We start from the raw sequence: 56,680 nt of genomic DNA on the forward strand, positions 1-56,680 counted from the left end.
GGTCAAGGATGCCGATGTCGATCGCTGCATCGAAGCCATCGTCAAGGCGGCCAAGACCGGCAAGATCGGTGACGGCAAGATCTTCGTCACCCATGTCGAGCAGGTGGTGCGCATCCGCACCGGCGAAACCGACGAATCGGCCGTGTGAGCGCGGCGGCCGGCAGGGCCCGCACCGACTGAAGCCTAGATGCGATCGAGCGGCGGTGGCGAAACGGCTGCCGGCTCGCGCGCCGCATACAACGCGTCAAGCATGGGCTCGGGCTCGGCGCCATGCTGAATCATCTGCATCTGCGCTTCGCTGAGGAAACCTTCTTCGCGCGAGCGGCGCAGAAAGTCCATCAGTCCGGTGTAGTAGTCCTCGGCATCGAGCAAGCCGATCGGCCGGCGGTGGTAGTCGAGGTGGCGCCAGGTCCAGACCTCGAACAACTCTTCGAAAGTGCCGATGCCGCCTGGCAGCGCGAGGAACGCGTCCGCGCGCTCGGCCATCAATTGCTTGCGCTGGTGCATCGTCTGCACGACATGCAGTTCGCTCAGGCCGGCATGGCCGACTTCCAGCCGCATCAGCGACTCGGGGATCACCCCGATCACCCTGGCGCCGGCGGCCAAGGCTGCATCGGCCACTTCACCCATCAGGCCGGCGCGGCCGCCGCCATACACCAGTTGCCAGCCTCGCTGCCCGATGGCCTGGCCCAATCGCCGGGCCAGCTGAAGGTAGGCAGGCCGCGCGCCGTTTCGCGAGCCGCAATAGACGCAGACGGAGAAGCCCGATGACATCGTCAGACCCCTACAGCACGAAACGATGGGCCAGTGCAGCAGCCCAGGTGGCGCCGCAGAGCAGCAGGGACAGCAACACGGCGGCGCTGCCGAAGTCCTTGGCGCGCTTCGACAGTTCATGCACGTCGTAAGAGACGCGGTCGATCGCCGCCTCGAGGCCCGAGTTGAGCAGTTCGACGATCAGCACCAGCATCACGGTGCCGGCGAGCAGCACCACTTCGATCCACGATCGGCCGAGCCAGAACGCGGCCGGCACCATCACCAGCGCCAGCGCGCTCTCCTGGCGGAAGGCGCTTTCACTGCGGATGGCTAGGCCCAGGCCCTGCATCGAGTAGCCCAGCGCATGCGTCACCCGGTCGATGCCGGTGCGCCCCTTGTGTGGATTGCCCATCAGCTGGATTTTGCCTTCGGCGGCGGGCGCCAGGTCACCAGTCGCGTGCCGCAGACCACGTCGTGCCAGAACTGTCGATCGGCTCGCAGCCAGGCGAGTGCAGCGTAGGCGAGCACGCCCGCCGTCATCGCTCCGAAAATGGCCGCAGTGCTGTTCAGGCCCGCGGCATGCACCATCGCCAACGCCGGCAGGAACCACAGCCAGCTCAGCACATAGCGCGCAAAGGCCCTGGCTTGCGAGACCGGCTGCCCTTGCACGGTGAGCAGGCGCAGGTGCCACGCCTTCATCGCCACCGTTTGGCCGCTGCGCGACCAGAACCAGCTGAAGTAGATGGCAAGAATGACGAACAGGAAGGCCATCAGGCCGAGGCGGCCCTCCATCGCATTGCGCTGCTGGGTCAGACTCGAGTACAGGTAGCCGGCGATCATGACCACGCCGAAAAGCAGCACGCCCTCGTAGACAAAACAGGCCAGACGCCGAAAGACGCCGGGTGGCGCCGAGGCCTCGGCGCCGGCAAGGCCCTTTGCGGGCCGCATCATGGATGGGGCGAGGAGGCTGTCGCGCCGCCTGTGGCGGCAGCCTGCGGTGCCGCCGGCGCCTGCGGACCGCCCTTGGGCAGCAGGGTGGACCGATCGACGTGCGTTGGCGAGGCCACGATCTTCGGCTGGCCCGGATGCTGGTGCGGGGGTGGGCTCGGAGACCTCGTCATCAACGTGGTCGTCGCGCCTGGCGCCGCCTGAACCACAGTGGGGGCCACCGGCTTCACTGCCGCACGGGCTGGCGCATTCGTGCCGGTCTGCTTCGGCACCGCGGCCAATGGAGCACTTGCACCCAGCCGGGACCGTTCGGCACCACGCTCCGGATTGGCGCGCCGGGCCCTGGCGGCCAGCGCCTTGCGCTGGTCCTCGGGCAAGGCCTGATAGGCCTCCCATCGCGTCTGGCGTTCGTGGGGCGACAACTGCTTGGCCTCCTGGAACGACAGACGCGCCCGACCACGCTCGGCCGGCGTCAGCCGTGCCCATTCGGTCATGCGCGCCTGCAGCCGCCGTTGCTCGTCAGCAGGCAGCGATGCGTAGCGCGAGGCGATCTCCAGCCACTTGGACTTCCGCTGGCCGTCGATGCCGGACCAGTCTCGTTCCAGCGGAGCCAGCGCTTGGCGTTGCGCCGCCGTCAGGGACGACCAGGACGGCCCGCCGAGCTCGGACGAGGCCAGTTTGCCATTGCGCGCTGCGGCAGGCGCGCTCGCGGACTGAGCGAGCGCACCGGCACCCACCACAAGCGAAAAGGCCACGCTGGCGAAGAGCGTGGCCGGCAGGACGAGGATGAGACGTCGTGGCAACGCTGATCCCTCAAGGCATGTCGCTCGAACGCAGGTACTCCGCGAAGCCGGGGTCGCCATAGGCGGTGGGGGGCAACTCGTCCGTCAGCAGCGCTGCATCGATCTCGGCGGCCACGGCGATTTGCTCATGGTCCCGGTGTTGCTGGATCAGTACCAGGCCGGCAGCCAGCACGAGCAGCGGCAGCAGCGACGCCAACCGAAGCCACACCGACGGCGGCGCCGACAACACCGCCGCGCCACCCGCGTGGCCCACCACCGACACGGCCGGTGCAGCGGCCACCCCATGGCGCAGCGCGCGTGCCCGCGCCAGCGCCTGCTCACGGCCGAAGCGCAGCCGCTCGCTGATGTCGTGTGGCAGTTGATCCGCCACCTCATTGAGGCGACCGGTCATGCGCAGTCCGACCCGAGCCTCCAGCCCTTCACGCTCGAAGTTCGTCCGGGTCGGCGCAATGCTTGGCGAAGGTGTTGTTCTCATGGTGCGATTCCCTTGGCTCGGAGGGCTTTGGCCAATGCATGGACGGCTCGGGAGCAGTGCGTCTTGACGCTACCTTCCGAGCAACCCATGACAGAGGCGGTTTCCGCCACGTCCAATTCTTCCCAGTAACGCAGCAGGAATGCCTCGCGTTGACGGCCCGGTAGCGCGCTGACTTCCGTCTCGATCATTTGCAGGATCTGTGCCCGCGATACCGACTCGGCGGCACTCTCGGCGCCCAGCATGCCGTCGGCGGTCTCGAGGCTTTCGAGCAGGTCGAAGTCGCTGCCATCGTCCGAGTCGCCCTCGAAATCCGACAGGTTCTGGATCACCGCATTTCGCACCCGCTGCCGGCGGAAGTGATCCATCGTGGCGTTCGACAGGATGCGCTGGAACACCAGGGGCAACTCGGCGGCCGGCCGATCGCCATACTTTTCGGCCAGGCGAATCATCGCGTCCTGCACGATGTCGAGCGCGGCATCGTCGTCGCGCACGGCATAGACCGTGCGCTTGAAGGCGCGTTTCTCGACGCTCTTGAGGAACTCGGAAAGTTCGGTGTCGGTTGCCAAGGGATAGCCCGGCACCTGCAAGGTGGCGGCGGCCGGAAAAACGGGGCGGATTATGGCATCGGCCTTTCGGCCCGCTGCGACGGTGGCCGCTCGATCCCGATCTGATGCGATAATGCTGCTTCGCACAAAGCGATACTGGTCTGAAGCTGGCTCGCCGACCCCGGCGGCCCTTGTTTTTGATCGCGCAGGTTCTGATTCCGCCTCACGAGGGCGCGAGGAGGGGCACCGATGGTTTTTCGTCAGAGAAATTCACAGAGGTTCGAAATGGACATGTCTGCCGCGGAAGTCAAGCGTGCCGCAACGGCACAACCGCAATCCAATTCCCAAAATCAGGAGCTGAACGGCTCCGAAATCCTGGTTCGCTGCCTGCAGGCAGAGAACGTGAAGTTCATGTGGGGCTACCCCGGTGGGGCCGTGCTCTATATCTACGACGCGCTCTACAAGCAGGAGACCATCGAGCATGTGCTGGTGCGCCACGAACAGGCCGCCATCCACGCCGCCGATGGCTATGCGCGCGCCACCGGCGAGGTCGGCGTTGCGCTCGTGACCTCGGGTCCAGGCGTCACCAATGCCGTCACCGGCATCGCGACGGCCTACATGGACTCGATCCCGATGGTCATCATCACCGGCCAGGTTCCCACGCCGGCGATCGGGCTCGACGCCTTCCAGGAATGCGACACGGTCGGCATCACGCGCCCGATCGTCAAGCACAACTTCCTGGTCAAGGACGTGCGCGACCTGGCGACCACGATGAAGAAGGCCTTCCACATCGCCCGCACCGGCCGTCCCGGCCCGGTGGTGGTGGACGTGCCGAAGGACGTCTCGCTGAAGACCTGCGCCTTCTCGTACCCGGACCGGGTGGAGATGCGCTCGTACAACCCGGTGAAGAAGGGGCATGGCGGCCAGATCCGCAAGGCCATGCAGTTGCTGCTCACGGCCAAGCGCCCGTACATCTACACCGGTGGCGGCGTCATCCTCGGCAATGCGGCGCCGGAGCTTCGCGAACTGGCCGACCTGCTGGGCTACCCCTGCACCAACACGTTGATGGGCCTGGGCGCCATGGCGGCCAGCGACCCGAAGTTCCTCGGCATGCTGGGCATGCACGGCACCTACGAGGCGAACATGTCGATGCAGCACTGTGACGTGCTGCTCGCCGTGGGCGCCCGCTTTGACGACCGGGTGATCGGCAACCCCAAGCACTTCGCCCAGGTCGAGCGCAAGATCATCCACATCGACATCGACCCCTCGTCGATCTCGAAGCGGGTGAAGGTCGACATCCCGATCGTCGGCGACGTGAAGGACGTGCTGCAGGAGATGATCGCCAACCTGCGCGAGACCCAGGCGCGGCCCGATGTCTCGGCGCTGTCGGCCTGGTGGGGGCAGATCAACGAATGGCGCAAGCGCGAGTGCCTGGCCTACAAGCGTAGCGACGATGTGATCAAGCCGCAGCATGTGGTCGAGACGCTGTGCGAGCTAACCCGCAAGCGCGATGTCTACATCACCTCGGACGTCGGCCAGCACCAGATGTGGGCCGCACAGTACTTCCGCTTCGAGGAGCCGCGCCGCTGGATCAATTCCGGCGGCCTGGGCACGATGGGCGTTGGTCTGCCGTATGCCATGGGCATCAAGCTGGCGAAGCCGGATTCGGATGTCTTCTGCATCACGGGCGAAGGCTCGATCCAGATGTGCATCCAGGAGCTTTCCACCTGCGCGCAGTACAAGACGCCGGTCAAGGTGATCTCGCTGAACAACCGCTACCTGGGCATGGTGCGGCAGTGGCAGCAGCTGGACTACGGCGGCCGCTATTCGCACAGCTACATGGACGCGCTGCCCGATTTCGTCAAGCTGGCCGAGGCCTATGGCCACGTCGGCATCAAGATCGAGAAGCCGTCCGAGGTCGAGCCTGCGCTGAAGGAGCTGATCCGGCTGAAGGATCGCACGGTGTTCCTCGACGTGCGCACCGACCCGACCGAGAACGTTTGGCCGATGGTGCAGGCGGGCAAGGGCATCACCGAGATGCTGCTGGGGTCCGAAGACCTGTGAGCGCCTGAAGGCGGCCCGGCACCGGTGCTGTTACCGCGGCATCGGGGCTGGCTGCCGGAAGGCGCGAGCGCTTCGAACCGTCTTTTGAAACGCTTCTGAGGGCGTGGCCAAGGGCCGTCGGTTACCGCCGCCGGTCTGAAGAGCGCGCCAGGATGAACGACCATGAAACACATCATTGCCGTGCTGCTCGAGAACGAGCCCGGCGCCCTGTCCCGCGTGGTGGCCCTGTTCTCTGCCCGCGGCTACAACATCGAGAGCCTGACGGTCGCACCGACCGAAGACGCGTCGCTCTCGCGCATGACCATCGTGACCACCGGGTCGGACGAGGTGATCGAGCAGATCACCAAGCACCTGAACCGGCTGATCGAGGTCGTGAAGGTCGTTGACCTGACCGAAGGCAGCTACACCGAACGCGAGCTTATGCTCATCAAGGTGCGCGCCGTTGGCAAGGAACGCGAGGAGATGAAGCGCATGGCCGATATCTTCCGCGGCCGCATCATCGACGTGACCGAGAAGAGCTACACCATCGAATTGACCGGGGATGCCGGCAAGCTCGACGCCTTCATCGAGGCGATCGACCGCACCGCCATCCTCGAAACCGTGCGCACCGGCACCAGCGGGATCGGTCGCGGCGAGCGCATCCTGCGCGTCTGACAACCCGCCCCTAGCTTCACCTGGAGAAAGACATGAAGGTCTACTACGACAAGGACGCCGATCTGAGCCTGATCAAGGGCAAGAACGTCACCATCATCGGCTACGGCTCGCAAGGCCATGCGCACGCGCAGAACCTCAACGACTCGGGCGTGAAGGTCACGGTCGGCCTGCGCAAGGGCGGCGCGTCCTGGGCCAAGGCCGAGAAGGCCGGCCTGAAGGTGGCCGAGATCGCCACCGCGGTGAAGGAAGCCGATGTCGTGATGATCCTGCTGCCGGACGAGCAGATCGCCGCGGTCTACAACACGGACGTGGCGCCGAACATCAAGGCCGGCGCTTCGCTGGCCTTTGCGCACGGCTTCAACGTGCACTACGGTCAGGTCGTGCCGCGCGAGGACATCGACGTCTGGATGGTGGCGCCGAAGGCCCCCGGCCACACCGTGCGCAACACCTACACGCAGGGTGGCGGCGTGCCGCACCTCATCGCTGTGCATGCCGACAAGACCGGCAAGGCACGCGACCTGGCGCTGAGCTATGCCGCGGCCAACGGTGGCGGCAAGGCCGGCATCATCGAGACCAATTTCCGCGAAGAGACCGAGACCGACCTGTTCGGCGAGCAGGCCGTGCTGTGCGGCGGCACCGTCGAGCTGATCAAGGCCGGCTTCGAGACGCTTGTGGAAGCCGGCTACGCACCGGAGATGGCCTACTTCGAGTGCCTGCACGAGCTCAAGCTGATCGTCGACCTGATCTACGAAGGCGGCATCGCGAACATGAACTACTCGATCTCCAACAATGCGGAGTACGGCGAGTACGTCACCGGCCCGAAGATCGTCACCGACGAGACCAAGGCCGCGATGAAGCAGGCGCTGAAGGACATCCAGACCGGCGAGTACGCCAAGAGCTTCATCCTGGAGAATCGCGCGGGCGCCCCCACGCTGCTGAGCCGCCGCCGCCTGACCGCCGACCACCAGATCGAGGTGGTGGGCGAGAAGCTCCGCGCGATGATGCCGTGGATCAAGGCCAACAAGCTGGTCGACAAGTCGCGCAACTGACCCCGCGTTTCCACGCACCCCGAGGCCGCCTTGCGCGGCCTTTTTCGTGCCCGACGCTGCGGTATCCTCGCCGCCCATGAACGACGCAGCAGACAGTGCCCAGGACGACGGCGCCCCCGAGCCACCGCCGGCATTGCGTCCCCGACGCAAGGGCATCTACATCCTGCCCAACCTGTTCACCCTGGCCGCGCTGTTCGGGGGCTTCTATGCCATCGTGATGGCGATGAATGGCCGGTTCGAGCAGGCCGCGATCGGTGTCTTTTGCGCCATGGTGCTCGACAGCCTCGATGGCCGTGTCGCGCGCCTCACGCACACGCAGAGCGCCTTTGGCGAGCAGATGGACAGCCTGTCCGACATGGTCAGCTTCGGCGCCGCGCCGGCGCTGATCGTCTACGAGTGGGCGCTCAAGGGCCTGGGCAAGCCGGGCTGGATCGCTGCCTTCGTCTATTGCGCCTGCGCGGCGCTGCGGCTGGCGCGCTTCAACACCAACATCGCTGTCGTCGATCGCCGCTTCTTCCAGGGGCTGCCCAGCCCCGCGGCGGCAGCACTGGTCACCGGCTTCATCTTCGTGATGAACGATGCCGGCTTCGTCGAAGGCGTGCGCGACACGCCCTGGCTGGTGTGGCTGACCTGGGGCATCACGCTGTACGCGGGCCTGACGATGGTGACCAACGCGCCGTTCTACAGCTTCAAGGACCTGAGCCTGAGGCGCTCCGTGCCATTCGTGGTGATCGTCGCGATCGTGCTGTTCATCGCGCTGATCAATCTGCACGTGCCGATCATGCTGTTCCTGCTGTTCGTCCTCTACGGCCTCTCGGGCTACGTGATGTACGTCTGGCGGCGCGTGAAGGGCAAGCCGGTCAGCGTGATCGCCACGTCCACCGACGAGCCGGACGAGGCGGGTCTGCATCGCTGAGGCGTTCTTTCGCCTTTGCAATCCATGCGCTTCGTGTAATATCGCGACCCATGACGTTCCGGTCTGCGTTTTCGCTGCTGCTACTAGAGGTGCTTCAGGCGCGCTGATCGTCCACGTCCTCTATTTCCCGACCCGGATCGACGGCCCGCCCAGCGCAACGCAGCGGGCCGTTTGCATTTGTGATCGAGCTGCGTGGCACCCCAGAGAACCCCACGGAGAAACCCATGCCGATGCTCGACAACCCCGCTTCCAAGTACCGTGCCTTCGCGCCGGTGCGCCTGGCCGACCGCCGCTGGCCCGACGCGCTGCTGACGAAGGCGCCGATCTGGTGCAGCGTGGACCTGCGTGACGGCAACCAGGCCCTGATCGAACCGATGGATCCGGCGCGCAAGCTGCGCATGTTCAAGACCCTGGTGCGCATCGGCTTCAAGGAAATAGAAGTTGGTTTTCCGTCCGCCTCGCAGGCCGATTTCGATTTCGTGCGTCAGTTGATCGATGATCGGCTGATCCCCGACGACGTGACGATCCAGGTGCTGACCCAGGCGCGCGACCACCTGATCGAACGCACCTTCGAGGCACTGGTCGGCGCGCCGCGCGCCATCGTGCACCTGTACAACGCCACCGCGCCGGTGATGCGGCGCGTGGTGCTGGGCCTGGACCAGGACGGCATCGTCGCGCTGGCCGCGACGCATGCCCGCATGATTCGCGACCTGGCTGCACGACAGCCGCAGACGCGGTGGACCTTCCAGTACTCGCCCGAGATGTATTCGGGGACCGAACTGGACTTCAGCATGCGCGTGATCGATGCGGTGACCGAGGTGTGGCAACCGACGCCCGAGCGCAAGTGCATCATCAACCTGCCATCCACGGTCGAGCATTCGACGCCCAACGTCTTTGCCGACATGATCGAATGGACGCACCGGCATATCGCGCGGCGCGATTCGATCGTGCTGTCGGTCCATCCGCACAACGACCGCGGCACCGGCACCGCTGCCGGCGAGTTCGCGCTGATGGCCGGCGCCGACCGTGTCGAGGGTTGTCTGTTCGGCAATGGCGAACGCACCGGCAACGTCGACCTGGTGAACATCGCGTTGAACCTCTACACGCAGGGCGTGAGCCCGCAACTGGACTTCTCCGACATCGACGAAATCCGTCGGGTCGTCGAGCATTGCAACCAACTGCCGGTTCACCCGCGCCACCCGTATGTCGGCGACCTGGTCTACACCTCGTTCTCCGGCTCGCACCAGGATGCGATCAAGAAGGCATTTGCCGCGCGCCGCGAGGGCGACATCTGGGAGATGCCCTACCTGCCGATCGACCCGAAGGACCTGGGCCGCAGCTACGACGCGGTGATTCGCGTCAACAGCCAGTCGGGCAAGGGCGGCATCTCCTACCTGCTGGAGAACGAGTACGGGCTGGAATTGCCCCGGCGCCTGCAGATCGAGTTCTCGGCGGCCGTGCAGGCGGTGATGGACGACCAGGGCCGGGAGCTCAGCGCCGGCGACATCTGGTCCATCTTCGAACAGGAATACCGCCTGGGCGCCGGAGGGGCCGCAGTCGATCACCTGACGATCAACGAGCGGTCCGAGGGCGGCGTCGCCTTGCGCGCGATGGTGCGCAGCGGCGAATTGGTGCTGCCCATCGCAGGCGAGGGCACGGGCCCGGTCGAGGCCTTCGTCGACGGGCTGCAGCGCGCGGTGGGCTGCCCGATCAGCGTGCTCGACTACCACGAGCATGCCATCGGCGCGGGCGCGCAGGCCCGCGCCGCGGCCTACCTCGAGCTGCGCATCGGCGACACTCGCACGCTGTTCGGTGTCGGCATCGATGCCAACATCGTCACCGCGTCGATCAAGGCGGTCCTGTCCGGTCTGCAGCGCTGCAGCGTGGTGCTGGCCGAGAGGGCCGCCGCGGCGGTCTGACGCCGCGCGCCCATCACACAAGAGGAGAGTCTCACCATGGCCGACAAGCTGATCATTTTCGACACCACCTTGCGCGATGGTGAGCAATCGCCCGGGGCCTCGATGACGCGGGACGAGAAGCTGCGCATCGCGCGGCAACTCGAGCGCCTACGGGTCGATGTCATCGAAGCCGGCTTCGCCGCATCGAGCAACGGCGATTTCGAGGCCGTGAAGTCGATCGCTGGTCACATCAAGGAATCGACCGTCTGTTCGCTGGCCCGTGCGAACGATCGCGACATCTCGCGCGCGGCCGAGGCCCTGAAGGGCGCGGCGCGCTCGCGCATCCACACCTTCATCGCCACCAGTGCGCTGCACATGGAGAAGAAGCTGCGCATGACGCCGGACCAGGTGTTCGAGCAGGCCAAGCTGGCCGTGCGCTTTGCGCGCAATCTGTGCGACGACATCGAGTTTTCGCCCGAGGACGGTTACCGCTCCGACGTCGACTTCCTGTGCCGCGTGCTCGAGGCGGTGATCAAGGAGGGCGCCACCACGCTGAACATCCCGGACACCGTGGGCTACGCGATCCCCGAGCTGTACGGCAACTTCATCCGCACGCTGCGCGAGCGCATCCCGAACTCCGACAAGGCGGTCTGGTCGGTGCACTGCCACAACGACCTGGGCATGGCGGTGGCCAACTCGCTGGCCGGCGTCAAGCTCGGCGGGGCACGCCAGATCGAGTGCACGATCAACGGGCTGGGCGAGCGCGCCGGCAATTGCTCGCTCGAGGAGGTGGTGATGGCCGTGCGCACGCGGCGCGACTACTTCGGCCTGGAACTTGGCATCGACACCACGCAGATCGTCAGTGCGTCGCGCATGGTCAGCCAGACCACCGGCTTCGTCGTGCAGCCGAACAAGGCGGTGGTTGGTGCCAATGCCTTTGCGCATGCCTCGGGCATCCACCAGGACGGCGTGCTGAAGGCGCGCGACACCTACGAGATCATGCGGGCCGAGGACGTGGGCTGGACGGCCAACAAGATCGTGCTGGGCAAGCTCTCGGGCCGAAATGCCTTCAAGCAACGCTTGCAGGAGCTGGGCATCGAACTCGAATCCGAGGGCGAGATCAACGCCGCGTTTGCACGGTTCAAAGACCTGGCCGACCGCAAGAGCGAGATCTTCGACGAAGACATCCTGGCGCTGGTCAGCGACGAAAGCGTCACCAGCGAGCGCGAGCACTATCGCCTGGTCTCGCTGCGCCAGCACAGCGAAACCGGCGAGCGCCCGCAGGCCGCGGTGGTGTTTGCTGCTGGCGACACCGAACTCAGCGCGGAAAGCGATGGCAACGGCCCGGTCGACGCCAGCCTGAAGGCAATCGAGTCGAAGGTCCAAAGTGGCGCCGAACTGCTGCTGTATTCGGTCAATGCCATCACCAGCGGCAGCACAGAATCCCAGGGCGAGGTGACCGTGCGTCTGCAACATGGCGGGCGCGTGGTCAACGGCGTGGGCTCGGACCCGGACATCGTCGTCGCGTCGGCCAAGGCCTACCTCGCGGCGTTGAACAAGCTGCATGCGAACCTGGAGCGGGTTGCCGCTCAGGGCTAACCCGAACTCATCGCAGTGCACTTGAGGAAACACGCGCAAGTTTTTGATCTTGCGCGTGTTTTTCGTTGGTCCTAAACTTGCCGCCGTTGCCTGCCCGAATGCCCGAGATGACAAAGATCAAAAGCTGTACCGCCTTGTTGTTGGGGCTCTGCATCTCGGGTGCCTTGGTGCTGCCGGCCTATGCGGCCGATGGCGCGGCGCGCAAGCCGCACCTGCGCAAGGCCGCCGCGGCCCAGAGCAGCAAGGTGGTGCGCAAGTCGGCGTCGGTCCGGGTGTCGTCGGTGCGCAAGACTGCGGTGCGTGCCGAACCGGCGCGACCCTCCTTCGGTCAGGCCCAGGGCCTGCATGCCGAAGCAGATCCGCTGGAGCTGAAATCCGCAGTGGCGTTGGTGGTCGATCAAGACACCAACGAGGTGCTGTTCAGCAAGAACCCGGAGGCCGTGTTGCCCATCGCGTCGATCACGAAGCTGATGACGGGGTTGGTGGTGACGGAGGCCAAGCAGTCCCTCGACGACGTCCTCACGATCACGCAGGAAGACGTCGACACCGAGAAGGGCAGTCACTCGCGTCTGGCCGTGGGCACGCAGCTGACGCGCGGCGAGATGATGCACCTGGCGCTGATGTCGTCCGAGAACCGTGCGGCGCATGCACTCGGCCGCTACTACCCGGGCGGTCTGGAAGCCTTCGTGCAGGCGATGAACCGCAAGGCTGCGGCGCTCGGCATGGCGGACACGCACTATGTCGAGCCGACCGGGCTGTCGAGCAAGAACCAGTCGAGCGCCCATGACTTGGCGCTGCTCGTGAAGGAAGCTCACCAGCAGCCCCTGTTGCGCGAGCTGTCCACCTCGCAGGAGGCCCAGGTCGCCGTGGGCAAGCGGATGATGCAGTTCCGCAATACCAATGGGTTGGTGCGCAATCCTTCGTGGGACATCGGCCTGCAGAAGACCGGCTACATCTCCGAGGCCGGGCGATGCCTGGTGATGCAGGCGCAGTTGGCAGGCCGCAAGCTCATCATGGTGTTGCTGGATTCGGCCGGCAAGTACTCGCGCATCGGCGATGCCGAGCGCATCCGCAAGTGGCTGAACCACACCACAGCCACTGCTCCGGCCGCGCGGCCGACGACCTGATCAAGGGCGGTGGCCTAGCGCTGCCGAAATTTGTGCGGCCGTCGAGCGGACACGCCCGACCCACGACTCTTCCAGCCGGTCGGCCGGCGCCGAGATCGAAAGGCCTGCCACCAGTTTGCCCTGGTCGTCGAAGATCCCGGCGGCCATGCAGCGCACCCCCAGTTCGAGCTCTTCGTCGTCTCGCGCAATGGCCGACTGGCGCACCTGAGCGAGCTCCCGCTCGAGCCGAGGCAGGTCCGTGATGCTGTTGCGGGTGTGTCCCGACAGGCCGGTGCGCGTGGCATAGGCCCGTACGCGTTGCGGATCGTCGTGTGCCAGGAAGAGCTTGCCCACCGAGGTGAGGTGCAGCGGCGCGCGGCCGCCGACAGCCCGCACCACCTGCATGCCCGAGCGTTCGCTGTACGTGCGCTCGATGTAGACGATCTCGTCGCCTTGCCGCACCGACAGGTTCACCGGCTGATGCGTGAGCTTGTGCAGTTCGCGCATCGGTGCCAGGGCGGCATCGCGCACGTCGAGCCGTGCCTTCACCAGGTTGCCGAGTTCGAGCAGGCGCATGCCCAGTCGGTAGCTGCCGGCTTCGGGCCGGTCGACGAAGCGGCCGATCGCCAGATCGTTGAGGATGCGGTGGGCGGTGGAAGGGTGCAGGCCGGTGCGCTCGCTCAATTCCTTCAGCGAAACGGGGTCCTGATGCGCGGCCAGCGCGTCGAGCAGCGAGAACATGCGCTCCATCACCTGGATGGCGGGCTGTTGGCTTTCCTTGCGTGTGGACATGGTGGAATCCCGAGGTTGCCGCTATTTTGCATGGCGAAACCGGTTTTCGCGAAGCGCCCTGAGATCAGTCCGAAGTCAGCAGTTCGGCCGCACGTTCACCGGCCCGCACCGCGCCCTCGAGCGTTGCGGGATAGGGCCCCTCCACGTAGTCGCCGGCGGCATAGAGGCCGGAGGCAATACGGGCCGGCGGACGGCGCAGGCCTGGCGTGCAGGCGAAGGTGGCGTGCTTTTCTGCGGCCAGGTGGCGCAAGCAGCCGGGATCGGTCGGATCGAAGCCGGGTCCGAACGCTTCGCGGGCTTGCCGCAGGACCGCCTGCCCAGCGGCCGGCAGACCGCGTTCAACCCAGTCGCGCGCGCCGCTGATCACGAAGGCAAACAGGCCGGGTGCCATGCCCAGGGCACCCAGATCGAAAGCGTACTGTGCCGGGCGCAGGGCGTCCGCGGCGAGGGCCATCATGGGCACCGTGAAGCGAACGGCCGGCGCATGCAGGTAGACCGTGAGGATGGGCTCGTAGCGCAGCGCCGCTGCCGCTTGGCTCCAGGCCGGCGCCAGCGGGGCCGTCAGTCGGCTGGCCTCCGATGCGCTGCAGGCCAGCACGACCGCCTCGAACGATTCGCCGTCGACCTGCCAGCCGCCATCGGACGACTGCAGCGCGATGACGCGCCGCGTCCGTCGCAGCACGGCGCCGCGCTGCTGCAACCAGCGCATGGAGGGGTCGGGCAGCAGTTGCGACAGCGGCCGCCGTGGCAGCAGCAGGTCTGCACTGCCGGCGCCACCAAAGAGCGCGTCCTTCAGCACGCGCAGGAACACGGTGCCGCTGGCCTGCGCCATCGGCGTGTTCAGCGCCGCCACACACAGCGGCTCGATCAGATCGCGGCGCACGGCGGCCGGCAGCGTCATGCACAGTTGGTCGACCGTGGCTTCCGGCGCGCATCGAAAGCCCGTGGCCAGCCAGCCTCCGGCGGTTGCCAGCAAGGCCAGTCGGTCGCGCCACCGCCAGCCGTGTGCCGCGAGCACGCCGCGGGCGAAGGACAGCAGGGGCGCGCCGGGTGGCAGGGCCAGCCCACGACCGTCGGGGTAGCGCAGCTTCAAGGGCAGGCGCAGCAGCTGCTCGTCGGGGCTCGCACCCACGTCGCGCATCAGGGCCAGGGCGCGGGCGTAGGCACCGATCAGGATGTGCTGGCCGTTGTCGACCGTGCCGGCCCGGGTGTCCACACTGCGGGCCCGGCCGCCGACCTGTGGCGCCATCTCGAACACGGTGACAGGGTGCCCGGCCTGGGTGGCGCGCACCGCAGCCGCGAGACCCGCCCAGCCGGCCCCGACCACCGCAACGCGCCCGATGGCGGCCACCTTCAACGGCCGCGCCAATGGGTGCGCAGCGCGATCCAGAGCTTGCGCATCGGCGTCAGCGAGGTGCGCTGGTGCAGCACCTGGAAGCCGTCGGCTTCGATCTCGCGCAGCAGCGTGCGGTAGATGTTGGCCATCATCAGCCCGGGCTTCTGCTTGAGCCGATCGTCCTCGGGCAGCAAGGCCAGGGCCTCGTCGTAGGCGCGGTGCGCGCGTTCGGCCTGGAACCGCATGAGCGCTGTGAATCGATCGCTGTAGCCCCAGGGCGCGCTGCGTTTCAACAGTTCGTGGGCCTTGACATCGAACTGTTGCAGTTCCGAGATCGGCAGGTAGATCCGACCCCGGCGCGCGTCGTCGCCGACGTCGCGGATGATGTTGGTCAGCTGCAGCGCCAGCCCAAGCTGGTGGGCATAGGCGATGGTCTGCTCCTGGGTGCGGCCGAAGATCGTGGCCGCCACCTCGCCGACCACGCCGGCCACCAGGTGGCAATAACGCCTGAGTGACGCGTAGTCCAGGTGGCGGGTCTGGTCCAGGTCCATCTGGCAGCCTTCAATCACCGACAGCAGGTGCGCCTGGGTGATCGAGAAGCGTGGTGCCAGCGGCATCAGGGCCTGCGTCACCGGATGGCTGGGATGGCCGCCGAAGCTGGCGAGTACCTCCTGTCGCCACCAGGCCAACTTGGTCGCCGCGACGCCCGCATCGCGCGTTTCGTCGACCACATCGTCCACCTCGCGGCAGAAGGCGTAGAACGCCGTGATGGCGGCACGTTCCGCGGGGGGCAGGAACAGGAAGGCGTAGTAGAAGGACGAACCGCTGGCGGCTGCCTTCTCCTGCACGTAGCGCTGTGGAGTCGTCGTCATGGGCGCGCGGCGGCCGTCGTGCGGCCCGGCATGCGCAGCGCGCGCCACAGCATCACGGGCAGGTCGCGACCGCGCACGGTCGGCCGTCGGGTGAGGGTGCCGTGGTTCATACGCTCGATTCTCTCAAGGATGCGCAGCCCACCTTGCACCACCAGCCTGAGTTCCCAACCCATTCGGCCAGGCAGTCGGCAGGCGAGTGGAGCCCCTTCGAGCATCAGCGCCCGAGCGTCACCGCACAGCTCGCGCAGCAGCGCGCGGGTGGCCGGGGTGTCGGTGCGCTGCTGCAGCAGCTGGTCCTGGGTCAGGCCATGACGCTGTGCTGCATCGGCCGGCACGTACAGCCGGCCGCGCGGGAGGTCCACGCTCGGGTCTTGCCAGAAGTTGATCAGTTGCAGTGCACTGCAGATCGCATCGGACTGGCGCACTGAAAGTGCGTCATCGATGCGGTAGAGCTGCAGCAGCAGGCGACCGATCGGGTTGGCCGAGCGGCGGCAATAGTCGAGCAGTTGCGCACGATCGGCATAGCGCGGATTGCCGCAGTCCTGAACAAAGGCGTCGATCAGATCATCGAGCAGGCTCACCGACAGCCCGTGGTGCGCGACGCATCGTGCCAGCGGCACGAAAACGCCCGGCCAGTCCGTCGATGCCTGGCCCGCCATGCTGGCGTGCAGTGCGGCCCTGTAGCGGCGCAGCGCCGCGATGCGCTCGGTTGGAGCGGCATCGCCCTCATCGGCCAGGTCATCGGCCGTGCGGGCAAAGTGGTAGATCGCCTGCACCGCGGGTCGAAGTGCCGGCGGGCACAGGACGGATGCAACGGGGAAGTTCTCGTAGTGGTCGACGCTCACCGTCGCCATTGTCACCAGCCGGCGCGTGGGCCCGCGGCTGCCGTCACAGTGCCGCGATTGACAAGACTCAGGGTCGCCCCCTATATTACTGACCGGTCAGTCAGTAAAACACGGGCGCGGTTGTGACCGCGAACGGTGCCACGCCAACCGAAGCCGCTCAGCCATGCGCCAATTCGCTCTCCCACTCCTTGCCGTCGCGCTGCTGGCGGCCTGCTCGAAGACGCCGCCTGCCGAGGAGCCGGTGCGCTCGGTGCGAACACTGACCGTGGCCGGCGCCACCGTCAACGGCCAGCATGAGTATGCGGCCGAGATACGCGCGCGCACCGAGTCGCGGCTGGCCTTTCGGGTGGGTGGCAAGCTGGTCAGGCGCCTGGTCGACAGCGGCCAGGCGGTGAAGGCGGGTCAGCCCCTGGCGCAGATCGATCCCCAGGACCTTCAGCTCGGGCAACAGGCCGCGCAGGCCGCGCTTGCGTCGGCCCAGGTGAACCTCGAAGTGAGCGAGGCCGAGTTCAAGCGATACAAGGAGCTGAGGGACCAGGGATTCATCAGCGGCATGGAACTGGATCGGCGCGAAGCCACGCTGAAGGCGGCCAGGGCGCAGGTGGCGCAGGCCCGCGCCCAGGCCGGCGTGCAAGGCAACCAGGCCAGCTATGCGGTCCTGACTGCCGATGCTGCCGGGGTCATCACCGGCGTCGATGCCGAGCCCGGCGCCGTGGTGTCGGCTGGTACCCCGGTGCTGCGCCTGGCGCATGACGGCCCGCGAGACGCCGTGTTCAGCGTGCCGGAGGACCGGGTCGCCGCGGTGCGTGCGCTGCTGGGCAGGAAGGACGCCCTGCACATGCGGCTGTGGGGCGACGACAAGGTGCTGCCCGCCACGGTCCGCGAAGTGGCTGCCGCGGCCGATCCGGTGACGCGGACCTTCCAGGTGAAGGCCGACGTCGGCAGCGCAGCGGTTCGCCTGGGTCAGACAGCCGCCGTGCTGGTGGACGCCCCGGCCATGGCCAATGTGGTCCGACTGCCCCTGGCGGCTGTGTTCGAGCTGCAGGGGAAGTCCCAGGTCTGGCTGCTTGACCGGTCGACGATGACCGTTCAGCCGCGTGCCATCCAGGTGGCGGGGGCCGATGGCAACGAGGTGGTGGTCGGCGGCGGCCTGCAGGCCGGCCAGGTGGTGGTCGCGGCCGGCGTCCATGCCCTGACACCGGGGCAGAAGGTGCGGCAGTACGTCGAGCCCGGCAGTGCGGCCGCGGCAATGGCTGCGTCGGTTGCGTTACCGGGCGCGGCCTCGACGGCCCGCGCCGACGGACGCTGAAAGCCCTGGAGACTGCCACGATGAATGCCACCCCGAACGCGGGCGTCACCGAGTCGCGCTTCAACGTCTCGCGTTGGGCGCTCGAGCATCCGGCGCTAACGCGTTACCTGATGATCGTTCTGCTGATCCTGGGCGTCGCCGCCTACTTCCAGCTGGGGCAGGACGAAGATCCGCCGTTCACCTTCCGCGCCATGGTGGTCCAGGCCTTCTGGCCCGGTGCCAGCGCGCAGCAGATGGCCGACCAGGTCACCGACAAGATCGAGCGCACGCTGCAGGAGGTGCCGTATTCCGATGTCATCCGCAGCTACACCAAGCCCGGCGAATCGCTGACCATCCTGCAGATCAAGGACAGCTCGCCGCCCAAGGAGGTGAGCAACGTCTGGTACCAGGTGCGCAAGCGGGTCGGCGACATGCGCAGCACCCTGCCGGCCGGCGTGATCGGGCCGGTGTTCAATGATGATTTCGGCGATGTCTACGGCTCGATCTATGCGTTGTCGGCCGAAGGGTTCAGCGACGAGGAGCTGCGCGTGTTCGCCGAGCACATCCGCTCGCAGCTGCTGCGCGTGCCGGACGTTGCGAAGGTCGATGTCTTCGGCGCCCAGCCCGAAAAGGTGTTCGTCGAGATCTCGCAGAAGCGCCTGGCGCAGCTGGGCCTGGACATGAACCAGGTGCTGGGCCAGCTCGCGGCCCAGAACGCCGTGGAAGGCGCGGGCGTGCTCGATGCCGGCAGCCAGAACCTGCAGATCCGCGTGGCCGGCGCGTTCAGGTCGATCGACGACCTCAAGCGCTTCCCGATCCGCGGCGTGAATGCCAGCGCCGGCACCGCGGGCACGATCCAGCTGTCCGACATCGCCGAGATTCGCCGCGGCTACGCCGATCCACCGACCACCAAGGTGCGCTACCAGGGCAAGCAGGTCATTGCGCTGGGCATCTCGATGGCCAAAGGCGGCGACATCATCGCGCTGGGCAAGGCGCTGCACGCCAGGATCGACACCATCAAGCAGGAGGTGCCGGCCGGCATCTCGCTGTACCAGATCCAGGACCAGCCGCAGGCGGTGTCGCGCTCGGTCGGCGAATTCGTGCGGGTGCTGATGGAGGCGGTGATCGTCGTGCTGGCGGTCAGCTTCATCAGCCTGGGTCTGCACACCAAGCCGTTCCGCATCGACGTCTGGCCCGGCCTGGTGGTGGCGATCACGATTCCGCTGGTGCTCGCGATCACCTTCGTGACGATGTACTACTGGGGCGTGGGCCTGCACAAGATTTCGCTGGGGTCGTTGATCATCGCGCTGGGCCTGCTGGTGGACGACGCGATCATCGCGGTCGAGATGATGGTGCGCAAGCTCGAGGAGGGCTACGACAAGATGCGCGCCGCGACCTTCGCGTATGACGTGACGTCGATGCCGATGCTGACGGGCACATTGATCACCGCGGCGGGCTTCCTGCCGATCGGCCTGGCGAAGTCGGTCACCGGCGAGTACACCTTCGCAATCTTCGCCGTGACCTCGGCGGCGCTGGTCATCTCGTGGCTTGTCTCCGTGTACTTCGTGCCCTATCTGGGTGCCTGGCTGCTGCACACGCGCAGCAAGGTCGATGGCGAAGCGCACGAGCTGTTCGACACGCCCTTCTACAACCGTTTCCGTCACCTGGTCCACTGGTGCGTGCAGCACCGCTGGGTGACCATTTCATTGACGGTCGGGCTGTTCGGCCTGGGGCTGGTGGGCATGGGCAAGGTGCAGCAGCAGTTCTTCCCGGACTCGAGCCGGCCGGAGATCCTGGTCGACCTGTGGCTGCCGGAGGGGTCGACCTTGCGCGAGACAGAGCTCATCGCCAAGCGCTTCGAAGCCCGCATGATGAAGGAGCCGGGCATCGAGTCGGTGAGCACCTGGGTTGGTAGCGGCGTGCCGCGCTTCTACCTGCCGCTGGACCAGATCTTTCCGCAGAGCAACGTCAGCCAGGCCATCCTGCTGCCCAAGGATCTGGCGGGACGCGAACGCATCCGCAAGGAACTGCCGGCCTTGCTGGCCGCGGAGTTTCCGGAAGTGCGCACCCGCGTGAAGCTGCTGCCGAACGGCCCGCCGGTGCCCTATCCGGTGCAGTTCCGCGTCGTTGGAACCGATGCCGCCACGGTGCGTCAATGGGCTGACCAGGCCAAGGACATCCTGCGTGCGAACCCGAACATGCGCGGCGTCAACGACAACTGGAACGAGCAGGTCAAGGCGCTGCGGCTGGAGGTGGACCAGGACAAGGCGCGAGCCTTGGGCGTGACCAGCCAGGCGATCGCGCAGTCGTCGCGGACCATGCTGTCGGGCATCACCGTGGGCCAGTACCGCGAGGATGACAAGCTGGTCGACATCGTGCTGCGCCAGCCCCTGGAAGAGCGCAACGTGATCACGGACATCGGCAACGCCTACCTGCCCACCGCCAGCGGCAAGGCGATTCCGCTGATGCAGATCGCCAAGGTCGGCCTGGCCTGGGAGCCCGGCGTGCTGTGGCGCGAAGGCCGCAAGTACGCGGTGACGGTGCAGGGTGACGTGGCCGAGGGCATGCAGGGGCCGACGGTGACCAGGCAGGTCTGGCCTCAGCTCGACGAGTTGCGCAAGCGCATGCCGCCTGAATACACGATCCAGATCGCAGGTGCGGTCGAGGAGAGCAGCAAGGGCCAGGGGTCCATTGCCGCCGGCGTGCCAGTGATGCTGTTCATCATCTTCACGCTGCTGATGCTGCAGCTGCAGAGCTTCTCGCGGGCGATGCTCGTGTTCCTGACCGGCCCGCTGGGCCTGGCCGGCATTGCCGCCGCGCTGCTGCTGCTGAACCGGCCCTTCGGGTTCGTGGCGCTGCTCGGCGTGATCGCGCTGATGGGCATGATCATGCGCAACTCGGTGATCCTCATCGATCAGATCGAGCAGGACCGCGCCCGCGGCCTGCCGGCCTGGGACGCCATCGTCGAGGCCGCTGTGCGCCGGTTCCGCCCGATCGTGCTGACGGCCGCGGCGGCCGTGCTGGCAATGATCCCGCTGTCGCGCAGCGTGTTCTGGGGGCCGATGGCCGTCGCCATCATGGGCGGACTGATCGTCGCGACGGCGCTGACGCTGCTGGCCTTGCCGGCCATGTATGCGGCATGGTTCCGTGTTCGCCGGCCCATGCCGGGTGATTCGCGTCTCGCGGGCAGCTAGAATCGCCGGTTTACCGGATCGCCGTGGGGGAGCCGGAGGTCTGGCTCCCCCAAGCCATTTTGAGCAGACGAATGCGTGGCGCGGGTGGCGAAATTGGTAGACGCACCAGGTTTAGGTCCTGACGCCTTCACGGGCGTGCGGGTTCGAGTCCCGCCCCGCGCACCAGATCCCTTCTTAGACGAGTTCCATCATGGCCGTGACTGTTGAAACCCTCGAAAAGCTCGAACGCCGCATCGTCCTGACCATTGCGGCCAGCGACATCACCTCCGAAGTCGAGAGCCGCTTGAAGAAGCTCTCGCGCACCGTCAAGGCCGACGGCTTCCGCCCCGGCAAGGTGCCGATGTCGGTGGTGGCCCAGCGCTACGGCTACTCGGTGCAATACGAGGTGATGAACGACAAGGTCGGTCAGGCCTTCAGCAGCGCCGCGAACGAAGCGCAGCTGCGCGTGGCTGGCGTGCCCAAGATCACCCAGAAGGAAGAGGCGCCCGAGGGCCAGCTGGCCTTCGATGCCACCTTCGAGGTCTATCCGGAGGTGAAGCTCGGTGACCTGTCCACCGCCGAGGTCGAGCGCGTCACGAGCGAGGTGACCGATGCCGCGATCGACCGCACCGTCGAGATCCTGCGCAAGCAGCGCCGCACCTTCGCGCAGCGCCCTGCGGCCGAAGGCGCGGCAGAAGGCGACCGCGTGACGATCGATTTCGAAGGCAAGATCGACGGCGAGCCGTTCTCCGGTGGCAAGGCCGAGGCCTTCCAGTTCCTGATCGGCGAAGGCCAGATGCTGGAACAGTTCGACAAGGCCGTGCGCGGCATGAAGGTCGGCGAGTCGAAGACCTTTCCGCTGCAATTCCCGGCCGACTATCACGGGAAGGACGTGGCCGGCAAGGAAGCCGACTTCATGGTCACGATGAAGAAGGTCGAAGCCCAGCACCTGCCGGAGGTCGACGAGGCGTTCGTCAAGTCGCTCGGCATTGCCGACGGCACGATCGAGGCCATGCGCGCCGACGTGAAGAAGAACCTCGAGCGCGAAGTGAAGTTCCGCGTGCTGGCCCGCAACAAGGGCGCCGCGATGGACGCGCTGATCAAGGTGGCCGAGCTCGACGTGCCGAAGGCCCTGGTCGATACCGAGGTCGAGCGCATGGGCGAAGCCGCGCGCGAAGACATGAAGCAGCGCGGCGTCAAGGATGCCGACAAGATGCCGCTCACGCCGGACATGCTGCAGCTGTTCCGTCCGCAGGCCGAGCGTCGCGTGCGCCTGGGCCTGGTCGTGGCCGAACTGGTGCGTGCCAACAACCTCCAGGCCAAGCCCGAGCAATTGCAGGCCCACATCGAAGAACTGTCGCAGAGCTACGAGCGCCCGGCCGAAGTGATGCGCTGGTACCTGTCCGACCGCCAGCGCATGGCCGAGGTCGAGGCGGTGGTGATCGAGAACAACGTGACCCAGTTCGTGCTCGAGAAGGCCAAGGTCAGCGACAAGGCGTTGCCCTTCGACGAGCTGATGACCGCCTGATCGAAGCTGCTGCTGCACCGCAGAAAAGGGCGTCTTGCGACGCCCTTTTTCATGCGCTGTGTGGCCTTGGGCGCCGGGACATAATCGGCCGAACCCTTCTTTCCAAGGATCTTCATGAGCGCATCGGAGACGCAGGCGCTGGGCATGGTGCCCATCGTCATCGAACAATCGGGCCGCGGCGAGCGGGCCTACGACATCTACAGCCGGCTGCTGCGCGAACGCATCGTCTTCCTGGTCGGTCCGGTCAATGACGCAACGGCCAATCTGGTCGTGGCTCAGTTGCTGTTCCTGGAAAGCGAAAACCCGGACAAGGACATCTTCCTGTACATCAACTCGCCGGGCGGCAGCGTCAGCGCGGGCCTGTCGATCTACGACACCATGCAGTTCATCAAGCCCGACGTGTCCACCATGTGCATGGGCATGGCGGCCAGCATGGGCTCGTTCCTGCTGATGGCAGGCGCCAAGGGCAAGCGCCTGGCATTGCCGAACTCGAAGATCATGATCCACCAGCCGTCGGGCGGCGCGCAGGGCCAGGCCACCGACATCGAGATCCATGCCCGCGAAATCCTCAAGACCCGCGAGCAGCTCAATCGCATCTACGCCGAGCGCACCGGCCAGACCCTGGACAAGATCGCAGCCGACATGGAGCGCGACTTCTACATGTCGCCCGACGAGGCCAAGGCCTATGGTCTGATCGACCAGGTCCTGGAAAAGCGCGCGTAAGGCCTGCCAACGGCCCGCCTGGGTGTCAAACCCCTGCCTATTCGGGCGAAGCGGGCCGGGCTGCTTGGTCTATCATTGAACCGACACTTTTTGCATTCCGCGCACTGACAAAGCACACCCATGGCCGACAAGAAGGGCGCCTCTGGCGAGAAAGTCCTGTACTGCAGCTTCTGCGGCAAGAGCCAGCATGAGGTGAAGAAACTCATTGCCGGTCCCTCGGTGTTCATCTGCGATGAGTGCATCGAGCTCTGCAACGACATCATCCGCGACGAAGCCCCGGCGGATGGGGGGGCGGAGAAGACCACTCGCTCCGAACTGCCGGCCCCGGCAGAGATCAAGAGCATCCTCGACCAGTACGTGATCGGGCAGGACACTGCCAAGCGCACGCTGGCCGTGGCCGTCTACAACCACTACAAGCGCCTGAAGCACATGGGCGCCGGCGGCAAGGAAGAGGTCGAGCTCACCAAGAGCAACATCTTGTTGATCGGCCCGACCGGTTCCGGCAAGACGCTGCTGGCGCAGACCCTTGCCAAGCTGCTGAACGTGCCCTTCGTGATCGCCGACGCAACGACGCTGACCGAGGCAGGCTACGTCGGCGAGGACGTCGAGAACATCATCCAGAAGCTGCTGCAGAACTGCAACTACGACGTCGATCGCGCGCAGCGCGGCATCGTCTACATCGACGAGATCGACAAGATCAGCCGCAAGGCCGACAACCCTTCGATCACCCGCGATGTGTCGGGCGAGGGCGTGCAGCAGGCCCTGCTGAAGCTGGTCGAAGGCACGATGGCCTCGGTGCCGCCACAGGGCGGCCGCAAGCATCCGAACCAGGACTTCCTGCAGATCGATACGACCAACATCCTGTTCATCTGTGGCGGTGCCTTCGACGGCCTGGAGAAGGTGATCCAGAACCGCACCGAGAAGTCCGGCATCGGCTTTGCCGCCTCTGTGCACAGCAAGACCGAGAAGCGTGCGGCCGACCTTTTCCGCGAGGCCGAGCCGGAGGACCTGATCAAGTTCGGCCTGATTCCGGAACTGGTGGGTCGCCTGCCTGTCGTGGCGACGCTGGGCGAGCTCACCGAGGAGGCGATGGTGCGCATCCTCACCGAGCCGCGCAATGCGTTGGTCAAGCAGTACCAGAAGCTGTTCGGCATGGATGGCGTTGAGCTGGAAGTGCGCCCCTCTGCGCTGTCGGCCATCGCCCGCAAGGCCCTGCAGCGCAAGACTGGCGCCCGCGGCCTGCGTTCGATCATGGAACATGCGCTGATCGACACGATGTTCGACCTGCCCACGCTCGATGGTGTGGCCAAGGTCGTGATCGACGATCACATCATCGAAGAGGGCGCCAAGCCCCTCCTCGTCTATCGGGAACAGAAGGCCAGCGCCTGAAGCGCTGGACCATCGAGGCCTGTCCGCCCGAGCCCCTTGCATTCGTCCGCTCGGGCCTCATGTCGGCCTGAGAAAGAGAGGTCTCCCCCATGTCTGGACATCCCGTTCTTCCGCCGGATCCGATCACGCTGCCGCTGCTGCCGCTGCGCGACGTGGTCGTTTTCCCGCACATGGTCATTCCGTTGTTCGTTGGCCGTCCCAAGTCGATCAAGTCCCTCGAGGCCGCGATGGAAGCGGGTCGCCAGATCATGCTGGTGGCGCAGAAGGCCGCCGGCAAGGATGAGCCCAAGCCCGAGGACATGTTCGAGATCGGTTGCGTCTCGAGCATCCTGCAGATGCTGAAGCTGCCCGACGGCACCGTGAAGGTGCTGGTCGAAGGCGTGCAGCGCGCCGAGACCCGCGAGATCCACGACAACGGTGAACACTTCACCGCCGAGGTCGCGCCGGTGCAGCCCGAAGGCAGCACCTCGCCCGAGGTCGAAGCGCTGCGACGTGCCGTCACGCAGCAGTTCGACCAGTACGTCAAGCTTAACAAGAAGATCCCGCCGGAGATCCTGACCTCGATCGCCGGCATCGACGATCCGGGTCGCCTGGCCGACACGATCGCCGCCCATCTGCCGCTGAAGCTCGAAGCCAAGCAGTCGGTGCTCGATCTGTTCGAGGTCGCCAAGCGGCTCGAGAAGCTGCTCGAACTGCTCGAGCACGAGGTCGACATCCTGCAGGTCGAAAAGCGCATCCGCGGCCGCGTCAAGCGCCAGATGGAGAAGAGCCAGCGCGAGTACTACCTGAACGAGCAGGTCAAGGCGATCCAGAAGGAACTGGGCGACGGCGAGGAAGGTGCCGACCTCGAGGAACTCGAGAAGAAGATCACCGCCGCGCGCATGAGCAAGGAAGCGCGCAAGAAGGCCGAGAACGAGCTGAAGAAGCTCAAGCTGATGTCGCCGATGTCGGCCGAAGCCACGGTGGTGCGCAACTTCATCGATACGCTGGTCGCGCTGCCCTGGAGCAAGAAGAGCAAGATCAAGCACGACCTGCCGCTGGCCGAGAAGGTGCTCAACGAAGACCATTACGGCCTCGACAAGGTCAAGGAACGCATCCTTGAGTACCTCGCGGTGCAGCAGCGCGTCGACAAGGTCAAGGCGCCGATCCTGTGCCTGGTGGGGCCTCCGGGCGTGGGCAAGACTTCGCTCGGCCAGAGCGTTGCGCGCGCCACCGGCCGCAAGTTCGTGCGCATGGCGCTGGGCGGTGTGCGCGACGAAGCCGAGATCCGCGGCCATCGCCGCACCTACATCGGCTCGATGCCGGGCAAGGTGCTGCAGAGCCTGACCAAGGTCGGCGTGCGCAACCCGCTGTTCCTGCTCGACGAGATCGACAAGCTGGGCATGGATTTCCGCGGCGACCCGTCGTCGGCACTGCTCGAGGTGCTCGACCCGGAGCAGAACCATACGTTCAGCGACCACTACGTCGAGGTCGACTTCGACCTCTCGGACGTGATGTTCGTGGCGACCTCGAACTCGATGAACATCCCGCCGGCGCTGCTGGACCGGATGGAGGTCATCCGCCTGTCGGGTTACACCGAGGACGAGAAAGTCAGCATCGCGCAGCGCTACCTGTTGCCGAAGCAGGCCAAGAACAACGGCGTCAAGGACGAGGAGATGGAAGTCACCGAGTCTGCCGTGCGCGGCATCATCCGCTACTACACCCGCGAAGCTGGCGTCCGTTCGCTCGAGCGCGAGATCTCGAAGATCTGCCGCAAGACCGTCAAGAGCATTCAACTCAAGCAGGTTGAAGGCAAGGTCGTCGTCACCGAAGAGAACCTGCACGACTTCCTCGGCGTGCGCAAGTTCGACTTCGGCCGTGCCGAGAAGAAGAACCAGGTTGGTCAGGTCGTCGGCTTGGCATGGACCGAGGTGGGCGGCGACCTGTTGACGATCGAGGCGGCCACGATGCCAGGCAAGGGCGGCACCATCCGCACGGGTTCGCTGGGCGACGTGATGAAGGAGTCGGTCGAGGCCGCGCGCTCGGTGGTGCGCAGCCGTGCCCGCCGCCTGGGCATCAAGGACGAGTTGTTCGAGAAGCGCGACATTCACATCCACGTGCCTGATGGCGCCACGCCGAAGGACGGCCCGAGCGCGGGCATTGCCATGACCACGGCGTTCGTGTCGGCGCTGACCGGCATACCGGTGAAGGCCGATGTCGCGATGACCGGTGAAATCACGCTGCGCGGTGAAGTCACGGCGATCGGTGGCCTGAAGGAAAAGCTCCTGGCGGCGCACCGTGGCGGCATCAAGACGGTGCTGATCCCGGAAGACAACGTCAAGGACCTTCAGGACATCCCGGAGAACGTCAAGAACAACCTCGAGATTGTTCCGGTGCGCTGGATCGAGCGGGTGCTCGAGCGTGCGCTCGAGACCATGCCGCAGGAGCTGCCCGAAGAAGATCCGGCCATCAAGTCCGAAGCTGCGAAGCCTGAGGTCGCCAAGCCGGCGGCTGCGGGTGCTTCGGACGCGTTGCCGCACTGATGAGCTTCAGCAGGCTTGCGGTCAATGATTTTTTCGGTATATACTGCGAGCTTCGCTGAACAGCAATGTGATGCGAAGCAAGACTGAAAAGTCATGCGGGAGTAGCTCAGTTGGTAGAGCGCAACCTTGCCAAGGTTGAGGTCGCGAGTTCGAGACTCGTCTCCCGCTCCAAATCTCGAAGGGAAGCCCAGTGCTTCCCTTTTTTGTCAGAATCGCCAGGGCGATTTCGCCAAGGCATCCGACGACGGCGCGATAGCAAAGCGGTTATGCACCGGATTGCAAATCCGTAGAGCCCGGTTCGACTCCGGGTCGCGCCTCCAAATGCTGTAGCTGCCAATGAGCCCCGCCCCCAGCGGGGCTCATTGCTTTTTTGGCGCCGATAATGCGCCCGCTTTCCAGCGCCCGGATGGCGAAACAGGCAGACGCAGCGGACTTAAAATCCGCCATTCCCGAAACGGAATATGCGGGTTCGATCCCCGCTCCGGGCACCAGTCGCAGACGTGCGTCGTGACTTGCGCGTCAGCAGTCGCGGTGTGTTGCGCGAAGGGGCTCGTGAAGCCATCGCCTCAGCGCCAGATCGAGTGGCCGGGTGTCCCCGGTGGCAATGGCTGTTAGTACTCCTGGTGCCTTGCCTGACGTGGCAGCGGTACCTAACACTGATTGGACGCGGCTGGCGACCGCTTCGCCGGTGTCGAGCAAGTAAACCCCCGGGCCCAGCGCGGCAGCCAGGCGGTCAGCTACCAGAGGGTAGTGGGTACAGCCAAGCACCACCACATCCACCGCTTCCGCGCGCGCCTGTGCGCAAGCCGACTCCACGGCACAGGAAAGCCGGGCGTCGTCTGCCTGCTCGATCGCTTGCGCGAGGTCGGTGCATGGCAGCAGCCGCACGGCACAGTCGCCTGCGTGCAGGTCGATCAGCCGCTGCAGCCGTGCGCTGCGCAAGGTGGCTGGCGTGGCCATCACGGCGATGCGGCCGGCGCGGCTGCGCAGCACAGCAGGCTTGATGCCTGGCTCCACGCCGACGAACGGCACGGTCGGCCATCGGGCCCGCAGGGCCCCTATGGTGTGCATGGTGGCGGTGTTGCAGGCCACCAGAATCAGGCCCGCGCCCTGGGCGAGCAGGTACTCGGTGAGTTGCAGGGCTCGCGCGGTCAACCAGTCTGCCGACTTGTCGCCGTAGGGCAGGTACCGGTTGTCCGCCAGGTAGCTGAGCGCACATCCCGGCAGCCGCTGGCGCAGGCTGCGCAGCACCGAGAGGCCGCCGATGCCGGAATCGAAGATGCCGACATGCGGCGGTGGGATGGCGCTGAGCTGCATCGGGGCAGGAGTCTATCGAGGTGCAAACGGTCACCTGGATGACAGACGACTGGCTTGGCGCACCTAAAATAGCACGATCGTTCGTTTTTCCAGCCTTGGCCTGCCGGCGGAGTGCGCCGACTAGAATTCATCGGTTTACGTCAACGTCAATTCAACCAGTCAGGAGCCACGCGACATGAAGGTATTGGTGCCCGTGAAACGCGTCGTCGACTACAACGTGAAGGTTCGCGTGAAGTCCGACGGCACGGGGGTGGACATCGCCAACGTCAAGATGAGCATGAACCCCTTCGACGAGATCGCTGTCGAAGAGGCCGTGCGACTGAAGGAGAAGGGCGTGGTCACCGAAGTGGTGGCTGTGTCCTGCGGCGTGACGCAGTGCCAGGAGACCCTGCGCACCGCGATGGCGATTGGCGCCGACCGCGCGATCCTGGTCGAGACCGACGTCGAGTTGCAGCCGCTGGCGGTGGCCAAGTTGTTGAAGGCGCTGGTCGACAAGGAGCAGCCGGGGCTGGTGATCCTGGGCAAGCAGGCGATCGACGACGACTGCAACCAGACCGGCCAGATGCTCGCGGCATTGGCCAAGCTGCCGCAGGCCACCTCGGCCAGCAAGGTCGAGATTGCCGACGGCAAGGCGAGGGTAACGCGCGAAGTCGATGGCGGCCTCGAAACGCTGTCGCTGTCGATGCCGGCGGTGGTCACCACCGACCTGCGCCTGAACGAGCCGCGCTACGTGACGCTGCCCAACATCATGAAGGCCAAGAAGAAGCCGCTGGAAACCGTGAAGCCTGCTGATCTGGGCGTCGACGTGACGCCGCGGCTGAAGACGCTGAAGGTCAGCGAGCCGCCCAAGCGCGGCGCCGGTGTCAAGGTGCCCGATGTCGCCACGCTGGTGGCCAAGCTGAAGAACGAAGCGAAGGTGATCTGATGGCTGCTCTTGTCATTGCCGAACACGACAACGCCAGCGTGCGCCCCGCGACGCTGAATGCGGTGACTGCCGCGGCTCAACTGGGCGGCGAGGTGCACGTGCTGGTCGCCGGCCACAATGCTGCGGGTGCGGCTCAGGCCGCGGCCCAGGTGGCCGGCGTCGCCAAGGTGTTGCATGCCGATGCCGCCGGCTTCGAACATGGCCTGGCCGAGAACGTGGCGGCGCAGGTGCTGGCCATCGCTGCGGGCTACAGCCACATCCTGTTCCCGGCCACTGCTTCGGGCAAGAACGTCGCGCCGCGCGTCGCGGCGACGCTCGATGTGGCGCAGATCAGCGACATCACCAAGGTTGTTTCGCCCGATACGTTCGAGCGGCCGATCTACGCCGGCAACGCGATTGCCACGGTGCAGAGCGCCGATGCCACCAAGGTGATCACCGTGCGCACCACCGCCTTCGACGGCGCTGCGGCCAGCGGCGGCAGTGCGGCGGTCGAGAGCCTGGCGGCCGTGGCCGATTCGGGCAGCTCCAGCTTCGTCGGCTCGGAGATCGCCAAGAGCGACCGACCCGAGCTGACGGCGGCCAAGATCATCGTTTCCGGCGGCCGGGCGATGGGCTCGAGCGAGAAGTTCAACGAAGTGTTGACCCCGCTGGCCGACAAGCTCGGCGCCGCGCTGGGCGCCAGCCGGGCCGCTGTCGACGCGGGTTATGCCCCGAACGACTGGCAGGTGGGTCAGACCGGCAAGATCGTCGCGCCGCAGCTGTACATCGCCTGCGGCATCTCGGGCGCGATCCAGCACCTGGCCGGCATGAAGGACTCGAAGGTCATCGTCGCGATCAACAAGGATCCCGAGGCGCCGATCTTCAGCGTTGCCGACTACGGGCTGGAGGCGGACCTGTTCAGTGCCGTGCCCGAGTTGATCAACTCTCTCTGATCGTCTGACGACACACAGGGCGCCCCGATGGCGCCCTTTTTTTGGCTTCCCGGAGACAGACCATGACTTACCGCGCCCCCGTCAAGGACATGTTGTTCGTGATGAAGGAGCTGGCCGGCATCGATGCCGTGGCGGCCCTGCCCGGCAACGAGGAGGCCGGCTACGACACCGCAGCCGCGGTGCTCGAGGAATGCGCAAAGCTCAACGAAGGCGTGGTGGCGCCGCTGAACCGCGATGGGGACCTGCAGCCTTCGAGCTTCAGCAACGGCGCGGTCAGTACGACACCGGGTTTCAAGAATGCGTTCCGGCAGTTTGCCGACGGTGGCTGGCAGGGGCTTCACCATCCCACCGAACTCGGTGGCCAGGGCCTGCCCAAGCTGATCCACGCAGCCTGCATCGAGATGGTCAACAGCGCAAACCTGAGCTTTGCGCTGTGCCCGCTACTGACGGACGGTGCGATCGAGGCGCTGCTGACAGCGGGCAGCGACGAGCAGAAGGCTGCGTTCATCCCGAACATGATCGAGGGACGCTGGACCGGCACGATGAACCTCACCGAGCCGCAGGCGGGCTCCGACCTCTCGCTGGTGCGCACGCGGGCCGAGCCGCAGCCTGACGGCACCTACAAGATCTTCGGCACCAAGATCTTCATCACCTACGGCGAGCACGACATGGCCGAGAACATCGTGCACTTGGTGCTGGCGCGCGTGACCGGTGCTCCCGAGGGCGTGAAGGGCATCTCGCTGTTTCTCGTGCCGAAGTTCCTGCTCAATGCCGACGGCAGCCTGGGCGCTCGCAACGACGTGCATTGCGTGTCCATCGAGCACAAGCTCGGCATCAAGGCCAGTCCGACCGCGGTGCTGCAGTACGGCGACCATGGCGGCGCGATCGGCACGCTGATCGGCCAGGAGAACCGTGGCCTCGAATACATGTTCGTGATGATGAACGCCGCGCGTTACGCGGTTGGCGTTCAGGGCATTGCGGTGGCCGAGCGGGCCTACCAGCAGGCGGTGCAGTACGCGCGCGACCGGGTGCAGAGCCGCCCGGTCGATGGCTCGCTGCCGGGCGCCGCGGCCATCATCCACCACCCCGACGTGCGCCGCATGCTGATGACGATGCGTGCCTACGTCGAAGGCTGCCGCGCGATGGCGCTGGTGGGTGCTGCTGCCTACGATGCGTCGCATGCCCACCCCGATCGCGAGGTGCGGCATCAGAACCAGGCCTTCTACGAGTTCCTGGTGCCGTTGATCAAGGGTTACTCCACCGAGATGAGCCTCGAGGTCACCTCGCTGGGCGTGCAGGTGCACGGTGGCATGGGCTTCATCGAGGAGACCGGTGCCGCGCAGCACTACCGTGACGCGAAGATCCTGACCATCTACGAAGGCACGACCGCCATCCAGGCCAATGACCTCGTGGGCCGCAAGACCGCGCGCGATGGCGGCGCCGTGGCCAAGGCCATCGCGGCGCAGATCGAGCACACGGAAGGCCAGCTGGCCCAGCGCAGCAGCGCAGCCTGCCGCGCGATGCACAAGCGTTTGGCTGCCGGTCGCCAGGCCTTCGTCGACGCGGTGAATTTCGTGGCCGGCCAGACCAAGGCCAGCCCGAACGCCGTGTTCGCCGGCAGCGTGCCCTACCTGATGCTGGCCGGCAATGTGGTGGCCGGCTGGCAGATGGCGCGTGCGCTCATGGTGGCCGAAGACCGCCTGGCCGCCGGCGAGGATGCCGACTTCATGCAAGCCAAGATCGCCACCGCGCGCTTCTATGGCGACCATATCCTCAGCAAGGCGCCGGGCCTGCGCGACAGCATTGTCGAGGGCGCCGAGGCGGTTACCTCGATGGCCCTCGAAGCCTTCTGAGCCCAGCCCTTCTCACCTTGTCCCGACGGAGTTGCCCGTGCCCCTGCCGCCCGTGCTTGCCAACCTGCCGCTGCCGATCATCGGTTCACCGCTGTTCATCATCAGCAATCCCAAGCTCGTGATCGAGCAGTGCAAGGCCGGCGTCGTCGGCTCGATGCCGGCACTGAATGCGCGCCCGGCTTCGCAGGTGGACGAATGGCTGGCCGAGATCACCGAAACACTGGCCGCCTGGGACCGAGACCATCCCGAACAGAAGGCCGCGCCCTTCGCGATCAACCAGATCGTGCACAAGACCAATGACCGGCTCGAGCATGACATGGCCGCCTGCGCCAGGTACAAGGTGCCGATCATCATCACCAGCCTCGGCGCGCGCACCGACATCAACGATGCCGTGCACGGCTGGGGTGGCGTGGTGCTGCACGACGTCATCAACAACACCTTTGCGCGCAAGGCCATCGAGAAGGGCGCCGATGGTCTGATTGCGGTGGCCGCCGGCGCCGGTGGCCATGCCGGCACCCGCAGCCCCTTCGCGCTGGTGCAGGAAATCCGCCAGTGGTTCGACGGGCCGCTGGCCTTGTCCGGCAGCATTGCCTCGGGCGCGGCCGTCCTGGCGGCGCAGGCGATGGGCGCCGACTTCGCCTACATCGGCTCGGCCTTCATCGCCACCGAGGAGGCGCGTGCGGCCGAGGCGTACAAGCAGATGATCGTCGGCTCCTCCAGCGATGACATCGTCTACAGCAACCTGTTCACCGGCGTGCACGGCAACTACCTGCGCGGCTCGATCGTCAATGCCGGTCTCGACCCCGAGAATCTGCCGGTCAGCGATCCCAGCAAGATGAGCTTTGGCGCCGGCAAGGACGGCGAGATCGGCGCGAAGAAGGCCTGGAAGGACATCTGGGGTTGCGGCCAGGGCATCGGCGCGATCGACCGCGTGCTGCCGGCGGCCGAACTGATCGCCCGGTTCAGGCGCGAATACGACATCGCCCGCCAGCGCTTGGGATTGCCCACGCGCTGATCGGCTGCGGCCGAACGCCTCAGGGCTTGCCGGGGGCTTCGGCGGGTCCGGCCTGCAGGTCGCTGTCGCAACCTTTGCCGGCAGCAATCCAGCGCCGCGCCAGTCGCGCGACGAGCGGCGCCAGCCAGCGCAGCCCATGCGGCAGGTGCCTGGCAGGCTCGAGCAGCATGCCGCAGCGGTACTGGCGCGTCTGCGCGTGCCACAGCAGCGCGGTGCAGCTGCCGTGGCGCCGCCCGCTGACGATCATCCCCAGCGGACAGGGCTGCCAGGCACAGCACACGCCGCAGCCGTTGCAGGGCGCACCCGACACGGGCTTGGCCGGGCCCTCGGTGTGCAACAGGATCACGGTGTGGTGCGGTCGAGCCAATTCGGTGATCCTGGTCAGGGCGGCGGTGGTACAGTCGCGCCCGGAGATCCCATGGTCCTTCCCGTCCCCTTGCTGGTGTTTTCCAGTCAAGGCGGGTCGCAATCCGCCAACCGGTCGAGCCGGGAACGCGGAAGGTTTTCAACCCATCATAGTCCTGGAAACCGGGGCGAAAGGTGAGCGAGCGATGATGCAGCAGTACAGGACGAACTCGTACCTGTTCGGGGGCAATGCGCCCTATGTCGAGGAGCTCTACGAGGCCTATCTCGACAATCCCGGCAGTGTGCCGGACAACTGGCGCGCCTATTTCGACAACCTGCAGAACGTGCCCGCCGCCGACGGCACGGAATCGCGCGACGTCGCGCATGCGCCGGTCGTCGAATCCTTCGCGCAGCGCGCCAAGGCCAATGCCTTCGCACTGAAGACCAGCTCCGCCGACCTCGCGGTCGCGCGCAAGCAGGTGCACGTGCAGTCGATCATCGCGGCTTACCGCTTCCTGGGGTCGCGCTGGGCCGACCTCGATCCGCTCAAGCGCACCGAACGCCCCAAGATTCCCGAGCTGGAGCCGGCGTTCTACGACCTCACCGAAAGTGACATGGACATCACTTTCAGTGCCGCGAACACCTATTTCACCAAGGCCGAGAACATGACCCTGCGGGAGATCCTGCAGGCCTTGCGTGAAACCTACTGCGGCACCATCGGCCCCGAGTTCATGCACGTCACCGACCCCACCGAGAAGCGTTGGTGGCAGGAACGGCTGGAGTCGATCCGCAGCAAGCCCAGCTTCACGGCCGACCAGAAGAAGGACATCCTGCAGAGCCTCACCGCGGCCGAAGGCCTCGAGCGCTACCTGCACACCAAGTACGTCGGACAGAAGCGCTTCTCGCTGGAGGGCGGCGAGAGCTTCATTGCGTCGATGGACGAACTGGTGCAGCGCGCCGGCGCGAAGGGCGTGCAGGAAATCGTGATCGGCATGGCCCACCGTGGCCGCCTGAACGTGCTGGTGAACACGCTGGGCAAGATGCCGGGCGACCTGTTCGCTGAGTTCGAGCACACCGCGCCCGAGAACCTGCCGGCCGGCGACGTGAAGTACCACCAGGGCTTCTCGAGCGACATCTCCACCCCCGGCGGCCCGGTCCACCTGAGCCTGGCCTTCAACCCGTCCCACCTCGAGATCGTCAACCCGGTGGTCGAGGGTTCGGTCAAGGCCCGGATGGACCGCCGTGGCGACAAGACCGGCGAGCAGGTGCTGCCGGTGCTGGTGCACGGCGACGCGGCCTTCGCCGGCCAGGGCGTGGTGATGGAGACGTTGGCGCTGGCGCAGACCCGCGGCTACTACACCGGCGGCACGGTGCACATCGTCATCAACAACCAGATCGGTTTCACCACCAGCGACCCGCGCGATTCGCGCTCCACGTTGTACTGCTCCGACGTCGTCAAGATGATCGAGGCGCCGGTGCTGCACGTGAATGGCGACGACCCTGAGGCGGTGGTGCTGTGCACGCAGATCGCGCTCGACTACCGGCAGCAGTTCAAGAAGGACGTCGTCGTCGACATCATCTGCTTCCGCAAGCTGGGCCATAACGAGCAAGATACGCCGAGCCTGACGCAGCCGCTGATGTACAAGGTGATCGCCAAGCACCCGGGCACCCGCAAGCTGTACGGCGACAAGCTGGTGGCCCAGGGCCTGCTGCCGGCCGACGGCCCGGACCAGATGGTGAAGAACCTGCGCGCGGCGTTCGACGAAGGGCGTCACACCGTCGACCCGGTGCTCACCAACTTCAAGAGCAAGTACGCGGTCGACTGGGCGCCGTTCCTCGGCAAGAAGTGGACCGACGCGGCCGACACCGCGCTGCCGCTGGCCGAGGTCAAGCGCCTGGCCGAGCGCCTGACCACCATTCCGCCGAACTTCAAGGTCCATCCGCTGGTCGAGAAGGTGCTGGCCGATCGCGCCGCGATGGGCCGTGGCGAACTCAACGTCGACTGGGGCATGGGTGAGCACCTGGCGTTCGCGTCGCTGGTGGCCTCGGGCTACGCGGTGCGGCTGTCGGGCGAAGACTGCGGCCGCGGCACCTTCGTGCACCGCCATGCCGTGCTGCACGATCAGAACCGCGAGAAGTGGGACGTCGGCACCTACACGCCGCTGGAACACGTCGCCGACAACCAGGCGCCGTTCGTCGTCATCGACTCGATCCTGTCTGAAGAGGCGGTGCTGGGCTTCGAGTACGGCTATGCCAGCGCCGAGCCGAACACGCTGACGATCTGGGAAGCGCAGTTCGGCGACTTCGTCAATGGCGCGCAGGTGGTCATCGACCAGTTCATCGCTTCGGGCGAAGTGAAGTGGGGCCGCGCCAACGGCATCGTGCTGATGCTGCCGCACGGTTATGAAGGTCAGGGCCCCGAGCACAGCTCGGCTCGCCTGGAGCGCTTCATGCAACTGGCGGCCGACAACAACATGCAGATCGTGCAGCCGACCTCGGCCAGCCAGATCTTCCATGTGCTGCGCCGGCAGATGGTCCGCATGTTCCGCAAGCCGCTGGTCATCATGACGCCGAAGTCGCTGCTGCGGAACAAGGACGCCACCTCGCCGCTGTCCGAGTTCACAAAGGGTGAATTCAAGACGGTCATCCCGGAGCAGAGCGCCGACATCTCGGCCGAGAAGGTCAAGCGCATCATTGCCTGCTCGGGCAAGGTCTACTACGACCTGGTCAAGAAGCGTGACGAGAAGAAGGCCGGCGACGTGGCCATCGTGCGCGTCGAGCAGCTCTATCCGTTCCCGCACAAGGCGTTCGCCGCCGAGATCAAGCGCTACCCCAATGCCACCGAGGTGGTGTGGTGCCAGGACGAACCGCAGAACCAGGGCGCCTGGTTCTTCGTGCAGCACTACATCCACGAGAACATGGCCGACGGGCAGAAGCTGGGTTACGCCGGTCGTCCGGCGTCGGCCTCGCCGGCGGTGGGCTACGCCCACCTGCACCAGGAGCAGCAGAAGGCGCTGCTCGACCAGGCTTTCGGAAAGCTCAAGGGCTTCGTGCTGACGAAGTAGTGTCAGACCGGACGCCGTTGGCGCCGGCCCGGCGCGCCGCGTTCGACCGTGCACCTGTGTTGACGGTCGACGCGGCCGCCTCGGCGCCGCTCACTTGAATTGATAGAGACCAACATGGCAATCGTAGAAGTCAAAGTCCCGCAGCTGTCCGAATCCGTGGCCGAAGCCACGCTGCTGCAGTGGAAGAAGCAGCCCGGCGAAGCCGTGGCCATCGATGAGATCCTGATCGAGATCGAGACCGACAAGGTCGTGCTCGAAGTCCCGGCGCCTTCCGCCGGCGTGCTGACCGAGCTGGTGGTCGGCAACGGTGGCACCGTGGTCAGCGACCAGCTGATCGCCAAGATCGACACCACCGCGACAGCGGGTGCCGTGCCTGCCGCCGCGCCGGCGCCTGCAGCGACGGTCGCTGCCGTGCCGGCCGCAGCGGCGCCCGCCGCCAGCAAGAGCGATGTCGCGATGCCCGCGGCTGCCAAGCTGATGGCCGACAACAGCCTGGCGGCCGGCTCGGTGCCGGGCACCGGCAAGGACGGCCGCGTCACCAAGGGCGATGTGCTGGGCGCGCTGGCCGGTGCTGCAGCGAAGCCGGTGGCGCCGCCGCCGCCCGCGCCGGCACCTGCCGCGGCGCGGGCCTTGCCCGCCGTGGCCGCGCCGGTGGCGCCGAACCTCGGCGACCGCCCCGAGCAGCGCGTGCCGATGTCTCGCCTGCGCGCCCGAGTGGCCGAGCGCCTGCTCCAGTCGCAGGCCACCAATGCCATCCTCACCACCTTCAACGAGGTCAACATGGCCCCGGTGATGGAGATGCGCAAGCGCTTCCAGGACAAGTTCGAGAAGGAGCACGGCATCAAGCTCGGCTTCATGAGCTTCTTCGTGAAGGCCGCGGTCGCTGCCCTCAAGCGGTATCCGGTGCTCAATGCGAGCGTCGATGGCAACGACATCGTCTACCACGGCTACTTCGACATCGGCATCGCGGTGGGTTCGCCGCGCGGCCTGGTGGTGCCGATCCTGCGCAACGCCGACCAGATGACCTTCGCCGAGATCGAGAAGAAGATCGGCGAGTACGGCCAGAAGGCCAAGGACGGCAAGCTCGGCATCGAGGAGCTGACCGGCGGCACCTTCTCGATCAGCAATGGCGGCGTGTTCGGCTCGATGCTGTCGACGCCGATCATCAACCCGCCGCAATCGGCCATCCTGGGCGTGCATGCCACCAAGGACCGCGCGGTGGTCGAGAACGGCCAGGTCGTGGTGCGCCCGATCAACTACCTCGCGATGAGCTACGACCACCGCATCATCGATGGTCGCGAGGCCGTGCTGGGCCTGGTGGCGATGAAGGACGCGCTGGAAGATCCGGCACGCCTGTTGTTCGACATCTGAGCGAGGCGACACGATGAGCAAGTCATTCGACGTCGTCGTGATCGGCGGCGGCCCCGGCGGCTACATCGCGGCGATCCGTGCCGCGCAGCTGGGCTTCAACGTCGCCTGCATCGACGAGTGGAAGAACGACAAGGGCGGCCCGGCACCGGGCGGCACCTGCACCAACGTCGGCTGCATCCCGAGCAAGGCGCTGCTGCAGTCGTCCGAGCACTTCGACCATGCGGGTCACCATTTCGCCGAGCACGGCATCTCGCTGGCCGATCTGAAGATCGACGTGGCGCAGATGCTCAAGCGCAAGGACCAGGTGGTCAAGCAGAACAACGACGGCATCCTCTACCTGTTCAAGAAGAACAAGGTCTCGTTCTTCCATGGGCGTGGCTCGTTCGTGAAGGCAGGCGAGGGCGGCTACGAGATCGCGGTGGCCGGCGCGGCGCCGGAAACGCTGATGGCCAGTCACGTGATCGTCGCCACCGGCTCGAATCCGCGCCAGCTGCCTGGGGCGGCCTTCGACGAAGACCGCGTGCTGTCGAACGACGGGGCGCTGCGCATCCCGACCGTGCCCAAGACCCTGGGCGTGATCGGCTCCGGCGTCATCGGCCTGGAGATGGGTTCGGTGTGGCGGCGCCTCGGCGCTCAGGTCACCATCCTCGAGGCACTGCCGGGCTTCCTCGGCGCGGCCGACGAGCAGGTGGCCAAGGAGGCGCAGAAGGCCTTCGTCAAGCAGGGCCTGAAGTTCGAGTTCGGCGTCAAGATCACCGAGGTGAAGACCGCGAAGGACGGCGTCACGGTGGCCTACACCAATGCCAAGGGCGAAGCGGCGTCGCTGTCGGTCGAGCGCTTGATCGTCTCGATCGGTCGCGTGCCCAACACGGTCGGCCTGAACCCCGAGGCCGTGGGCCTGAAGCTCGACGAGCGCGGCGCGATCGTCGTCGATGGCGAGTGCCGCACCAACCTGCCCAAGGTCTGGGCGGTGGGCGACGTCGTGCGCGGCCCGATGCTGGCGCACAAGGCCGAGGAAGAGGGCGTTGCGGTGGCCGAGCGCATTGCGGGTCAGCACGGCCACGTGAACTTCAACACCGTGCCGTGGGTGATCTACACCTCGCCCGAGATCGCCTGGGTCGGCCAGACCGAGGCGCAGCTCAAGGCAGAGGGTCGTGCCTACAAGACCGGCAGCTTCCCGTTCATGGCCAATGGCCGTGCGCGGGCACTGGGCGACACCACCGGCTTCGTGAAGTTCATCGCCGATGCGAAGACCGACGAGATCCTCGGCGTGCACATCGTCGGACCGTTCGCGTCCGAACTGATCGCCGAAGCCGTGGTGGCGATGGAGTTCAAGGCATCGGCCGAGGACATCGCGCGCATCTGCCATGCGCATCCGTCCTTGAGCGAAGCCACGAAGGAAGCCGCGCTCGCGGTCGACAAGCGCACGCTGAACTTCTGACGCAGCGCGCGTGCCGGTCCGCCAACTCTACGCAGCGACGCTCGCCGAGCGCGGCTACCAGGCCGACCCGGCGCAGCTGCGCGCGATCGCCGCGCTCGAACGCTGCGAGAACGAGTGGGCGGACTACAAGGCGCGGCGCAGCAATGCGCTGACCAAGATGCTGGTGCGCCCGCCGATTCCGCGCGGCGTGTACATGCACGGCGGTGTCGGCCGCGGCAAGAGCTTCCTGATGGACTGCTTCTTCCAGGCCGTGCCGCTGACGCGCAAGACCCGCCTGCATTTCCACGAGTTCATGCGCGAAGTGCACCGCGAGCTGCAGGAGCTCAAGGGGGTGCAGAACCCGCTGGATGAACTTGGCAAGCGCATCGCGCGACGCTTCCGGTTGATCTGCTTCGACGAGTTCCACGTCGCCGATGTCACCGACGCGATGATCCTGCACCGGTTGCTTGAGGCGATGTTCGCCAACCGGGTCTCGATCGTCACCACCTCGAACTTCCATCCCGACGAGCTGTACCCGAACGGGCTGCACCGTGACCGCATCCTGCCGGCCATCGAGCTGCTGAAGCAGAAGCTCGAGGTCATCAACGTCGACAACGGCACCGACTACCGCCAGCGTGCACTGGAGCATGTGCAGCTGTACCACGCGCCCCTCGGGCCCGAGGCCGATGCCGCGCTGCAGCGGGCCTTCGATGATCTGGCGGAGGCGCGCGACGAAGATCCGGTGCTGCATATCGAACACCGCGAGCTGCGGGCCCGGCGCCGCGCCGGCGGCGTGGTGTGGTTCGACTTCCGCACCCTCTGCGGTGGCCCGCGTTCGCAGAACGATTACCTCGAGATCGCGCAGCAGTTCCACACCGTGATCCTCTCGGACGTGCCGCAAATGCCGCCGCGCCTGGCCAGCGAGGCGCGACGCTTCACGCTGCTGGTGGATGTGCTGTACGACCGGCGCGTGAAGCTGATCCTCTCGGCTGCGGTGCCTGCCGAGCAGCTGTACACCGAGGGGCCGCTGGCGCACGAGTTCCCGCGCACCGTGTCGCGTCTGCAGGAGATGCAGTCGGCCGCCTACCTGGCGCTGGACCGGCGCGAGGTCGACACCCGCATCACATGATCACAATGGTGCCCTGATGCGCCTGCTTCGATTCGTGTTGTCGTCCCTGGCCTGCGGGCTGCTGCTGTCGTCAGCACAGGCTGCCGACGATCGCTCGCGGCAGCGCGCGCGCATCGCCGCCGAGCGGAGAGATGCCGAAGAGCGCTTCAACGCGGCGAAGAAGGATTGCGAGCGGCGCTTCGCCGTCACCACCTGTCTCGATGACGCCCGCAGCGAGCGCCGCCGCGTGCTGGACCGCTTGGCCAGCGAGCAGGCCGTGCTCGATGATGCGCAGCGCCGCCAGCGCGCGGCCGAACGCTTGCGTGGCATCCAGGAGAAGGCGCGCCAGGCCGATGACAAGGCCAACGCCCCGCCGCCATTGCGCCGCCTTCAGCGCGCGCCCGCGCCTGCGGCCGCCCAGGCCTCGCGCACGCCGGCACCCGTGCAGGTAGAGCCGCGCATGGGGGATACCCCGCAGCAGGCCGAACAACGCCGCCGGGAACAGGCTGAACGCGCCAAGGAGGCGCGTGAACACCGCGATGCCGTGCAGAAGCGCAATGCCGAGCGCGACGCGAAGAAGCCGCCGGCCGCACCGCTGCCGCTGCCCTCGGCACCCGGTGCCGGCGGACGCTGAGCCCGGGGGCGCGCCCGCCGCGTGCGGGTCAGACGATGGTTTCGACCCGCACCAACGCCAGCGACAGGTTGTCGCCACCGCCGCGGGCGCGCTGGCGCGCCTTGCTGACCAGCATCTCGCTGGCCTCGCGCGGCGGCAGCCCCTGCACGATGGCGCCCAGCTCACGCGGCGAGAAGTAGTGCCACAAGCCGTCGCTGCAGGCCAGCAGCGTGTCGCCGGGTTCGACCTTGTCGATGTGGGTGATGGTCAGCGGCGGGTCGGCCTGCGTGCCGAGACAGCCGGTCAGCAGGTTGGCCTGCGGATGCGAGTTGGCTTGCTCCTCGTTGAGCTTGCCTTCGTCAATGAGGCGCTGGACGTAGGAATGGTCGGTGGTGCGGCTGAGCATCTCGGCGCCGCGGAAGTGGTACACGCGCGAATCGCCTGCATGGGCCACCGAGCAGTCGCGCGCGGGGCCGAGCAGGAACGCCGCCACCGTGCTGTGCGGCTCTTCTTCGGCGGTGATGGCGGTCAGCTTGATCATCAGGTGCGATTCCATCACCAGCTGCTTCAGCGTCTCGGCCGGGTCGTCCTTGGCCGGCAGGTAGCGCTCGAAGATCTGGCGGGCTGTCATCACCACCTGGTCGCTGGCCTTGCGGCCGCCACTCTTGCCGCCCATGCCGTCGGCCAGCACCGCCAGGACACAGCCCGGCACCTTGGCGTGCGTGAGGATCTCGACCTGGTCCTGCTGGTAGGCGCGATCGCCCCGGTGCAAGGCGGTGGCGGCGAGCAGCCGATGGGGCTGGGGAGTGGGCGCGCTCATGCGGCCAGACTATAAACTCAAGCGATCATGCCGCCAGACCTGCCGAAGGACGACAACCTGCATTCGCCGCAGCGGCGGATCATCGAGTTGCGCATCGAGCACGCCGATCTGGACAGCCTGATCGATGGGGCCGCCGAGCAGTCACCGGTCGACGAGCTGGCCCTGCGCCGCCTGAAGAAGCGGCGCCTGCTGCTGCGCGACCAGATTGCCAGGCTCGAGGCCGAACTCGATCCGCCCGAACCGGCATGACGGCCGGACACCAGGCGCCGGCCTCGCCGCTGGCCGCAGCCACGCACGACGCGCTGGCCCGAGGCGGTGCGCTGTCGCAGGCCGATCCGGGATTCATCGAGCGCGAGATGCAGCAGCGCCTGGCCAGCGCGATGGCGCAGGCGATCGAGGACCGGGCCGCACTGGTGGCCGAGGCTGGCACCGGCGTCGGCAAGACCTTTGCGTACCTGGTGCCGCTGCTGCTGTCGGGTCGCCGGGCCCTGGTGAGCACCGCCACCAAGAGCCTGCAGGACCAGCTGTTCCTGCGCGACCTGCCTCGGCTGCGCGATGCGCTGCGCGTGCCGGCACGCATCGCGCTGCTGAAGGGGCGATCGAGCTATCTGTGCCTGCACCGGCTGCAGCAGGCGCGCGAGACGGCCACCCTGCCGGACCGGTTCGCGGTGCGTGCGCTGGCACGCATCGAGCACTGGGCCACCGCCACCGCAACGGGCGACCTGGCAGAGATCGAAGGCCTGGACGATCGCTCGCCGGTCATCCCGCTGGTGACCTCCACGCGCGACAACTGCCTGGGCACCGAATGCCCGCAGCATGGCAGCTGCCACGTCGCGCGCGCGCGGCGCGACGCGATGGTGGCCGACCTGGTGGTGGTGAACCATCACCTGTTCTTCGCCGACCTTTCGTTGCGCGACAGCGGCGTGGCCGAACTGCTGCCGACGGTGGACGCCGCGGTGTTCGACGAGGCGCACCAGCTGGTCGAGACCGGCCTGCAGTTCCTCGGCACCTCGCTGGGCACGACGCAGGTGCTGGACCTCGCGCGCGACGTGGTGGCCGCGGGCCTGGCCCATGCGCGCGGCCTCGCGCCCTGGCAGGACCTGGCCGGCGCGCTGGACCACGCCGCGCGCGACCTGCGGCTGGCCTGTGCCGGCCCGTTGCGCGACCTGCGCGGCATCGTCAAGCTGCGCTGGGACGAGCGGGCGGCGCGCCCGGAGTTCATTGCCGCGCTGCAGGCCCTGTCGAGCGCGGCACAGGCCTTGGTCCAGGGCTTGATCGCTGTGGAAGCGGCGGCGCCGGACTTCACCCGGCTGATCGAGCGGGCACGCTCACTTTCCGCGTTGTCCGGCAGCTTTGTCGAGGCAGCCGCGGAGGCGCGCGTGCGCTGGATCGACCTCGGTCCGCGAGACGCCCGCCTGATCGAGTCCCCGCTGCACATCCGCGACCTGTTCGCCGAGCAGCGCGAGGCAGCCCAGCGCGCGTGGATCTTCACCTCCGCGACGCTGGGCACCGATGACGAGCTGAGCTGGTTCTGCGAGGCCGCCGCGATGGAGGACGCGCGCAAGCTGCGCGTGGGCAGTCCGTTCGACTACGCGGCCCACGCCCGCACCTGGGTGCCGCCACGCTTTCCGAAGCCGAACGAGGCCGGCCATCCCGCCGCGGTGGGTGCGCTCGCCGCACGGCTGGCGGGCCGGCTGGGAGGCCGCACCTTCGTGCTGACCACCACCTTGCGCGTGCTGCCCGTGATCGCCGAGGCGCTGAACGAAGCCAGTGCCGCGGCCGGCGATGGTCTGCAGGTGCTGGTGCAGGGCAGCCATCCGAAGCGCACGCTGCTGCAGCGCTTCCTCGACACGCCGCGCAGCGTGCTGGTCGGCTCGCAGAGCTTCTGGGAAGGCATCGACGTGCCGGGCGACGCCCTGCAGTGCGTGATCATCGACAAGCTGCCATTCCCGCCGCCGAACGATCCCCTGGTGCAGGCCCGGTCGCGCGAACTCGAGCGCCTGGGTCGCGATCCGTTCAACGACTACTACCTGGCCGAGGCCGCGATCTCGCTGAAGCAGGGCGCGGGCCGACTGATCCGCAGTGAAAGCGATCGCGGTCTGCTGGTGATCACCGACCCGCGGCTGCGGCAGATGCCCTACGGGCGCAAGCTGCGGCAGGCCCTGCCGCCGATGGGCGCGCTCGACACAGAAGCCGATGCGCTGGCCTGGCTGGATGAACTGGCCTCAGCGCACGTCGGCTGACGACCGCAGGCCGATCACCAGAACTGCCACCACGCCCGATCGGGCAGGCGAACCCCGTCGCGCAGGTAGCGGCTGTTGGGGAAGTTCTTCTTCAGGACGCGGTCGGCGTCGGTCGCCAGTTCCTTCAGCCCGAGCTTGTCGTAGCTGACGGCCAGGATGTACAGGGCCTCCTCGGTGGCCGGCGTCTGCTGGTAGTCGTGCACCGCCTGCTGGGCGCGGTTCGCAGCGGCCAGGTAGGCGCCACGCCGGTAGTAGTAGCGCGCCACATGCACTTCGTACTCGGCCAGCGAGTTGACGATGTAGTCCATGCGCAGCCGCGCATCGGGCGCGTACTTCGAGTTCGGGAACTGCTCGACGAGTTGGCGGAAGGCCTGGTAGGCGTCGCGGGAAGCCTGCTGGTCGCGCTCGGACACGTTCTGGCGCGCGATGCTGCTGAGGAATCCGACGTTGTCGATGAAGTTGATCACGCCCTTGAGGTACAGGGCGTAATCCATCGCCGGACTCGACGGGTGGACCTTGATGAAGCGATCGAGCGTGGCAATGGCCTGCACCCGTTCGGCCGTGCGCCACTGCGCATAGGCCATGTCCAGCAGCGCCTGCTGTGCCAGCAGCGTACCGGCGGCACGGCCTTCGATGCGTTCCAGGGTCTTGATCGCCCGCTCGTAGCTGCCGGCGTTCATGTCGTCCTTGGCGTCTGCATACAATTTCTCGACGTCGGCCTTGTCGTCGATCTTCGGATCCGAGCCGCAACCGGCGAGCAGCGCCAACAGCAGGGGCACGAACAGCGCCAGCAGGCGCGCGGGCTTGGACAGCAGGCTCATCGAGGTGGCAGCGGCATCAATGCAGAACGCGAGATTCTAATGGCCCGTCCCGAGGACGATTCCGTGGCAACACCGTTGCCGCAGCCTGACTTGCCGGGCGATGCGGCGGAGCCGGATGAAGAGGGCGCGGTCGAGACGCGCGAGCGGATGGTCGATCCCGATGGCCACGGCCAGCGCCTGGATCGCTGGCTGGTGGGCCTGGCGCCGGAGTTTTCGCGCAGCCACCTGCAGGGCCTGATCGAGGCCGGTCACGCGCAGGTGGACGGCAGTGCTCAGCGGGTGTCCGCACGCAAGTTGCGCGTGGGCCAGCGGGTGCGGCTTGAGCTGGTGCCAACGGCCGCCAGCCAGGCCTTCCGACCCGAGGCTATCGCGCTGGCCATCGTCTTCGAGGACGAGCACCTGCTGGTGGTCGACAAGCCCGCAGGGCTGGTCGTGCATCCGGCCGCGGGCAACTGGTCAGGCACCCTGCTCAATGGCCTGCTGGCGCACCATGCCCAAGCTGCGACCTTGCCGCGGGCCGGCATCGTGCACCGGCTCGACAAGGACACATCGGGGCTGATGGTGGTGGCCAAGACGCTGCCGGCGATGACGGCTCTCGTGCGCAGCATCGCCGCGCGCGAGGTGCGGCGCCACTACCTGGCGCTGGCGCACGGCGTGCCGCGCTGGCGTCAGCTGTGCATCGAGGCGCCGATCGGCCGCGACCCGGTGTCACGCATCCGGATGGCCGTGGTGGCGGGCGGCAAGCCCGCGCGCACCGATGTCGAGTGGCTTGCGTCCCATGAGGGATTCAGTGCCCTGCGCTGCAAGCTGCATACCGGCCGCACGCACCAGATCCGCGTGCACCTGGCGCACGAAGGCCATCCGCTGGTGGCCGACGCGGTGTACGGTGGCAAGCCCGCCCTCGGGCTGACGCGCCAGGCGCTGCACGCGGCCGAACTGGCCTTCGCTCATCCGATCGATGGCCAGGCGCTGGTGTTCGAGTCGCCGTTGCCGCCAGATCTTGCGGCGGCCTGGCAACAGGTGACTGCGATCTGACGGGACACCCGCGCCTCGGGCTACAATCTTTGCGCAAGCCGGCCTCTTCGGGTCGGGGTTCAAGACCCCCGCGAAGAATGCCAGGCCGCCCGACAGCGCCAGATCGGCGGCGGGCCACCGGGTCTCCCGCGAAGCGGCCACCCGATACGCAAGCGAGAAGCTCTAAAGCCGTGCACTGCCCTGCAGGGGCTGCACCCGATTCGTCCAGCCTGAAGCGATGCAGCCGCCGTTGTGCCAAGGCGGCCCGATGAACAGAGGTTCATGAACACCCTGGAGGCCAAGCGCGTCCTCGAGACCGCCTTGATCTGCGCGCAGCAGCCGATGCCACTGCGTGACATGCGCAGCCTGTTCGACGACCAGGTCGGTCCCGACACCCTGCGCACCCTGCTGGACGAATTGGTGCGCGATTGGGAAGGCCGTGGCGTCGAGCTCGTCGCCCTGGCCACCGGATGGCGCTTCCAGAGCCGGCCCGAGATGCGCCAGTACCTCGATCGGCTGCATCCCGAAAAGCCGCCCCGCTACTCGCGCGCGACGATGGAAACGCTGGCCATCATTGCCTATCGCCAGCCGGTGACGCGCGGCGACATCGAAGACATCCGCGGCGTGATGGTGAGCAGCCAGATCATCAAGCAGCTCGAAGACCGCGGCTGGATCGAAGCCATCGGCTACCGTGAAGCGCCTGGCCGGCCGGCCCTGTTTGCGACCACGCGGCAGTTTCTCGACGATCTCGGGCTGCACAGTCTCGACCAACTGCCCGCCATTGATGGCGCCCCGACGGCCGCAGCCCTCGAAGCCGTTGCCGAGGTCCAACCATCGCTGTTGCCCGAAGGGGCAGACGGCCAATCGCAATTGCCCCTGGACGAGGCGGCCCCTGAGCCGAGTCCCGAACCCGCCGCCGAAAGCGGCCCGCCCGAAGCGTCAACCCCCGACGTGCCGACATGAACCCGCAAGACACCGACAAGCCCGTCTCCGAATCCCCGGTTGATGAAGCACCCGCCACGGCGCCCAAGCCGCGGCGGCGACGCAGCGTGGCGGCCGCGGCCGCCGAAGCGCCAGGCATCGCGGAGCCGGCTGGCCCCGTGGCGACCGACTCAACGCCTGCGGCGGCGATGGCCGAAGAGGCCGCACCAGCCAAGCCCAAGCGCACGCGTCGCAAGGCCGCGCCGGCTGCCGAGCTGGCCGATGCGGCTGCCGGGGCCGAGGCAACGCCGTTGCCGTCAGCGCCGGCGCCCGTGGCCGAGGCTGTGGTGGTGCCGGCGCCTGCGGTCGTTCCCGCTCCGCCGGTCGAGGCCGTTGCGCCGTCTTCTGGCGAACGCGATGATGGTGCCCCGCCTGCGGCCGAGGGCGACGAGGCGGGGCCGGAGGGCGAGGGTGGGCGCCGCCGCAACCGCAATCGCCGCCGCGGCCGTCGCGGCAGTGGCGACAAGGTGCAGGCAGCCGAAGGGAACGAAGGGGACGAGGGCGGTGAAGCCGTCCGCGTCGTGGTGGTCAATCCGGCCGACATCCGCGACGACGAAGACGAAGAAGCCGAAGGCGCCGTCGCCGCTGAGCCGAACGCGGCGACCGCCCCCCTGCCGGCGGTCGATGCCGGCGAGACCTTTGCCGACGTCCTGTCCGGTGCGTATGACGCGGTGCCCGCTGTCGACATCGACACCGTGCCCGAGCGCCGCGTGCTGGCTGCCGAACCCGACGCGCCGAAGCTGCACAAGGTGCTGGCCCAGGCCGGTATCGGCTCGCGCCGCGACATGGAGCAGCTCATCGCCGATGGCCAGGTCACCGTCAATGGCCAGGTCGCTCACACGGGCCAGCGCATTTCGTTCGGTGACCAGATCCGCATCGCGGGCAAGCCGGTCAAGGTCCGCATCGCGCCGCCGCTGCCGCGCGTGCTGGCTTACCACAAGCCGGTGGGCGAGGTCGTCACCCACGATGATCCGCAGCATCGCCCGACCGTTTTTCGGCGCCTGCCGCGCTTGCCGCAGGGCAAGTGGCAGTCCGTTGGTCGGCTGGACATCAATACCGAAGGGCTGCTGCTGTTCACGAATTCCGGCGAACTGGCGAACCAGCTGATGCATCCGCGCTTCGGCGTCGAGCGCGAGTACGCGGTGCGCGTGCTCGGCACGCTGGACGAGGACAGCCGTGAGAGCCTGCTCGAAGGCGTCGCGATCGACGGCCAGCGCGCCGCGTTCAAGTCCATCGCGGACGGTGGCGGCGAAGGGGCCAATCACTGGTACCGCGTGGTGATCAGCGAAGGCCGCAATCGCGAGGTGCGCAAGCTCTTCGACAGCGTGGATCTGGCGGTGAGTCGTCTGATCCGGATCCGCTATGGCTGCGTGGTATTGCCGCGGGGATTGAAGCGCGGCGTCTACGTCGACCTGAACGAGGCCGAGGTGCGCGAACTGCGTCGCCTGGCCGGCGGCCGCGACAACCGCGAGGGGCCGCGCCCGGCGCCGCAGCAAGGCGGCGGACAGGGGCCTCGTCAGCAGCAGGGCCAGGAGGGCGGTGGCAAGAACCGCCGCAACCGGCGCGGCCGGGGGGCCGAGCGCGAAGAGCGCGGTGGCAGCAACCCGCGCAGCCCGGAACGTCGCGAGCCGGGCGAAGGGGGCCCGATCCCGAACCCGTTGATGCAGACCTTCGACAAACGTGCCATCCGAGAGGCACGCCAGCCCAAGCGCGAGTTCTCCGAGGATGGACCGATCCCGAACCCGCTGGAGCAGACCTACGACAAGCGCTTCGTGCAGAAGCAGCGGGGCTTCGGCGGCGGTGGCGGCGGTCGCAATCGCGGTGACCAGGGTGGTGGGGGACAGCCCGATCCGATGAAGACATCGGTGGGCTACATCGGCGCCGATGCCTTCGTGCGAAAGTTCCAGAACAGCGGCGGCGGCGGTGGCGGTGGAGGCCGCGGCGGCCGGCGCCGCGGCGGCCGCTGAGCTCGCCGAGCCGTCCCGGGCTCGACACGAAGCCAAGCTAGAATATTGGGTTTACTCGTTAAGTCTTTGATTCAGGAGAACTTTATGGCCATCGAACGCACGCTCTCGATCATCAAGCCCGACGCCGTGGCAAAGAACGTGATCGGCCAGATCTACGCACGCTTCGAAGGCGCTGGGCTGAAGGTCGTGGCCGCGAAGATGGCCCACCTGTCCCGTGGTGAAGCCGAAGCCTTCTACGCCGTTCACAAGGCACGGCCGTTCTTCAACGACCTGGTCAACTTCATGATCAGCGGCCCGGTGATGATCCAGGTGCTCGAAGGGGAAGGCGCGATCGCCAAGAACCGCGAACTGATGGGTGCCACCGATCCGAAGAAGGCAGAAAAGGGCACGATCCGCGCCGACTTCGCCGATTCGATCGACGCCAACGCCGTCCATGGCTCGGACGCGCCGGAAACCGCCGCTGTCGAAGTGGCGTTCTTCTTCCCCGGCATGAACGTCTACAGCCGCTAACTTCCAAAGAGGGCGGCAGCGGTCGTGAGCCCCGTCAATCTGCTCGATTTCGATCTCGACGGACTGGCCGCCCATTGCCAAACCCTGGGCGAGAAGCGCTTCCGCGCCGTCCAGCTCTTCCGCTGGATCCACCAGAAGGGCGCGGCTGATTTCGGGCAGATGTCCGATCTGGCCAAGTCGCTGCGCGACAAGCTCGCCGGCAGTGCGGTGATCAGGCCGTTGGCACTGCTGAGCGAACAGGCCTCGACCGACGGCACGATCAAGTGGCTGTTCGACGTCGGCAACGGCGACGCGGTCGAGACCGTCTTCATCCCCGAGGACGACCGTGGCACCCTGTGCGTTTCCTCGCAGGCCGGTTGCGCGGTCGGTTGCCGCTTCTGCTCCACCGGCCACCAGGGCTTCAGCCGCAACCTGAGCACGGGCGAGATCGTTGCGCAACTGTGGTTTGCCGAGCACCACCTGCGCCAACGCCTGGGCCTGGCGGCGGGCGAACGCGCCATCAGCAATGTCGTGATGATGGGCATGGGCGAGCCGCTGCAGAACTACGCGGCGCTGGTGCCCGCGCTGCGCACGATGCTGGACGACCATGGTTACGGACTGTCGCGCCGGCGCGTGACGGTATCGACCTCCGGCGTGGTGCCGATGATCGACCGCCTGCGCGAGGATTGCCCGGTGGCGCTGGCCGTGTCACTGCACGCACCCAACGACGCTTTGCGCGACCAGCTGGTGCCCTTGAACCGCAAGTATCCGCTGGCCGAATTGCTGCAGGCCTGCCGCCGCTACCTGGCATCCGCGCCGCGCGACTTCATCACCTTCGAATATTGCATGCTCGACGGCGTCAACGACGGTCCCGAGCAGGCCCGCGAGTTGATCGCGCTGGTGCACGGCCCGCGCGCCGAGCAACGGGTGCCCTGCAAGCTCAATCTGATCCCGTTCAATCCGTTCCCGGCCTCGGGCCTGAGGCGTTCGCCGCGCGAGCGCGTCATGGCCTTCGCCCGCCAGCTGCAGGAGGCCGGCATCGTGACCACGGTGCGCAAGACCCGTGGCGACGACATCGATGCGGCCTGCGGCCAGCTGGCTGGCGAGGTGCAGGACCGCACCCGCGTCCACAAGCGCATGACGCGCCCTGTCATCCGCATCGAGCCATCCACCCAGGATCTGACATGACCCTTGCTCCGGCGCTGCGCTGCCTTCAGTCACTGGCTTGGCCGCTGTTGGTGGCGAGTGCGGTGCTGGTGCTGCCAGGCTGTGCGTCCCAGGGCGCGGCGTCGGGCGAGCTGAAGGAGCGCAGCACCGAGTCCGACCAGACCGATGCCGATCGACGCGCCCGCGTGCGGCTGGAGCTGGCGGGGGCTTATTTCGCGCGGGGCCAGTACGACACCGCGCTCGACGAAGTGAAGCTGTCGCTCGCAGCCAGTCCCAACCAGAGCGCCGCCTACAGCCTGCGCGGCCTGATCTACGCGAGCCTGGGTGACGACGCACTGGCCGAGGACAACTTCCGCCGCGCGCTGCAGATCAACCGCAGCGATGCGGACGCGATGCACAACTACGGCTGGTACCTGTGCCAGCGCCAGCGCTACGCGGATGCTGCTGCGCAGTTCCAGCAGGCGCTGGCCACGCCGCAGTACCGGGACGCCTCGCGCACCTGGCTGGCCCGTGGCATCTGCCAGGCGCGGGCAGGTCAACTGGCCGAGGCTGAAACCTCGATGATGCGCTCGTACGAGCTCGACCCGGCCAATCCCAGCACTGCCGTCAACCTCAGCGATGTGCTCCTGCGCCGCGGTGAGTTCACTCGCGCGCGCTTCTACATCGGGCGCGTCAATGCCGATCCGGCGACGACGAACGCGCAGTCGCTGTGGTTGGCGGCACGCATCGAATACAAGCTCGGGAACCGCGGCGGCGCGCGTGATCTCGGCGAGCAGATGCGCAGCCGATTCCCGGACGCACCGGAAGTCAGGCTGCTCGATGCAGGGCGCTTCGATGACTGAGCCCGCCGTCTCGCCACGTGAGCCCGCGGGCAACGCGGCCGGCGAGCTGCTGCGCGCCGCGCGGCAGAAGCAGGGGCTGCACATCGCGGCGCTGGCCGCGTCGATCAAGGTGGCGCCGGCCAAACTCGAGGCGCTGGAAGCCGGCCGCTATGACGAGCTGCCGGACGCCACCTTCACGCGAGCCCTCGCGCAGAGCGTCTGCCGGGTATTGAAGATCGACGCCCAGCCGGTGTTGTCGCAACTGCCCTCCAGCCGGGCGGCAGCGCTGGAAAAGGTCGACGCCGGCCTCAACACGCCCTTCCGCGAGCGGCCTGGTCGCAGCAGCGATCCGGTCGAATCGGTGCTGCTGCGTCACCCCATGTTGTGGCTGGCGGCCTTGCTGCTGGCCGGTGCGGCGGCCTTCGTCCTGGTGCCGGGGCACTGGGTGCAGCGCTGGTTGCCGGCCGGCACGCCGGCCGACGAGTCCGCGGCACCGACGGCGCCGGCCCCGGCCATGCCACCTGCCGCACGGCCCGCCAGCGTGGTCGAAACCGTCACCCAGGCGGTGGTCGAGGCCGCTTCGGCGGTGGTGTCGGCTTCGGCGGCATCGGCGCCCGCGGCCGCCGCCGTGGCACCGGCAGCCCAGGCCAGCGGACCTGCGCCGCTTGCCTCAGCCGCCACGGCCGCCCCCGCTTCGGCCACGCGCATCCAGGCGGCCCAGGCCACCTGGGTGCAGGCGACCGACGCCCGCGGCCAGGTGCTGGTCAACCGCACCTTGCAGGCCGGCGAGACGGTGGACCTGGAGGGTGCGCGTCCGCTGCGCCTGCGCATCGGCAATGTGAAGGGCACGGTGCTGCTGCACCGGGGCCAGACCGTTGATCTGTCCGCAAGGGCCCAGAACAACGTGGCCAACGTCGAGCTGCCATGATGGCGACCGCATTGCGCAGACCTTGTCTCCGACCATGAGCGATTCCGCCAGCCCCGACCTGCCGCTGATCACCCCGGCGCTGCCGGCCGCGCGCCGTTCGCGCCAGGCCCGCGTGGCCTGGGGCAGCCGCATCGTGACGATTGGCGGCGACGCGCCGGTGCGCGTGCAGTCGATGACCAACACCGATACGGTGGACGTGATCGAGACCGCGATCCAGGTCAAGGAGCTGGCGATCGCGGGTTCGGAGCTGGTGCGCATCACCGTCAACACACCCGAGGCGGCCAAGGCCGTGCCCGCGATCCGCGAGCAGCTCGACCGCATGGGCATCGACGTGCCCTTGATCGGCGACTTTCACTACAACGGCCACACGCTGCTGACCGAGTATCCCGACTGCGCGGCGGCGCTGTCGAAGTACCGCATCAACCCGGGCAACGTCGGCAAGGGCCAGAAGCGCGACCGCCAGTTCGCGCAGATGATCGAAGCGGCGTGCCGGCACGACAAGGTGGTGCGCATTGGCGTCAACTGGGGCAGCCTGGACCAGGAACTGCTGGCCTCGATGATGGACGAAAACGCGCGCCGCGCCGCGCCCTGGGACGCGAAGCAGGTGATGTACCAGGCACTGGTGCAATCGGCGCTGCAGTCGGCCGACTGGGCGCGCGAACTCGGGCTCGACCCCAACCAGATCATCATCAGCTGCAAGGTCAGCGGCGTGCAGGACCTGATCACCGTCTATCAGGCCCTGGCGCGGCGCTGCGACTACGCGCTGCACCTGGGCCTGACCGAAGCCGGCATGGCCACCAAGGGCACGGTGGCCTCGTCGGTGGCGCTGGGCGTGCTGCTGCAGCAGGGCATCGGCGACACCATCCGCGTCTCGCTGACACCGCAACCCGGCGAGGCGCGCACGCAGGAAGTGGTGGTTGCGCTCGAGATCCTGCAGGCGCTGGGCCTGCGCCATTTCAATCCCAGCGTCACCGCCTGTCCGGGCTGTGGCCGGACCACCAGCACCACCTTCCAGGAACTGGCCAAGCAGATCGACGACCACCTGCGCGCGATGATGCCGGTGTGGCGCGCGCGTTATCCCGGTGTCGAGAACCTGAAGGTCGCAGTGATGGGCTGCATCGTCAACGGCCCTGGCGAGAGCAAGCATGCCGACATCGGCATCAGCCTGCCTGGGACCGGCGAGGCGCCGGCAGCGCCGGTGTTCATCGACGGCCAGAAGGCCATGACCTTGCGCGGCGAAGGCATCGCGCAGGAATTCCACCGCATCGTCGAGGGCTACATCGAGCGCCGCTTTGGCGCCGCCACCGCGGCGCATTGACGCTCCTTTCGGCCGCTATCACCCGCTGGCCGCGCCCTGCGGCCCTGCTTCCTTTCGCTCCAGCGCCGCCAGCGGCGGCGCCCTCCAGGTTTCATCTCTCATGAGCAACGTCCTCAAGGCCATCAAGGGCATGAACGACATCCTGCCGGGCAGCGTGCCCCGCAAGGACAAGCTGCCCGACAGCGCGCTGTGGCAATGGTTCGAGACCACCGTGCGGTCGGTGCTCGGCCGCTACGGCTACCAGTACCTGCTGACGCCGATCGTCGAATCCACAGCGCTGTTCGTGCGCGGCCTGGGCGAGGTGACCGACATCGTCGAGAAGGAGATGTACTCCTTCACCGACTCGATGAACGGGGACCAGCTCACGCTGCGTCCCGAGGCCACCGCCGGCATCGTGCGTGCGATGGTCGAGCACAACGCGCTGTACAACGGGCCGCTGCGCCTGTGGACCCTGGGCCCGATGTTCCGCCACGAGCGGCCGCAGAAGGGCCGCTACCGGCAGTTCAACCAGCTCGACGTCGAGGCGCTGGGCTTTGCCGGGCCGGATGTCGACGCCGAGCTGATCCTCATGGTGCGCAGCCTGTGGCGGGAACTGGGCCTGGTCGAAGGGCAGCATGTGCGACTGGAACTCAACAGCCTGGGCCAGCCGGCCGAGCGCCAGGCCCACCGTGCCGCGCTGATCGCCTACTTCGAGGCCCACGCCGACCAGCTCGACGAAGACGCGCGGCGCCGGCTCCACAGCAATCCGCTGCGCATCCTCGACACCAAGAACCCGGCGATGCAGGCGCTGGTGGAAGGCGCGCCGCAGCTGATGGATTTCCTGGGGCCCGAGACGCTGGCGCATTTCGACGGCGTGCGCGCGGTGCTCGACGCGGCCGGCCTGGCCTACCGCGTCAACCCGCGCCTGGTGCGTGGCATGGATTACTACAACCTCACGGTGTTCGAGTGGGTCACCGACCAGCTCGGCTCGCAAGGCACGGTGTGCGGGGGCGGCCGCTACGACGGGCTGTTCGAGCAGCTCGGCGGCAAGCCCGCGCCGGCGGTGGGCTTCGGACTGGGCATCGAGCGCCTGCTGCTGCTGATCCAGGAGCTCGGTCTGCCGGTGCCGGACAGTGCGCCCGCGGCCTACGCGGTGATCGGCGACGCTGCGGCGCTGCCGCAGGCGATGCTGGCCCTGGAATCGCTGCGTGCAGCCGGCGTCGCGGTGCAGATGCACGCAGGCGGCGGCAGCATGAAGTCGCAGTTCAAAAAGGCCGATGCCAGCGGCGCGCGCTACGCGCTGGTGTTCGGCGCTGACGAACTGGCGCAGGGCATGGTGGCGCTGAAGCCCTTGCGCGACGCCGCCGCCACGCAAACCCTGAAGCCGCTGGCCGACGTGGCCGGCTGGGCGCACGAATTGCGCAAGCCATAATCCCTCCCTTCGACCTCCGACTGGCGCCATGGCGAACCAACTCGACCTGCAGGAGCAGGAACAACTCGACGAACTGAAGGCATTCTGGAAGCAGCATGGCAACCTGATCACCTGGGTTCTGACGCTGGCGCTGCTGGCCTTCGCAGGCTGGAATGGCTGGAACATCTGGCAGCGCAGCCAGGCCGAGAAGGCCGCGGCGTTGTTTGACGAGCTCGACAAGGCGGCACAGGCAGGCGACGCCGCCCGCGGCACGCAGGTCTTTGGCGACATGAAGGAGCATTTCGGCCGCACGGCCTATGCCCAGCAGGCCGGCCTGCTGGCCGCCAAGCTGCAACTGGACAAGGGCCAGGCCGACGCGGCCCGGGCCAGCCTTGCCTGGGTGGCCGACAACGCCGCTGAGGACGAGTACCGCAGCATTGCGCGCCTGCGCCTGGCTGCGCTGCTGCTCGATGCCAAGCAGTACGACGATGCCTTGAAGCAGCTGGCGGGTGCCACGGCCCCCGAGTTCGCAGCGCTGGTGGCCGATCGGCGCGGCGACGTCCTGATGGCCCAGGGCAAGAAGGACGAGGCCAAGGCCGCTTACGAAGCGGCTTACAAGGGGCTGGACGAGAAGACCGGCTACCGCAACCTGGTCGAGGCCAAGCTCACCGCCATGGGCGCCGCGCCGGCCGCGTCGGCGGCCTCGGGAGCCAGCCGATGAGCCGCCTGGTCAACTGCCTGGCGCTGGTCGCCACGGTGGCGCTCGCCGCATGCTCCAGCACCGAGAAGCCGAAGCCGACCGCGCTGGAGGTGATAACGCCTCAAATCAGCGGCCACTTGGTCTGGAGTGCCAGGGTCGACGCCATCCAGTTCCCGCTGGCCGTCACCGTGCGCGACGGCAACTTCATTGTCGCCGGCGGCGACGGTTCAGTCGTCTCGCTGGAGGCGGCGACCGGTCGCGAGCAGTGGCGCGGTCAGGCGGGTCGCAAGCTGTCGGCCGGTGTCGGCAGCGACGGGCGCTACGCGGCGGTCGTCACGGTCGACAACGAGCTGGTCGTGCTGGATCGCGGCAATCGCATCTGGAGCACCCCGTTGCAGTCCCGCACGACGACTGCGCCGCTCGTGGCAGGTGAGCGCGTGTTCGTCGTCGGTGTCGACCGCCTCGTGCACGCCTTCGATGCCCTCGATGGGCGGCGTTTGTGGACCTACAAGCGCAGCGGGGAGCCGTTGACCTTGGCGCAGCCGGCCGTGCTGGCCGCATACAAGAACACGCTGCTGGTGGGGCAGGGCGCCTCGCTGGTCGGGGTCGAGCCGCTGAAGGGTGCGCAAAGCTGGGACGTGGCCGTCACCTCGCCGCGCGGCACCAACGAAGTCGAGCGTCTGAACGACCTGGTCGGCCCGGCGCTGCGTGTCGGCGACACCGTCTGCGCCCGTGCGTTCCAGACCGCCGTCGGCTGCATCGCGGCCAACACCCATACG

50 protein-coding genes and 4 tRNA genes (2 of these 54 only partly in view) are annotated in these 56,680 nt (G+C 67.2%); 40 read left to right on the top strand and 14 right to left on the bottom strand.

What is annotated here, in order from left to right; genetic code table 11:
• Window positions 1-148: the 3' end of a P-II family nitrogen regulator gene (locus ACILR4_RS06800; RefSeq protein ID WP_395700083.1), read on the top strand. It extends 191 nt beyond the left edge of the window; 148 of the gene's 339 nt are visible here — the last part of the coding sequence; the start codon falls outside the window, past its left edge; its stop codon occupies window positions 146-148.
• 35 nt (window positions 149-183) lie between these two features.
• Here the strand turns inward: ACILR4_RS06800 and ACILR4_RS06805 are convergent, their stop codons facing one another.
• From ACILR4_RS06805 to ACILR4_RS06830, 6 genes are read right to left on the bottom strand one after another with little or no spacing between them, the layout of a single operon-like run.
• Window positions 184-774, bottom strand: coding sequence for a TIGR00730 family Rossman fold protein (locus ACILR4_RS06805; protein WP_395700084.1), 591 nt, complete (start codon window positions 772-774; stop codon window positions 184-186).
• Window positions 775-784: 10 nt separating this feature from the next.
• Window positions 785-1,165 carry a diacylglycerol kinase gene (locus ACILR4_RS06810; protein ID WP_395700085.1) on the bottom strand — a complete coding sequence of 127 codons (381 nt, stop codon included), beginning with the start codon at window positions 1,163-1,165 and terminating at the stop codon, window positions 785-787.
• Window positions 1,165-1,704: an RDD family protein gene (locus ACILR4_RS06815; protein ID WP_395700086.1), complete on the bottom strand. Its 540-nt coding sequence runs from the start codon at window positions 1,702-1,704 to the stop codon at window positions 1,165-1,167. The genes ACILR4_RS06810 and ACILR4_RS06815 overlap by 1 nt, the downstream gene beginning before the upstream one ends.
• A complete protein-coding gene (locus ACILR4_RS06820; protein ID WP_395700087.1) occupies window positions 1,701-2,504 on the bottom strand; it encodes a DUF3106 domain-containing protein in 804 nt (267 codons plus the stop codon). The genes ACILR4_RS06815 and ACILR4_RS06820 overlap by 4 nt, the downstream gene beginning before the upstream one ends.
• Before the next feature lie 10 nt (window positions 2,505-2,514).
• A complete protein-coding gene (locus ACILR4_RS06825; protein ID WP_395700088.1) occupies window positions 2,515-2,979 on the bottom strand; it encodes a DUF3619 family protein in 465 nt (154 codons plus the stop codon).
• Window positions 2,976-3,545, bottom strand: coding sequence for an RNA polymerase sigma factor (locus ACILR4_RS06830; RefSeq protein ID WP_395700134.1), 570 nt, complete (start codon window positions 3,543-3,545; stop codon window positions 2,976-2,978). Before ACILR4_RS06830 ends, ACILR4_RS06825 begins: the two co-directional genes overlap by 4 nt.
• Before the next feature lie 264 nt (window positions 3,546-3,809).
• Between ACILR4_RS06830 and ACILR4_RS06835 the strand changes: the two genes are divergently transcribed.
• The 7 genes from ACILR4_RS06835 to pbpG all read left to right on the top strand — a co-directional run bounded on the left by ACILR4_RS06835 (window position 3,810) and on the right by pbpG (window position 12,831).
• A complete protein-coding gene (locus ACILR4_RS06835; protein WP_395700089.1) occupies window positions 3,810-5,588 on the top strand; it encodes an acetolactate synthase 3 catalytic subunit in 1,779 nt (592 codons plus the stop codon).
• Window positions 5,589-5,750: 162 nt separating this feature from the next.
• Window positions 5,751-6,242: an acetolactate synthase small subunit gene (gene ilvN, locus ACILR4_RS06840; protein WP_395700090.1), complete on the top strand. Its 492-nt coding sequence runs from the start codon at window positions 5,751-5,753 to the stop codon at window positions 6,240-6,242.
• Between the two features lie 32 nt (window positions 6,243-6,274).
• A complete protein-coding gene (gene ilvC, locus ACILR4_RS06845; protein WP_395700091.1) occupies window positions 6,275-7,291 on the top strand; it encodes a ketol-acid reductoisomerase in 1,017 nt (338 codons plus the stop codon).
• 76 nt (window positions 7,292-7,367) lie between these two features.
• The gene (pssA, locus tag ACILR4_RS06850) at window positions 7,368-8,207 is read left to right on the top strand and encodes a CDP-diacylglycerol--serine O-phosphatidyltransferase (RefSeq protein ID WP_395700092.1); all 840 of its coding nucleotides are present in this window, start codon (window positions 7,368-7,370) and stop codon (window positions 8,205-8,207) included.
• Between the two features lie 230 nt (window positions 8,208-8,437).
• Window positions 8,438-10,126, top strand: coding sequence for a 2-isopropylmalate synthase (gene leuA / locus ACILR4_RS06855; protein ID WP_395700135.1), 1,689 nt, complete (start codon window positions 8,438-8,440; stop codon window positions 10,124-10,126).
• 36 nt (window positions 10,127-10,162) lie between these two features.
• A complete protein-coding gene (locus ACILR4_RS06860; RefSeq protein ID WP_395700093.1) occupies window positions 10,163-11,704 on the top strand; it encodes a 2-isopropylmalate synthase in 1,542 nt (513 codons plus the stop codon).
• A gap of 107 nt (window positions 11,705-11,811) precedes the next feature.
• On the top strand, window positions 11,812-12,831 hold the full coding sequence (gene pbpG, locus ACILR4_RS06865) for a D-alanyl-D-alanine endopeptidase (protein WP_395700094.1): 1,020 nt from the start codon (window positions 11,812-11,814) through the stop codon (window positions 12,829-12,831).
• Here the strand turns inward: pbpG and ACILR4_RS06870 are convergent, their stop codons facing one another.
• The 4 genes from ACILR4_RS06870 to hpnC form a co-directional block, all read right to left on the bottom strand.
• The gene (locus ACILR4_RS06870) at window positions 12,832-13,602 is read right to left on the bottom strand and encodes an IclR family transcriptional regulator (protein ID WP_395700095.1); all 771 of its coding nucleotides are present in this window, start codon (window positions 13,600-13,602) and stop codon (window positions 12,832-12,834) included.
• Window positions 13,603-13,666: 64 nt separating this feature from the next.
• Window positions 13,667-14,953, bottom strand: a complete 1,287-nt coding sequence (hpnE, locus tag ACILR4_RS06875; RefSeq protein ID WP_395700136.1) for a hydroxysqualene dehydroxylase HpnE — start codon at window positions 14,951-14,953, stop codon at window positions 13,667-13,669.
• Window positions 14,954-14,955: 2 nt separating this feature from the next.
• Complete coding sequence (gene hpnD, locus ACILR4_RS06880) at window positions 14,956-15,810, bottom strand: presqualene diphosphate synthase HpnD (RefSeq protein ID WP_395700096.1); 855 nt, start codon at window positions 15,808-15,810, stop codon at window positions 14,956-14,958.
• Window positions 15,807-16,664: a squalene synthase HpnC gene (gene hpnC, locus ACILR4_RS06885; RefSeq protein ID WP_395700097.1), complete on the bottom strand. Its 858-nt coding sequence runs from the start codon at window positions 16,662-16,664 to the stop codon at window positions 15,807-15,809. Before hpnC ends, hpnD begins: the two co-directional genes overlap by 4 nt.
• A 154-nt stretch (window positions 16,665-16,818) precedes the next feature.
• Between hpnC and ACILR4_RS06890 the strand changes: the two genes are divergently transcribed.
• The 10 genes from ACILR4_RS06890 (at window position 16,819) to ACILR4_RS06935 (ending at window position 27,769) form a co-directional block, all read left to right on the top strand.
• Complete coding sequence (locus tag ACILR4_RS06890) at window positions 16,819-17,964, top strand: efflux RND transporter periplasmic adaptor subunit (protein ID WP_395700098.1); 1,146 nt, start codon at window positions 16,819-16,821, stop codon at window positions 17,962-17,964.
• Window positions 17,965-17,984: 20 nt separating this feature from the next.
• The gene (locus tag ACILR4_RS06895; protein WP_395700099.1) at window positions 17,985-21,137 is read left to right on the top strand and encodes an efflux RND transporter permease subunit; all 3,153 of its coding nucleotides are present in this window, start codon (window positions 17,985-17,987) and stop codon (window positions 21,135-21,137) included.
• Between the two features lie 78 nt (window positions 21,138-21,215).
• A tRNA-Leu gene (locus ACILR4_RS06900) sits at window positions 21,216-21,302 on the top strand.
• Between the two features lie 25 nt (window positions 21,303-21,327).
• Complete coding sequence (gene tig, locus ACILR4_RS06905; RefSeq protein WP_395700100.1) at window positions 21,328-22,644, top strand: trigger factor; 1,317 nt, start codon at window positions 21,328-21,330, stop codon at window positions 22,642-22,644.
• Between the two features lie 114 nt (window positions 22,645-22,758).
• Window positions 22,759-23,367 (top strand): ATP-dependent Clp endopeptidase proteolytic subunit ClpP, encoded by a 609-nt coding sequence (gene clpP / locus ACILR4_RS06910; protein ID WP_395700101.1) that lies wholly within the window; start codon window positions 22,759-22,761, stop codon window positions 23,365-23,367.
• Between the two features lie 120 nt (window positions 23,368-23,487).
• Window positions 23,488-24,756 (top strand): ATP-dependent Clp protease ATP-binding subunit ClpX, encoded by a 1,269-nt coding sequence (clpX, locus tag ACILR4_RS06915; protein WP_395700102.1) that lies wholly within the window; start codon window positions 23,488-23,490, stop codon window positions 24,754-24,756.
• Between the two features lie 89 nt (window positions 24,757-24,845).
• Window positions 24,846-27,278: an endopeptidase La gene (gene lon / locus ACILR4_RS06920; protein WP_395700103.1), complete on the top strand. Its 2,433-nt coding sequence runs from the start codon at window positions 24,846-24,848 to the stop codon at window positions 27,276-27,278.
• Window positions 27,279-27,373: 95 nt separating this feature from the next.
• A tRNA-Gly gene (locus tag ACILR4_RS06925) sits at window positions 27,374-27,449 on the top strand.
• A 75-nt stretch (window positions 27,450-27,524) separates the two neighbouring features.
• Window positions 27,525-27,598: transfer RNA gene (locus ACILR4_RS06930), tRNA-Cys, on the top strand.
• 80 nt (window positions 27,599-27,678) lie between these two features.
• Window positions 27,679-27,769, top strand: a tRNA-Leu gene (locus ACILR4_RS06935).
• A gap of 28 nt (window positions 27,770-27,797) precedes the next feature.
• Here ACILR4_RS06935 and murI read toward each other — a convergent pair.
• Complete coding sequence (gene murI, locus ACILR4_RS06940; RefSeq protein ID WP_395700104.1) at window positions 27,798-28,595, bottom strand: glutamate racemase; 798 nt, start codon at window positions 28,593-28,595, stop codon at window positions 27,798-27,800.
• 175 nt (window positions 28,596-28,770) lie between these two features.
• On the opposite strand from murI, the gene ACILR4_RS06945 reads away from it, so the two are divergent.
• The 4 genes from ACILR4_RS06945 to ACILR4_RS06960 all read left to right on the top strand — a co-directional run bounded on the left by ACILR4_RS06945 (window position 28,771) and on the right by ACILR4_RS06960 (window position 33,320).
• The gene (locus ACILR4_RS06945) at window positions 28,771-29,520 is read left to right on the top strand and encodes an electron transfer flavoprotein subunit beta/FixA family protein (RefSeq protein WP_395700105.1); all 750 of its coding nucleotides are present in this window, start codon (window positions 28,771-28,773) and stop codon (window positions 29,518-29,520) included.
• Window positions 29,520-30,452 carry an electron transfer flavoprotein subunit alpha/FixB family protein gene (locus ACILR4_RS06950; RefSeq protein WP_395700106.1) on the top strand — a complete coding sequence of 311 codons (933 nt, stop codon included), beginning with the start codon at window positions 29,520-29,522 and terminating at the stop codon, window positions 30,450-30,452. Before ACILR4_RS06945 ends, ACILR4_RS06950 begins: the two co-directional genes overlap by 1 nt.
• Before the next feature lie 62 nt (window positions 30,453-30,514).
• The gene (locus ACILR4_RS06955) at window positions 30,515-32,305 is read left to right on the top strand and encodes an acyl-CoA dehydrogenase (RefSeq protein WP_395700107.1); all 1,791 of its coding nucleotides are present in this window, start codon (window positions 30,515-30,517) and stop codon (window positions 32,303-32,305) included.
• Between the two features lie 37 nt (window positions 32,306-32,342).
• Window positions 32,343-33,320 carry an NAD(P)H-dependent flavin oxidoreductase gene (locus ACILR4_RS06960; protein ID WP_395700108.1) on the top strand — a complete coding sequence of 326 codons (978 nt, stop codon included), beginning with the start codon at window positions 32,343-32,345 and terminating at the stop codon, window positions 33,318-33,320.
• A gap of 19 nt (window positions 33,321-33,339) precedes the next feature.
• Here ACILR4_RS06960 and ACILR4_RS06965 read toward each other — a convergent pair whose 3' ends face one another.
• On the bottom strand, window positions 33,340-33,666 hold the full coding sequence (locus ACILR4_RS06965) for a hypothetical protein (RefSeq protein WP_395700109.1): 327 nt from the start codon (window positions 33,664-33,666) through the stop codon (window positions 33,340-33,342).
• A 205-nt stretch (window positions 33,667-33,871) separates the two neighbouring features.
• Between ACILR4_RS06965 and ACILR4_RS06970 the strand changes: the two genes are divergently transcribed.
• From ACILR4_RS06970 to ACILR4_RS06990, 5 genes are all read left to right on the top strand, one after another.
• Window positions 33,872-36,730 carry a 2-oxoglutarate dehydrogenase E1 component gene (locus tag ACILR4_RS06970; protein ID WP_395700110.1) on the top strand — a complete coding sequence of 953 codons (2,859 nt, stop codon included), beginning with the start codon at window positions 33,872-33,874 and terminating at the stop codon, window positions 36,728-36,730.
• Window positions 36,731-36,844: 114 nt separating this feature from the next.
• Window positions 36,845-38,101, top strand: coding sequence for a 2-oxoglutarate dehydrogenase complex dihydrolipoyllysine-residue succinyltransferase (gene odhB / locus ACILR4_RS06975; RefSeq protein ID WP_395700111.1), 1,257 nt, complete (start codon window positions 36,845-36,847; stop codon window positions 38,099-38,101).
• 13 nt (window positions 38,102-38,114) lie between these two features.
• On the top strand, window positions 38,115-39,542 hold the full coding sequence (gene lpdA / locus ACILR4_RS06980; RefSeq protein WP_395700112.1) for a dihydrolipoyl dehydrogenase: 1,428 nt from the start codon (window positions 38,115-38,117) through the stop codon (window positions 39,540-39,542).
• A gap of 10 nt (window positions 39,543-39,552) precedes the next feature.
• Window positions 39,553-40,650: a cell division protein ZapE gene (gene zapE / locus ACILR4_RS06985; protein ID WP_395700113.1), complete on the top strand. Its 1,098-nt coding sequence runs from the start codon at window positions 39,553-39,555 to the stop codon at window positions 40,648-40,650.
• Window positions 40,651-40,666: 16 nt separating this feature from the next.
• On the top strand, window positions 40,667-41,263 hold the full coding sequence (locus ACILR4_RS06990; RefSeq protein ID WP_395700114.1) for a hypothetical protein: 597 nt from the start codon (window positions 40,667-40,669) through the stop codon (window positions 41,261-41,263).
• 28 nt (window positions 41,264-41,291) lie between these two features.
• Here the strand turns inward: ACILR4_RS06990 and ACILR4_RS06995 are convergent, their stop codons facing one another.
• Complete coding sequence (locus tag ACILR4_RS06995) at window positions 41,292-42,062, bottom strand: PP2C family protein-serine/threonine phosphatase (protein ID WP_395700115.1); 771 nt, start codon at window positions 42,060-42,062, stop codon at window positions 41,292-41,294.
• Between the two features lie 27 nt (window positions 42,063-42,089).
• Here ACILR4_RS06995 and ACILR4_RS07000 point away from each other — a divergent pair, with 27 nt between their 5' ends.
• Window positions 42,090-42,311, top strand: coding sequence for a YdcH family protein (locus tag ACILR4_RS07000; protein ID WP_395700116.1), 222 nt, complete (start codon window positions 42,090-42,092; stop codon window positions 42,309-42,311).
• Window positions 42,308-44,305, top strand: coding sequence for an ATP-dependent DNA helicase (locus ACILR4_RS07005; RefSeq protein ID WP_395700117.1), 1,998 nt, complete (start codon window positions 42,308-42,310; stop codon window positions 44,303-44,305). Before ACILR4_RS07000 ends, ACILR4_RS07005 begins: the two co-directional genes overlap by 4 nt.
• A 14-nt stretch (window positions 44,306-44,319) precedes the next feature.
• Here ACILR4_RS07005 and ACILR4_RS07010 read toward each other — a convergent pair whose 3' ends face one another.
• The gene (locus ACILR4_RS07010) at window positions 44,320-45,126 is read right to left on the bottom strand and encodes an outer membrane protein assembly factor BamD (RefSeq protein WP_395700118.1); all 807 of its coding nucleotides are present in this window, start codon (window positions 45,124-45,126) and stop codon (window positions 44,320-44,322) included.
• 39 nt (window positions 45,127-45,165) lie between these two features.
• On the opposite strand from ACILR4_RS07010, the gene ACILR4_RS07015 reads away from it, so the two are divergent.
• The 11 genes from ACILR4_RS07015 to bamB form a co-directional block, all read left to right on the top strand.
• The gene (locus ACILR4_RS07015; RefSeq protein WP_395700119.1) at window positions 45,166-46,161 is read left to right on the top strand and encodes an RluA family pseudouridine synthase; all 996 of its coding nucleotides are present in this window, start codon (window positions 45,166-45,168) and stop codon (window positions 46,159-46,161) included.
• Window positions 46,162-46,422: 261 nt separating this feature from the next.
• Window positions 46,423-47,103, top strand: coding sequence for an SMC-Scp complex subunit ScpB (scpB, locus tag ACILR4_RS07020; RefSeq protein ID WP_395700120.1), 681 nt, complete (start codon window positions 46,423-46,425; stop codon window positions 47,101-47,103).
• On the top strand, window positions 47,100-49,088 hold the full coding sequence (locus ACILR4_RS07025; RefSeq protein ID WP_395700121.1) for a pseudouridine synthase: 1,989 nt from the start codon (window positions 47,100-47,102) through the stop codon (window positions 49,086-49,088). Before scpB ends, ACILR4_RS07025 begins: the two co-directional genes overlap by 4 nt.
• Window positions 49,089-49,172: 84 nt before the next feature.
• Window positions 49,173-49,598, top strand: a complete 426-nt coding sequence (gene ndk / locus ACILR4_RS07030) for a nucleoside-diphosphate kinase (protein ID WP_395700137.1) — start codon at window positions 49,173-49,175, stop codon at window positions 49,596-49,598.
• Window positions 49,599-49,622: 24 nt separating this feature from the next.
• A complete protein-coding gene (gene rlmN / locus ACILR4_RS07035) occupies window positions 49,623-50,765 on the top strand; it encodes a 23S rRNA (adenine(2503)-C(2))-methyltransferase RlmN (protein ID WP_395700122.1) in 1,143 nt (380 codons plus the stop codon).
• Window positions 50,762-51,586: a type IV pilus biogenesis/stability protein PilW gene (gene pilW / locus ACILR4_RS07040; protein ID WP_395700123.1), complete on the top strand. Its 825-nt coding sequence runs from the start codon at window positions 50,762-50,764 to the stop codon at window positions 51,584-51,586. Before rlmN ends, pilW begins: the two co-directional genes overlap by 4 nt.
• Window positions 51,579-52,493: a helix-turn-helix domain-containing protein gene (locus tag ACILR4_RS07045; RefSeq protein WP_395700124.1), complete on the top strand. Its 915-nt coding sequence runs from the start codon at window positions 51,579-51,581 to the stop codon at window positions 52,491-52,493. The genes pilW and ACILR4_RS07045 overlap by 8 nt, the downstream gene beginning before the upstream one ends.
• A gap of 34 nt (window positions 52,494-52,527) precedes the next feature.
• Window positions 52,528-53,811, top strand: coding sequence for a flavodoxin-dependent (E)-4-hydroxy-3-methylbut-2-enyl-diphosphate synthase (gene ispG / locus ACILR4_RS07050; protein WP_395700125.1), 1,284 nt, complete (start codon window positions 52,528-52,530; stop codon window positions 53,809-53,811).
• 100 nt (window positions 53,812-53,911) lie between these two features.
• Window positions 53,912-55,222: a histidine--tRNA ligase gene (hisS, locus tag ACILR4_RS07055; protein ID WP_395700126.1), complete on the top strand. Its 1,311-nt coding sequence runs from the start codon at window positions 53,912-53,914 to the stop codon at window positions 55,220-55,222.
• A 28-nt stretch (window positions 55,223-55,250) separates the two neighbouring features.
• Window positions 55,251-55,922, top strand: coding sequence for a YfgM family protein (locus ACILR4_RS07060; RefSeq protein WP_395700127.1), 672 nt, complete (start codon window positions 55,251-55,253; stop codon window positions 55,920-55,922).
• On the top strand, window positions 55,919-56,680 hold the 5' portion of the coding sequence (bamB, locus tag ACILR4_RS07065; RefSeq protein ID WP_395700128.1) for an outer membrane protein assembly factor BamB. It continues 354 nt past the right edge of the window; only the first 762 of its 1,116 coding nucleotides appear in the window; the start codon lies at window positions 55,919-55,921; the stop codon falls past the right edge of the window. Before ACILR4_RS07060 ends, bamB begins: the two co-directional genes overlap by 4 nt.

It is taken from the genome of Aquabacterium sp. (assembly GCF_044226965.1).
In the GTDB taxonomy this organism is placed as follows: Bacteria; Pseudomonadota; Gammaproteobacteria; order Burkholderiales; family Burkholderiaceae_C; genus Pseudaquabacterium.

What these genes read in the sequence shown, in the direction of transcription:
- ACILR4_RS06805 (WP_395700084.1), bottom strand. Translation starts at nt 774, where the DNA reads ATGTCATCGGGCTTCTCCGTCTGCGTCTATTGCGGCTCGCGAAACGGC.
- ACILR4_RS07010 (WP_395700118.1), bottom strand. Translation starts at nt 45,126, where the DNA reads ATGAGCCTGCTGTCCAAGCCCGCGCGCCTGCTGGCGCTGTTCGTGCCC.
- ispG (WP_395700125.1), top strand. Translation starts at nt 52,528, where the DNA reads ATGAGCGATTCCGCCAGCCCCGACCTGCCGCTGATCACCCCGGCGCTG.
- lpdA (WP_395700112.1), top strand. Translation starts at nt 38,115, where the DNA reads ATGAGCAAGTCATTCGACGTCGTCGTGATCGGCGGCGGCCCCGGCGGC.
- ACILR4_RS06945 (WP_395700105.1), top strand. Translation starts at nt 28,771, where the DNA reads ATGAAGGTATTGGTGCCCGTGAAACGCGTCGTCGACTACAACGTGAAG.
- ACILR4_RS07000 (WP_395700116.1), top strand. Translation starts at nt 42,090, where the DNA reads ATGCCGCCAGACCTGCCGAAGGACGACAACCTGCATTCGCCGCAGCGG.
- hisS (WP_395700126.1), top strand. Translation starts at nt 53,912, where the DNA reads ATGAGCAACGTCCTCAAGGCCATCAAGGGCATGAACGACATCCTGCCG.
- murI (WP_395700104.1), bottom strand. Translation starts at nt 28,595, where the DNA reads ATGCAGCTCAGCGCCATCCCACCGCCGCATGTCGGCATCTTCGATTCC.
- ACILR4_RS06815 (WP_395700086.1), bottom strand. Translation starts at nt 1,704, where the DNA reads ATGATGCGGCCCGCAAAGGGCCTTGCCGGCGCCGAGGCCTCGGCGCCA.
- tig (WP_395700100.1), top strand. Translation starts at nt 21,328, where the DNA reads ATGGCCGTGACTGTTGAAACCCTCGAAAAGCTCGAACGCCGCATCGTC.
- ACILR4_RS06895 (WP_395700099.1), top strand. Translation starts at nt 17,985, where the DNA reads ATGAATGCCACCCCGAACGCGGGCGTCACCGAGTCGCGCTTCAACGTC.
- pssA (WP_395700092.1), top strand. Translation starts at nt 7,368, where the DNA reads ATGAACGACGCAGCAGACAGTGCCCAGGACGACGGCGCCCCCGAGCCA.
- ACILR4_RS06950 (WP_395700106.1), top strand. Translation starts at nt 29,520, where the DNA reads ATGGCTGCTCTTGTCATTGCCGAACACGACAACGCCAGCGTGCGCCCC.
- odhB (WP_395700111.1), top strand. Translation starts at nt 36,845, where the DNA reads ATGGCAATCGTAGAAGTCAAAGTCCCGCAGCTGTCCGAATCCGTGGCC.
- ilvN (WP_395700090.1), top strand. Translation starts at nt 5,751, where the DNA reads ATGAAACACATCATTGCCGTGCTGCTCGAGAACGAGCCCGGCGCCCTG.
- ACILR4_RS06970 (WP_395700110.1), top strand. Translation starts at nt 33,872, where the DNA reads ATGATGCAGCAGTACAGGACGAACTCGTACCTGTTCGGGGGCAATGCG.
- leuA (WP_395700135.1), top strand. Translation starts at nt 8,438, where the DNA reads ATGCTCGACAACCCCGCTTCCAAGTACCGTGCCTTCGCGCCGGTGCGC.
- clpX (WP_395700102.1), top strand. Translation starts at nt 23,488, where the DNA reads ATGGCCGACAAGAAGGGCGCCTCTGGCGAGAAAGTCCTGTACTGCAGC.
- clpP (WP_395700101.1), top strand. Translation starts at nt 22,759, where the DNA reads ATGAGCGCATCGGAGACGCAGGCGCTGGGCATGGTGCCCATCGTCATC.
- ACILR4_RS07060 (WP_395700127.1), top strand. Translation starts at nt 55,251, where the DNA reads ATGGCGAACCAACTCGACCTGCAGGAGCAGGAACAACTCGACGAACTG.
- ACILR4_RS06860 (WP_395700093.1), top strand. Translation starts at nt 10,163, where the DNA reads ATGGCCGACAAGCTGATCATTTTCGACACCACCTTGCGCGATGGTGAG.
- ACILR4_RS07045 (WP_395700124.1), top strand. Translation starts at nt 51,579, where the DNA reads ATGACTGAGCCCGCCGTCTCGCCACGTGAGCCCGCGGGCAACGCGGCC.
- pbpG (WP_395700094.1), top strand. Translation starts at nt 11,812, where the DNA reads ATGACAAAGATCAAAAGCTGTACCGCCTTGTTGTTGGGGCTCTGCATC.
- scpB (WP_395700120.1), top strand. Translation starts at nt 46,423, where the DNA reads ATGAACACCCTGGAGGCCAAGCGCGTCCTCGAGACCGCCTTGATCTGC.
- ACILR4_RS07025 (WP_395700121.1), top strand. Translation starts at nt 47,100, where the DNA reads ATGAACCCGCAAGACACCGACAAGCCCGTCTCCGAATCCCCGGTTGAT.
- ACILR4_RS06835 (WP_395700089.1), top strand. Translation starts at nt 3,810, where the DNA reads ATGGACATGTCTGCCGCGGAAGTCAAGCGTGCCGCAACGGCACAACCG.
- ndk (WP_395700137.1), top strand. Translation starts at nt 49,173, where the DNA reads ATGGCCATCGAACGCACGCTCTCGATCATCAAGCCCGACGCCGTGGCA.
- ACILR4_RS07005 (WP_395700117.1), top strand. Translation starts at nt 42,308, where the DNA reads ATGACGGCCGGACACCAGGCGCCGGCCTCGCCGCTGGCCGCAGCCACG.
- lon (WP_395700103.1), top strand. Translation starts at nt 24,846, where the DNA reads ATGTCTGGACATCCCGTTCTTCCGCCGGATCCGATCACGCTGCCGCTG.
- ACILR4_RS06810 (WP_395700085.1), bottom strand. Translation starts at nt 1,165, where the DNA reads ATGGGCAATCCACACAAGGGGCGCACCGGCATCGACCGGGTGACGCAT.
- hpnD (WP_395700096.1), bottom strand. Translation starts at nt 15,810, where the DNA reads ATGACGACGACTCCACAGCGCTACGTGCAGGAGAAGGCAGCCGCCAGC.
- pilW (WP_395700123.1), top strand. Translation starts at nt 50,762, where the DNA reads ATGACCCTTGCTCCGGCGCTGCGCTGCCTTCAGTCACTGGCTTGGCCG.
- ACILR4_RS06890 (WP_395700098.1), top strand. Translation starts at nt 16,819, where the DNA reads ATGCGCCAATTCGCTCTCCCACTCCTTGCCGTCGCGCTGCTGGCGGCC.
- ACILR4_RS06990 (WP_395700114.1), top strand. Translation starts at nt 40,667, where the DNA reads ATGCGCCTGCTTCGATTCGTGTTGTCGTCCCTGGCCTGCGGGCTGCTG.
- ACILR4_RS06870 (WP_395700095.1), bottom strand. Translation starts at nt 13,602, where the DNA reads ATGTCCACACGCAAGGAAAGCCAACAGCCCGCCATCCAGGTGATGGAG.
- ACILR4_RS06825 (WP_395700088.1), bottom strand. Translation starts at nt 2,979, where the DNA reads ATGAGAACAACACCTTCGCCAAGCATTGCGCCGACCCGGACGAACTTC.
- ACILR4_RS07015 (WP_395700119.1), top strand. Translation starts at nt 45,166, where the DNA reads ATGGCCCGTCCCGAGGACGATTCCGTGGCAACACCGTTGCCGCAGCCT.
- ACILR4_RS06955 (WP_395700107.1), top strand. Translation starts at nt 30,515, where the DNA reads ATGACTTACCGCGCCCCCGTCAAGGACATGTTGTTCGTGATGAAGGAG.
- hpnC (WP_395700097.1), bottom strand. Translation starts at nt 16,664, where the DNA reads ATGGCGACGGTGAGCGTCGACCACTACGAGAACTTCCCCGTTGCATCC.
- ilvC (WP_395700091.1), top strand. Translation starts at nt 6,275, where the DNA reads ATGAAGGTCTACTACGACAAGGACGCCGATCTGAGCCTGATCAAGGGC.
- ACILR4_RS06995 (WP_395700115.1), bottom strand. Translation starts at nt 42,062, where the DNA reads ATGAGCGCGCCCACTCCCCAGCCCCATCGGCTGCTCGCCGCCACCGCC.